Origin of the sequence: Gluconacetobacter tumulicola (assembly GCF_014174215.1) — a bacterium.
Classification (GTDB): Bacteria; Pseudomonadota; Alphaproteobacteria; order Acetobacterales; family Acetobacteraceae; genus Gluconacetobacter; species Gluconacetobacter tumulicola.
On record NZ_JABEQL010000030.1, the window covers coordinates 1 to 52682 of the forward strand.

Genomic DNA, 52682 nt, shown 5'->3' on the forward strand with positions numbered 1-52682 from the left:
AGCGTCCGCTTCCGCCCGATGACGCTGCCGGATCGCTTCATCGACCACAACACCCAGGACGCCCAGTATCGCGAGGCCGGGCTCGACGCCACCGCCATCGCAGCCACCGCCATGCACGCTCTGGGCGTGGCGTCGTCACAGCAGACGGCCTGATCCGGCGATAGCGGTCATGGCCAAGCAGCGCGCGGACCAGATGCTGGTCGACCGGGGCATGGTGGAAAGCCGTGCCCGCGCCCAGGCACTGATCCTGGCCGGGGTGGTCTATTCGGGCGATCGGCGCGTGGCCAAGGCCGGCGACCAATTGCCCGAGGACGCCCCCTTGCTGCTGAAGGGGCAGGATCACCCCTGGGTCTCGCGCGGCGGCGTGAAGTTGGCGCACGCGCTGGAGCATTTTGACCTGGACCCGGCGGGTGCAGTCGCGCTGGATGTCGGGGCCTCGACCGGCGGCTTTACCGACGTGCTGCTGACGCACGGGGCCACGCGGGTCTTCGCCGTCGATGTCGGGCATGGCCAACTGGCGTGGAAGCTGCGCAGCGACCCGCGCGTGGTGGTGCTGGAGAAATGCAACGCCCGCACGCTGGATGCCACGGCCATTCCCGATCTGATCGATGTGCTGGTCTGCGATGCCAGCTTCATCGGCCTGCGCACCGTCCTGCCCGCCGGGTTGGCCTTGTGCCGGCCAGGCGCCTGGGCCGTGGCGCTGATCAAGCCGCAGTTCGAGGCCGGGCGCGAGGCCGTGGGCGCCAAGGGCGTGGTGCGCGACCCGGCGGTGCATGATTCGGTCTGCGCCATGATCCGGGAATGGTGGTCCGCCCTACCCGGCTGGACCGTGCTCGGGGTCGAGCCCAGCCCGATCACCGGGCCCGAGGGCAATCGCGAATTCCTGATCGCCGCGCGGCGGGACGCAGAGTAATTCCCCTTTTTCCGTCTGGATGTGGTAGGCAGCGCGGATTCAGCCCATTCGCGCCGCGATAATACGTGGCGCCTGCCCGATGAGTAGCCGTTCATGACCGCCGTTTCCGCTCACGCGCCCCAGATCCCCGCAGAGACCGGCCTGGCCGCCTCGCTCACCGAGGTCGAGCGCCAGCGCATCCTGGCGAAATCCGCCCTGTTCGCCCCGCCGACCGGCATGCTGCCGGACGGGCGGCGTGACCTGGTCGGCCTGTCGCGCGAGGAACTGACCGAGGCGCTGGTGGAAATCGGCGAGAAGCCGTTCCGTACCAAGCAGCTCTGGCACTGGCTCTATCATCAGGGCGTGACCGATTTCTCGCGCATGAGTTCGATCGCCAAGCCGTTGCAGGCGAAGCTGGCCGAACGCTTCGTCATCGGCCGGCCGGAAGCCACGACGGTCCAGACCTCGACCGACGATACGCGCAAGTTCCTGTTCCGTTTCCGCGACGGGCAGGAGGCCGAGACCGTCTATATCCCCGACCGGCGCGAGGATCGCGGCGCAGTCTGCATCTCGTCGCAGGTCGGCTGCACGCTCTCCTGCACCTTCTGCCATACAGGCACGCAGAAGCTGGTGCGCAACCTGGGCGCGGCCGAGATCGTCGGCCAGTTCATGGCGGCGCGCGACAGCTATGGCGAATGGCCCAGCCCCAGGGGCGAAACCCCGCGTTTGCTGTCGACCATCGTGCTGATGGGCATGGGCGAGCCACTGTATAATTACGAAAATGTCGCCAAGGCGATGAAGATCGTCATGGATGGCGAGGGCATCGGCCTGTCGCGCCGCCGTATCACGCTCTCCACCTCCGGCGTGGTGCCGATGATGGACCAGTGCGGGTCGGAACTGGGGATCAACCTCGCGATCTCGCTGCATGCCGTGCGCAACGACCTGCGCGACGAGATCGTACCGCTGAACCGCAAATACCCGATCGAGGAACTGATCGCCGCCTGCCGCCGCTACCCCGCGGCCAGCAACGCCCGGCGGATCACGTTTGAATACATCATGCTACGCGGCGTGAATGACAGTGAGGCCGATGCCCGCGAACTGGTGCGCCTGATCGCCGGCATTCCGGCCAAGGTCAACCTCATCCCGTTCAACCCCTGGCCCGGCAGCGACTACCGGCCGTCGACGCGCGAGCAACTGGCCAAATTCGCCCAGATCGTGATGGATGCGGGCTTCGCCTCGCCCATCCGCATGCCGCGCGGGCGCGACATCCTGGCCGCATGCGGGCAGTTGCGTACCGAAAGCCAGCGCGAACGGCGCAGCCTGCCGGCCTGATATCCAGCCGGGCGTGCGCCTGCATTTCAGGCGGCCCCCGCTGGCACCATCTTCCATCCGATGCTAGGAGGCGGGGATCAGGCGCCCCGCCGCCGGCACTCTTTCACCCTTTCAGATTCGACGACAGGAGATCCCGTTCCATGGCCGCAAAGGACGTCAAGAAGGTCGTGCTCGCCTATTCCGGCGGTCTCGATACGTCCGTGATTCTGCGCTGGCTGCAGACCACCTATGGCTGCGAGGTCGTGACCTTCACCGCCGACCTGGGCCAGGGCGAAGAGCTGGAGCCGGCGCGCAAGAAGGCCGAGATGTTCGGCGTGAAGGAGATCTTCGTCGAGGATCTGCGCGAGACCTTCGTGAAGGATTTCGTCTTTCCGATGTTCCGCGCCAACACGCTGTACGAGGGCCAGTATCTGCTGGGCACCTCGATCGCCCGCCCGCTGATCGCCCAGCGCCAGATCGAGATCGCCGAGGCGGTCGGCGCCGACGCTGTCGCCCATGGCGCGACCGGCAAGGGCAACGACCAGGTGCGTTTCGAACTGGCCTATTACGCGCTGAAGCCCGACGTGACGGTGATCGCGCCCTGGCGCGAGTGGGACCTGACCTCGCGCACCCGCCTGCTGGCCTTCGCCGAGGAACATCAGATCCCCATCGCCAAGGACAAGCGCGGCGAAGCCCCCTTCTCGGTCGATGCCAACCTCCTGCACTCCTCGTCGGAAGGCAAGCTGCTGGAAGACCCGGCCGAAGCGCCGGACGAGATCGTGTTCCAGCGCACCATCTCGCCTGAGGCCGCCCCGGATGTGGCGACCGAGATTGCGATCGATTTCGTCTCGGGCGATCCGGTGGCGCTGAACGGCGTGACCCTGTCGCCGGCCACCCTGCTGACGCGGCTGAACGAACTGGGCAAGGCGAACGGCATCGGCCGCCTGGACCTGGTGGAGAACCGCTTCGTCGGCATGAAGTCGCGCGGCATCTACGAGACGCCGGGCGGCACCATCCTGCTGGCGGCCCATCGCAGCATGGAGTCCATCACGCTGGACCGTGAGGCCGGGCACCTGAAGGACAGCCTGATGCCGCGCTATGCCGAGATCATCTATAACGGCTTCTGGTTCTCGCCCGAACGCCGGATGCTCCAGGCCCTGATCGACGAGAGCCAGCATTCGGTGACCGGCCGCGTGCGGCTGAAGCTCTACAAGGGCAATGTGATCTGCGTGGGTCGCGAAAGCCCCAACAGCCTGTACGATACCCGCGTCGTCACCTTCGAGGATGACGAGGGCGCTTACAACCAGGCCGACGCCCAGGGCTTCATCAAGCTGAACGCGCTGCGCCTGCGCCTGGGGGCCCAGATCGGACGCCGGGGCGGCGCGCTGTAAGCGCGACGCCTCCTTCCCGCCCTTCCATTTCCGCTAAACCGAGGTGTCATGAAACGTCTGTCCCGCGTCACTTCCCTCCTCCTGGCTTCCGCGACCGCCCTGTCGCTGGCGGCGTGCGGCGCACGCCCCGAGGAATCCAAGCCGGACATGACGCCCGAGCAGTTCATGGCCAAGATCCGGGCCGAGCCCGGCGTGCAGAGCCTGCCCGACGGGCTGGCTTACAAGGTGCTGGAGAGCGGCCCCAAGGACGGGCAGAGCCCGTCGGTCGGCGACGGGATGATGGTGATCTATGAAGGCCGCCTGCCCGAAGGCGGCATATTTGACAGCTCCGATCAGCACGGCAAGGGCTCTTACATGCAGATGCCGCTGGACGGGGTGATCAAGGGCTGGATGGAGGCGCTGCCCCTGATGCATGTCGGCGATACCTGGATGCTGTATGTGCCGCCCGAACTGGGCTACGGCCATCGTTCGATGGGTATCATCCCGGCCGACAGCCCGCTGATCTTCAAGATCCAGCTTCTGGGCGTCTCGAAGCAGTAAGCGCGGGAGCCGCGCCGGTGCGCAAAATCGCATGATGCGGCGCGCGCGGCACCTCGCCCCCTTCGTCGCGGGCCTTCTGGGCCTGCTGGCGATGGGCGGCTGTTCGTCGCACCATAATCTCGGCCAGGCACGCTACCGGGCCAATTGCGGGATCTGCCATCATGGCGGCGAAGGCATGCTGGGGGAAATCCCGCCTCTGACCGGGCGGATCGACCGGATCGCCCGCACCCCGGACGGGCGACATTATCTGGTCGATGTGCTGCTGAACGGCCTGAATGGCCCGCTGGTCGCCAATGGCGACCGGTATAATTTTTCCATGCCGTCGTTTCGCCGCCTTTCGGATACCGAGATCGCGGCAATCCTGACCTATCTGTCCGCCAGCGGCGGCCGGACCGATCCGCCATCCTTCGCCGCCGGCGATGTCGCGGCACAGCGGGCCGCGCCTCTCGGCCCTTCCCGCGTGGCGGACGAACGGCAGGCGCTGGACCGCCTGCATCCCCTGCCCTGAAACCCGGATGTCGTGATCGACGACCGGCTTGACCGGATCGGGTCCGACGCCTGAAAAGAACCCTCATGCAACGCATATTCTCCGGCATTCAGCCGACCGGTATTCCGCAGTTGGGCAATTATCTGGGCGCGATCCGCAACTGGGTCGCGTTGCAGGCCGATCACGAGTGCATTTTCTGCCTCGTGGACCTGCATGCCATCACGGTGTGGCAGGAGCCGGAAGTCCTGCGCCAGCAGACTCTGGCCCAGACCGCCGTCCTGCTGGCTGCCGGCATCGACCCGAAGGCCCATATCCTGTTCAACCAGTCCGCCGTCAGTGCCCATGCGCGGATGGGCTGGATCTTCAACTGCGTGTCCCGCCTGGGCTGGCTGAACCGCATGACGCAGTTCAAGGACAAGGCAGGCAAGGACCGGGAGAACCATTCGGCGGGGCTGTACGTCTATCCCAACCTGATGGCCGCCGACATCCTGACCTACAAGGCAACGCGGGTTCCGGTCGGTGACGACCAGCGCCAGCATCTGGAACTGGCCAACGACATCGCCCAGAAATTCAACCATGATTACGGCGTCGAATTCTTCCCGGCGATCGAGGCGCTGATCCCGCCCGCCGCCGCGCGCATCATGAGCCTGCGCGACGGCACGAAGAAGATGTCCAAATCCGATCCCTCAGCCCAGAGCCGGATCGAGATGACCGACGACGCCGACACGATCGCGCTCAAGATCCGCCGCGCCAAGACCGACCCCGAGCCCCTGCCCACCGAACCGGCCGGCCTGCTGGACCGGCCGGAGGCGCGCAATCTGGTCGATATCTATGCGGCACTGGCCGGCATTACGGCCGGCGAGGTGCTGGCGCGCCATGGCGGCGAAGGGTTCGGCCCGTTCAAGGCGGCGCTGACCGAGGTGCTGGTGCAGACGGTGGTCCCGATCGCCGACGAAACCAGGCGCCTGCTGGAAGCGCCGGACCATTTGCGCGCGGTGCTGCGTGACGGCGCCGGGCGGGCGGCGGAGATCGCCGAGCCGATCGTCAGCGAGGCCGAACGTCTTGTCGGCTTTCTGAAATAGGAAAGGCAGCACCATGCGCCAGGCCCTGCATCGTCTCGACATCCCGACCCGTGGCAAGGGGCTGGTGATGTTTACCGATGCGGTCCGGCAATGGGTCGCGGATACCGGGATCGACACCGGGCTGCTGACGATCTGGTGCCGGCATACCTCGGCATCGCTGACGGTGCAGGAAAACGCCGACCCGACGGTGCGCGAGGATATTAAACGCTTCTTCGAGGCACTGGTCCCCGAGGCGCCGGGCCGTTACATCCATGACGATGAAGGGCCCGACGACATGCCCGCCCATCTGCGGAGCATGCTGACCCAGAGCCAACTTTCGATCCCGGTTGCCGACGGGCAACCGGTTCTGGGAACGTGGCAGGGGCTCTATCTGTTCGAGCACCGCCGCCAGCCCCACCGCCGGCAGCTTATCCTGCACCTGATCGGCGAATAATCCTCACCACGTCGGAACGAGGAAGCGCGCGGGGCAATTATCCTGCGCCTCTGGCGCGCGCATGAAGGCGCTGGCTCGTGGGAAGTCCGCCACCCGCTCGCGCTTCAGGGTGAACCATAGCTGGGTCAGCACGTCGTGGCCCGCATGGTCGTGCTCGCAGCGAAGCTGAAGCGCACGATCCGTTTCGGTATGGAACGCGACGTGGAACGCCTTCATCACCGCGTCTCTGGTGACGACCTGCCCCTGCCATGCCTGTAGGACGGTACCGAAATCGGACTGCGCGACTACGGTGCGCATGTCCAGCGCGGTATGGAAGAACGTCTCGGCCGGGATGCCGAAACATTGGACATGCTTGTGATATTCATGGTCGGGCAGTCTGTGCGTCAGATGCGCCACGCTCTGGTCCAGTGCCAGCTTCGTCTCGCTGCTCACGGCCAGGGGGGCGGCAGGCTCCTGCCCGGGATAGATGTCGCATCCGGCGGCCCACCAGCGCTGCGGAGGCACACCTTCGGCAATGAGCTGCTGGGGCCGTGATGCCCACAGCCCATGCAGGCCGATCAGCGGCGCTTTAGGCTGGTCGGGCTGGCAGCCCGGTCCACTAGCGCAGAAGCCGGGTTGCCAGGTGAGCGCCAGCGTATAATGGCCGAAATCGCCATGCGCGGGCGGGCTGATCACGCTGCCTGCCACCTGCATGGGCGGCGGCGAAACGGTGGTCGGCGCGCAGGCGGCCATTCCGGCCGCCAGCACAAGACCGCCGAGCGCAAGGCGCGCGTGGCTTGCCACACGATAGGCCATCGTCATTCTATTCTTTTGCTTTATCGACACAGGATGGCCGCGTGGTGGATCAGATGATCCTGGATGAAGGACTGGATGAACCAGTAGGAATGATCATAGCCGGGGTGGCGGCGCAGGATCAGCTTCTGGCCAGCCGCCCTGGCGGCCTCTTCCAGATGCCAGGGCTGTAACTGTGCATCGAGGAACTGGTCCGCATCGCCCTGGTCTACGAGGATGGTCGTCGGGTGGGTGTGGCCCGCGCGCAGCAGCAGGGTGGCATCATGGACCGCCCATGTCGCGCGATCCGGCCCCAGATAGCCGGTAAAGGCCTTCTCGCCCCACGGCACCGCCGCCGGATGGACGATCGGCGCGAAGGCCGAGACCGATTTCCAGCGATCGGGTGCGCGCAGTGCATGCACCAGCGCCCCGTGGCCGCCCATCGAGTGCCCCATGATGCCGCGCCGTGCTCCATCCACGGGAAAATGGGCCTCGGTCAGAGCGGGCAGTTCCTCGGCGATATAGGTGCCCATGCGGTAATGGGTGGACCATGGTGCCTGGGTCGCGTCCAGATAGAACCCGGCGCCGCTGCCGAAATCATAGCTGTCATCCTCACCCGCCACTCCCGCCCCCCGGGGTGAGGTGTCCGTCGCGACCAGCGCAATCCGGTATTCCGCCGCAAAGCGCACCGCATTGGCCTTGATCAGGAAGGTTTCCTCGGTGCAGGTCAGGCCGGCCAGCAGGTGGATGACCGGCACCGGCTCGTCGGTCGAGGCGCCATCGGGCATGAAGACCGCGAAGCGCGCTTCCAACCCCAGGCTGTCGGACGGATGGCTGTAGAAACCCAGCGTGCCGCCGCAACAGGCATGGGTAGCGCGGGTGGTGATCGCCACGCTCAGAACTCGACGACGGTGCGGATGCTTTCGCCGCGCGTCATCATGTCGAAGCCCTCGTTGATCTTCTCCAGCGGCAGCGTGTGGGTGATCAGGCTGTCGATGTCGATCTTGCCGTCCATGTACCAGTCGACGATCTTCGGCACGTCGGTCCGCCCGCGCGCGCCGCCGAAGGCCGAGCCGATCCAGCGACGGCCGGTCACGAGCTGGAACGGACGGGTGCTGATCTCCTGCCCCGCGCCGGCTACGCCGATGATGGTGGAAACGCCCCAGCCGCGATGCGAACATTCCAGAGCCTGACGCATCAGCGTCGGGTTGCCCACGCATTCGAAAGAATAATCCGCACCGCCGCCGGTCAGTTCGACCAGGTGCCCCACAACGTCACCGTTGGGCTCCAGATCCTTCGGGTTGACGAAATGGGTCATGCCGAACTTGCGCGCCATCTCCTCGCGCGCCGGGTTGATGTCCACGCCGACGATCATGTCGGCGCCCACCATCCGCGCCCCCTGGATGACGTTCAGCCCGATCCCGCCCAGGCCGAACACCACCACCGTCGATCCGGTCTCGACCTTGGCGGTGAACAGCACCGCGCCGATGCCCGTGGTGACGCCGCAGCCGATATAGCAGACCTTGTCGAACGGGGCGTCGGGGCGGATCTTTGCCAGCGCGATCTCGGGCAGCACCGTGTAGTTCGCGAAGGTGGAGCAGCCCATATAATGATGGATCGGCCGCCCCTTGTAGGAAAAACGGCTGGTGCCGTCCGGCATCAATCCCTTGCCCTGCGTCGCGCGGATGGCGGTGCAGAGGTTGGTCTTGCGCGACAGGCAGGATTTACATTCCCGGCATTCGGGCGTGTAGAGCGGGATCACATGATCGCCGGGCTTCAGGTGCTTCACGTCCGGCCCGACCTCGACGACCACGCCGGCGCCCTCATGCCCCAGGATGGCCGGAAACAGCCCCTCGGGATCGGCGCCGGAGAGCGTGTATTTGTCGGTATGGCACAATCCGGTGGCCTTGATCTCGACCAGCACCTCGCCCGCTTTCGGGCCCTCAAGCTGTACCGTCTCGATCTCGAGTGGCTTGCCAGCCTCGAACGCGACCGCCGCCCTTACGTCCATGATCGTGCCTCTTCAGAATCGTGCTTCGAAATTACCGCATCATAAAGGGTGGCATCTCTAGAAGGGTCAATGCCGCCCGACGGGTTTGCAACAGAGAATGTCGCGACTGTCACAAAATTCGTTTTTCCGTTCAGCCTGTTGTCTTTCCCCGGAGCGTCGTCAGTATGGCCGTCGGCTGGCCGGCGTTGCGGGCCCGCGAACGCATCCAGTCCAGAGGGAGAAAGCATCGATGATCGTCGACCGGCGGATCGGATTATTCATCCTGATGCGCGAAAGCCTGCTGACATTGGCGCTCCTGGGGGCATGGGACGTCTTTGTCGTCGTCATGTTCCAGGTCTTCCATCAGGACTGGATGGAGCAGCCGACCCTGCCGGTGTCCCTGCTGGGCTCGGCCGTCGCGCTGTTCCTGGGCGTGCGCAACAACGTCGCTTACGGACGGTGGTGGGAAGCCCGGACGCTGTGGGGCGCGATCACGAACAATTGCCGTTCGTTCGGCCGACAGGCCGGGTCGCTGCTGGGCGGCCGGCCGGATCTGGCCAGTGCCATGGCGGCCTACCCCTACGCCTTGCGCGCCGCATTGGGGCGGCTGGACGGTTCGGCCGATGTCGCCCGGCTGCTGCCGCCCGAGATGCAGAGCGCAATCACCGGGTGGAACAATCAGCCCAACGCCATCCTGTATCAGATCGGACTGGCGGTGACCGAGGAAGTGGCGCGGCAGCGGATCGACGGGGCCGTCCACGGCCAGATCGACCGCATCCTGTCCGATCTGGCCAATGCCCAGGGCGGGCTGGAGCGCATTCGCAATACGCCGCTGGCCATCCAGTTCTCGCTGATTCCCAGGCTGGTGGCCAATATGTTCTGCGTCGTCCTGCCACTGTCGATGGTCCAGACGCTGGGGTGGATCACCCCACTCGGGTCATCGCTGGTCGGGCTGCTGTTCGTCGCCCTGGACAAGATCGGCAGTGACCTGCAGGACCCGTTCGATAATTCGCCCCACGCCATGCCGATGCTGACCATGGCCCGGACGATCGAGATCGACCTGCTGCAGCCCGTCCGTATCCCGGTCGGCGGCCCGATCGCGGCGGTGCGCGGCGTGCAGTCCTGAGCGTTTCACGGGGCGGACACGATCCGACGATCGAGACAGAATGGGAAAAATGTGATACAACTACACAAATGAGCATGTTCAGAACGACCCCCAAGGGCGGTGTGACCGACGCAATGGCGCGCACTGCCGCTGCCACAACCGCCGCACAGGCCAAGACCAAGGTCAAGGACGAAGACCCCTTCCGCGAGGGCGACGCCATCGTCTACGCCGCCCATGGTGTCGGACGGGTGGATCGCATCGGCATCGATGAGATCGCGGGCACCAAGCTGGAAATGATCCAGATCTCGTTCCCCGGCAACCAGATGACGTTGCGCATCCCGCTGACCAAGGCGCGCAAGGCCGGCCTGCGCAAGATCGTCTCGCGCGAGATCGTGGACAAGGCCATGGCCATCATCAAGGGCAAGCCGCATGTCAGCCGTGGCATGTGGGCCCGCCGTGCCGTCGCCTATCAGGAAAAGATCAATTCCGGCGATCTGGTCCAGATCGCCGAAGTGCTGCGCGACCTGCGCCGCAATGTCGACAGCCTGGACGGCAGCTTCAGCGAGCGCAAGCTGTTCGAAGCCGCGCAGGAACGCTTCGTGGCCGAAGTCGCGGTGCTGGAAGGCAAGGAGCCGGCCGCGGTGCTGGAAGCCCTGACGGCGGCGATGAAAGCCGCCTGATCCTGCCCGGCCCAGCCTCGCAAGCATCCGGGGCCGGAGAGATCATATGTTCATGCTCCGCCTGGCCCCGTGGCCGCTGGCGACCGGGTTTCGGCCCGCCGCCAGCGACGGGTCGCCAGGCGCCATGACAGACGCAGCCCCGCTGCCTGCTGTGCCAGCCATCCGCCGCTGACCAGCGCCGGCTCGGCCTTCGGGTCGCCGGTCTCCACGACATTGTGCGAGAAATTCGCCGTCCCCAGTATCATGTCCCACCAGGGAAAGACCGCGCCGTAATTGCACGAGCGCCGCCCGGCCGCGCGCAGGCCGTGATGCACGCGGTGAAAGTGCGGCGAGACCAGAATACGCTCGCCCAGCCAGCCGAACCCGACCCGCGTATTGGCATGCGACAGGCTTTCGACCAGCCGCAGGAACAGGATCAGCAGCGGGAATTGCAGCGGCGGCACGCCGATCAGCAACCCGACGACGATGGCCCAGACATAGGATGTGACATCGTCCAGCAGGTGGTTGCGATCATCAGACCAGAAGGTCATCTGCGTCTGTGCATGGTGCAGGGCATGCAGCCCATACCACCAGCCGAACAGATGCGACAGGCGATGCCGGACATATTCGGCGAAATCCAGGATCACGGCATACAGGAAGAATGTCGCGACCGGCCAATCCATCAGGGTGGGAAACACGCTCTCCAGCGTCGGCGGAATATAGCCATGGTCGGTCAGTACGCCGTTCAGCCAGGTCTGGATCTCGTAGAAACCGAAGAACGTCACGAGGGGAAACAGGCCGATGCGCGCGATCAGGGTATAGACAATGTCCATACTCACATTATCGCGGTTTTCCCACCGGCGCAGGGGCCAGAACCGCTCCAGCGGCATGCAGATCGCGAGGTTCAATACGACCTGCAACACGCCATAAATCGCAAACATCGCCCACAGGAAGGATGTGTCTTCCCACTCCATCCACCCGAAACGGTAGAGGATCGGGATCAGCCAGTTTTCCTGAATCCACCCGGCAAGCCATGAAAATGGATCGATCATTCCTGCCATCCTGCTGTCATGCGCGCGACGGCGCGCGAAGGCCCGTCACCCCTTTACGGGTTTAAGGGGAGAAACCCGCTTCCATCAAGACATCGCCGATCTTCTAGTAGTTGAACTGGTAGGAGAGGCCGATGCTGCTGCCCGGGTCGTTCTCGGGCGTGGTGAAGCCGGTGACGTTGCCGCCCGTCCCGACGGTGGTGTTCAGTTTCAGGCGGCGCGTCAGGTCGACCTGGACCTGCGCCTGCGTGCCCGACCCGCTGGTGGCCTGCTTTGCGCCGACATACACGCCGCGCATCACGTATTTGCCCGCCTCGACGCTGGTGCCGTTTCCTTTCCCGACCCCCGAGCCGCCTGTCAGTTGCAGCCGGTCCAGCCCCAGCGTGCTGCGCACCTTGCCCAGCGGGTCGAAGGCCGAGCCGCCGGTCAGGGTCGCGACCGCCGCCGCGATTTCGGCCATCTGGGTGGTCGACAGCGATTGCGCGTCGGTGCCGAACAGCAGCATCGCCATGATCTGATCCTGCGACAGCGGCGGCGTGGACGAGAAGGTGATCTTGGGCGCGCTGGCATAACCGCCCACCAGAAGCCGCGCGGTGCCGGCACTGGTCGCGCGCTCGGCCTCGAAATCCAGCGTCGGGTCGATTGCCTGGGTCACGCCCGACCCGTTGAAGGCTACCTGACCCTTCGTGAATTCCAGCGAAATGCCGGCCAGGTTGAAATTGCCCCGCCGCATCGCGAACCCACCGGCGATGGCGGGGGCCTCGGCCGTTCCGCCGACATGCAGGCGGCCGCGCATTTCTGCGTCCAGCCCGTGTCCGCGGACAAACATCTGGCCCGGCGAAGACGCGGTGACATCCAGCCCGACCACGAATTTGCCTGCCCCGTCAGCGTCGGCTGCCGGAGGCTTGTCGCCCGGACGGATCACATCCAGGGTTGCGATCGACGGCGGCAGCGAACTGGGAATATTGATCTCGGCATGCGGAATGACCACCTGCCCCGCCACGTCGATACGCGACGCAAGCGCACCCCGCACGGTCATGTCGGCATTGATCTGCGCCGTCACCAGGTCGCTGGCCAGGGGGCGGGCGTTCCTGGCCGTAATCCGCAGATCGATGGGCAGGCCCGGCTGAAAGGCCCCCAGCATACCGCTGACGGCAATACTGCCCGGCCCGGCCGTGGCCGACAGATTGTCGACCGTCAGCCGGTCATCCTGCGCGATGATCGTGCCCCGCATGTTCGAAAGCTGGATCCCCTGCGCATAATCATGCACCTGCCCTCCGGCCAGGGTCACCGTTCCCGAGGCTTTCGGCGCCGACAATGCGCCACGGAGCGCCAGCGACAGACGGGCCACCCCCTCGACCTGCCGCCCCTGGGCGCCCAGATAGGCATTGGCCGCCGAGAGATCGACATGGCCGTCAGCCTGCAACCCCATGGAGCCGGCTGAACCTGTCGGCACCGTGCCGCGTACCGCGAGGTCAAGCAGCGATCCCGCATGGGCCGTCGCATCGACACGCGCCTGGGTGCCCGACAATTGGGCGGTCGCATCCATATTCAGCGGCGGCAGTGCACCGCTGAAATCGCTGTGATAGGCCAGTCCCCTGGCCGTCACCGTCACCGTGCCCTGGGGATTGGCCGTCGTGCCGCGCAGGCTCGCCCGGGCACTGATCGTCCCGTCGGCCCGCAGCGACGGCATGAAGGGGCGGGCGATGGCGGGCGTCAGGTTGTCAACCGTCGCAGTCAGGCCCAGCGCGGGCTTTACCGTGCCGGCGACGTCGATCCTGGCCGCCGCCACGCCGGGGGGCGCCAGCGTCAGGCGCAGATGATCGACGCCGAGAGTCTTGCCGAAGCCGATCCGGGCCGGCTCCGTCAGGCGGATCGTCTCGCCCCGCACATTGGCCTCCAGAGACCGGATAGCCACCGATTGCGCCGGTGTATCGACGACCAGCGTGGTGGCCAGCGCCGCCGGAGCCCCGGCCAGCGCCTGGAATGTCGCATTGGCGCCAATCGCCATCGCGTCGCGCGGCCCGCGTGCCGTCACGCGGATATCTCCTGCCACGCCGGGCGCCGACACGCCATCCAGCCGCAATGTCATGTCGGTCCGCGTGGTTCCCAGCGGATCAGCGACGGTGCCGGCCAGGGACAGGCTGCGCAGCCGCGCCCGCGCGCTGGCCAGATTACCGTCGACGGCCACCGTCACGATTGGCGGCTGGCCCGCCTGCCCCCCGTTGGCGGCAGGGCCGGATGTGGGGTTCGCGGTGCGGATCGACGCCTTCAGCGAACCGGATATCGGCTGCCCGACAAGGTGCGACAGATCGGCAAGCCGCTCCATCTGCACATCCAGCGTGCCCAGCGGGGTGACCCGATGCGGGTTCAGCACCAGATGCCCGCTACCCGACAGGCTTTTCCAGTCCAGATGCGCCAGATCGATGGTCCGCCGCCCCTGCGGGTCCTGCTCCAGATCGGCGGCGATCGACAGGGGCGCCTCGTCTACCATCCCCCTGGCCATGAGTGTGCCCTGGGGATGGCTGGGCAGGTGATGGAAGACGGCATCCAGCATGACCGGGCCGACCGGCATCTCCTTCGTGCCCAATTGCCCGTCGAGATGCGCGGTGGCGGAGAAATCGGTCAGTGGCCCGTCAACCGCCAGCGTCAGCCCCGCCTGCCCGCGCACGGCCGGCGAGGCCCGCTGCAGGTCGTCGATCGCCAGATGCGCGGTCGCATTCACCGCCGGGCCCGCCTTTCCACCCGTCACGGGATCGGCAGCGGGGGCACTCGTCCGGGTGCCCGATACCGCCAGATGCATGGCCTGCCCGTCCAGCGCCAGCCGGTCGATGCGCAGAAGAGCGGGATGATCGCCCACCGCCTGCTGCATGGAAGCGCGCAGGGACAGCTTGCCGTCCGGACCGATCAGGGACACGGCCTGACGCTGGCCGCCGGTGATCGACAGCGGGCCATCCAGCGCCAGCGTCGTCGCATCATCGGGCCGCGCCGGCATCGCGAAGACCCCGTGCAGGGCCAGCCGGCCCGTCAGGGCGGTCCCGCCCGCCTCTGCCAGCGGCGCGAGCGCCGGCACATCGAGGTCGAATGTTCCATGCGCCGGCGTGGCGGTCATCACCTGCCCTGCGAGGTGCAGAAGCGTATGGTCCAGCCGGACATCCAGGGGCCAGCCCGCATCGTCAGGATGCAGGAACAGATCCAGCGTCAGTGGCGCGGCGGCGAACAGGCCGGGATCGCTGCCGGGGATCGACAGCGCATCGATGGCGGCATGCAGACGGGCGACCGACGGCTGGCCGCCCGTCGCCTCGTGCCCCTCGAAATCGACCGAGATCCGGCTGGCGGCCACGCCCGCCCCCATCGGTCGGTCCAGAGTCAGATGACCCTCTCCGACCGGATGATGCACATCGCCCGACAGATGCGCATCCAGGACGAGATTTTGCCAGCCGATCCCATCACGCACTGTCATATGGGGCGCACGGGCCGTGATGGACAATTGAGATTTTACATTGATAAAATCAATTATTCCATTGATTTTGGAAGATATATCTCCGGAGTTCAATGTGAAGGCCAGATGGTTCGCATCCCGGGGGCCATCCAGATCCAGCGCCAGATGCAACGGGTCCAGCGGTTCAAGCCCAGCTGTGCTGGCAAAGCCGCCCGGCCCTTCGTCGGCCACAAGGTGCAGCCCCAGGCGTCCCGGCACGATCTGCGTCCGCAGGGTCAATGTCCCGACGCGGTCCAGGCGCTTCAGGTTGAGGTCGATTGCCGCCGTGGGCAGCGTCGCCACGCTGAGCCCGTCCAGCATCGGCGCGAGATGGGCGAGCCGCGCGCTGCCGTCGAGCGAGAACGCGGCCTCGGTGCCCGCAATTCCCGCACCGACCTCGATCCGCCCGATATGGACGGCACGAAGGTCGATCCCCAGGTCGAAACTGCCGCCGTTCTTGTTGCTGGTGGAGGGTTTCGCTCCACTTTCCATCTGCAGGCGCGGAATGGCCAGACGCGCGATCGACAGCCGGTCGATGCGCGCCTGGCGGGCCAGCAGATGGGTCGGCCGCCAGTCCAGTTCCAGCCCGTCGATCGACAGCCACATCCCCTGGCGGTCATTGAGGCGAATATGGGCGATGCGCAATGCGTCGGGGAAACGGCCCGAAATCCCGTCCAGTGTGACCGCGCCGCCGGTCAGCTCGGCCGTCTGGCGTGCAATGGAATGGCGGCCCCAGCCCGTATTGGCCACGATCAGGATCGCCACCACGCCCAGCACGACCACCGCCAGCGGGACGCCAGCCAGCAGGCCCACGGTCCAGGCGACAATCCGGGGCCAGCGCCGTGGGCGCCCGGCGGATGGGGGCGGAGTGTCTGGCGCCATCAGAACGTTTCCCCCAGACCGAGATAGAGTCCCCACGTATCGCCGCGTTTCGGCCGGTTGAGCGGCACGGCGATATCCACGCGCACCGGGCCGATCGGCGTATAATAACGCACCCCGGCGCCTGCCCCGACCCGGAGCGTGCCCTGGAACGGCCGGCTGCCGGTGCCCACCTGGCCCGCATCGGCAAACAGCGCCCCGCCGAAGCTGCGGAACAGCCTCTGGCGAAATTCGACCGATCCCGCATCCATCGAGGTGCCGCCAATGGCATATTTGCTGCCGTCGAATTGCGGCCCCACCCCCTGGTAGCGGAAGCCGCGCACGGTCGCGCTGCCGCCGGCATACAGGCGCTGATCGGGCGGGATGTCGAAGGTCGAGGCGCCCTGCACGCTGCCCACGATGCCCCGCACCGCGATGACGCTGCGGCCGGGCCGCGAAATGCCGAGATGCGTCAGGTCAAAATAGGTCGAGGCGTTCGCCTGCATGATGGTGAAGAACGACATGCCGTTGATCAGCGATGCCGATGGCGTCACGCTGGCAGCCACGCGGACGCCATGGGTGGCCGGGTCGATCGGGTTGTCCAGGCCGGTGCTGTCATAGGTCGTCCCCAGGGGCAGCGAGACGATGGTATAATCGTTCGATATCCCCATCTGGTCGATATGTTCCTGTTCGGCCTGCCCTTCGAACGAGACGGTCCAGCGCTGCCCCAGCTTGCGCACCACGCCCGCCCGCACCAGCAGCGCCGTCTGCCGGTAGGAATAGAGAAGCTGGCGGATGCCCTCGACCCGCACACTGAGATTCTGGTCGCGGGACCCGAAATCCGGCTTCATCAGGTCGGCATACACATCATAGCCCAGCCCCTGCTGGGCCGACCCGCCAAGCCCGGTCACCAGGGCCGTCAGACGCAGGCGTTCCGCATTGCCGAAGATGTTGCGGTGGGTCCAACTGACGCCGGCCCGCCCGCCCAGGTCGGTCGAATACCCGCCCTGCACGGCCACCATCCGGACCTTGCCTTCCTTGAATGCCATCGACAGCGGCATCTGCCTGCCCGCCGTAAGGGGCGGCGCATCATTGACCTGCACATCGGAAAACACGCCCAGACCGGCCAGATCCTGCCGGGCGGATTCGATCCGCGACGGCTGATACAAATCGTTGGGGTGGATGGTCATCCGTCGGGCGATATAGGCGGGATGCGTGCGCGTCATGCCGGACAGGCTGATCGCGCCGATGGTCACCACCGGGCCGCTGCGCACCGTATATTCGACGTCGAGCGTATGGGTTACCGGTCGCAGCCAGGCTTTCGGCGTATCGACCTGTGCCAGCGCGTGCCCTTCCTCCTTCAATTGGCTCTGCAGGTTCGCCCCCGCCGTCAGCACGTCGGACGCGACAGCCGGCTGGCCGGCCTTCACCCCCAGGGCCTTGCTCTCGAGCGCATTCAGGACCACCGGCCCGGTTCCGTCACCCGATGCGCGCACCAATGTCACGCGGCCAAGCCGGAAGATCTCGCCCCGGGTCGGCGTGATCGTCACCTGTACCGCCTGCCCCTTGGGAATTGCCAGCAGCCATTCCGGAAGCCGGGGATCGGTCCCGTCCATCGAGGCAGCGGCTACCGCATTCTTCGCGCCCTGTGGCCGCACCGTGATGCGGATCGCCGGGGCGTAATAGCCATAGCTTTCGAGCGCGGTCCGCAGCCGGTCGTAATCGTTGCGAATCCGGCCGGCCAGGGCGAACGGACTGACGGCATGGGTCTTCTGCAGGGACAGCAGGCTGGATGACGCACTGATCGCGGCATCCAGTTCGGCCTGGCCCGTCGGCGTGACGGTGGTGGTGTAAGTCTGGGGATCGGCGCCGAGAACCGTATCGGCCGGCCAGCACAGCGCGACCGCAAGAACGCCGCCGACAACGGCAAGACCGCTCCGGCGCGCGGGGTCTCCATTCCATGCGGCCAAACCAGGATGGTCCGGCCGATCTGCCCTGTCCGCTCTTCGCCCCGAAAACACGCGACGTCGCCGCACCGCTGTCAATGTATCCCTGTCCCGTTCCTGTGCTTCATCCCGCTCACCGGTCCGACCGGTCCATCGTTCACGTGCCCGCTCGCCCGCTCGCCCGCTCGCCCGCACGAGCACATTTAATCCGTTTATAAGGCAATCGTTTGATGAGACGACAAAAAACAATCTCATGACGCGCGGAAGGGTTTTTACCCGGGACTCGGAAACTTGCCTTGACAAAAGGCCCCGTATTTTTACCTGATCAGACAGGTAACGACGCCGCCGCGTCCCGCCCTGTATGAGGGAGGTTTGCCGCACGATGATGCTGTCACGCCCCGAGTGCTTCGACTCGTGCCCTTGACCGGGCGCCCCGCGCATATGATGTGTTCCCGCGACCGCGCGGGATGGTCCGGCGGCGCGCCCAGGAAGTTTCAATCGTGACCCAGCATTCCGTCTGCCCCCCCATGGAGTCCGGCCGGGAGGTAAAGGGCCTCCATGTCATCACATGGGGCTGCCAGATGAATGTCTATGACAGCGCCCGCATGACCGACGTGCTGCGCCCCCTGGGCTACAAATCGGTCGAAACCCCCGACGCGGCCGACATGGTGATCCTGAACACCTGCCATATCCGCGACCGGGCGGCGGAAAAGGTCTTCTCGGAACTCGGCCGCCTGCGTCTGGTGAAGGATGCCCGTGCCGCCGAAGGGCAGCGCACCATCCTGGCCGTCGCCGGATGCGTGGCTCAGGCCGAAGGGGCGGAAATCCTGGCCCGCGCGCCTTACGTGGATATCGTGCTCGGCCCGCAGACCTATCACCGCCTGCCGGAGATGGTCGCGCGGGCGGCACGGGCGGCCGGCGCCGTCATCGACACGGATTTCCCCGCCGAGCAGAAATTCGATTTCCTGCCCGACGCCCAGGCCCCGCAGACGCCTGGCGGGATCACGGCCTTCCTGACCATCCAGGAAGGCTGCGACAAATTCTGCTCGTTCTGCGTGGTGCCCTACACGCGGGGCGCCGAATCCAGCCGCCCGGTCGATTCGGTGCTGCGCGAGGCCCGCCGCCTGGTCGAATCGGGCGCGCGCGAGATCACGCTGCTGGGCCAGAACGTGAACGCCTATCACGGCGAGGGGCCGGACGGCCGCGTCTGGGGGCTGGCACGGCTGGCCGAATCCCTGGCGGCGATCCCGGGGCTGGCACGCATCCGCTATACCACGTCGCATCCCCGCGACATGGAAGACGCGCTGATCGCCGGCCATCGCGACCTGCCGGCGCTGATGCCCTTCCTGCACCTGCCGGTGCAGTCGGGCTCGGACCGGATCCTGGCAGCGATGAACCGGGGGCATACCGCCGCCGAATATCGCGACCTTGTCCTGCGCCTGCGCGACGCGCGGCCGGACATCGCGCTGTCGTCGGATTTCATCGTCGGCCATCCCGGTGAAAGCGATGCGGATTTCGAGGCGACGATGCAGCTGATCCGCGATGTCGGATTAGCGCAGGCGTTCTCGTTCAAATATTCCCCCCGTCCGGGCACCCCGGCCGCCGGCGCGCCGATGCAGGTGCCCGAGGACGTGAAGGACGCACGGCTGCAGGCATTGCAGGCCCTGCTGCGCACGCAGCAGGACGCGTTCAATGCCGGGACGGTGGGGCGCGTGGTTCCCGTGCTGTTTACCGGGCGCGGGCGCAAGCCGGGGCAGTTGTCCGGCCGGTCACCCTATCTGCAACCCGTGCATGTCGATGGGCCCGATACGCTGATCGGGCAGATCGCACAGGTCGAGATCCGGGAGCGTTACACCAACTCACTGAGTGGAACCCTCATACAGGAGAGAGCCTTCGCTTGAGAGAACAGACGGTATCAGCGATCCTGCCCGGCCGGCGCCCTGCCCGGACGCGCGATCATCAAGCCCCGTCCGACATCGCCGCGATGCGGACGGTCACGCTGCAATTCGACGACAATGCCCTGCTGGCACAGCTCGTCGGTGATCACGACCGTCACCTGCTTCATCTCGAACGTGGATTCGGCATCCGCCTGTCCTGCCGCGGCAATCGCGTCGCCCTCAATGGCAACCACGACCGCGTGGAAATCGCCCAGGCGGCGCTGGCCAGCCTCTATCAGCGCCTGCAGGGCGGCGGTGGCGAACTGGACAGCGCCGATATCGATGCGGCGATCCGTATGGCCGCCGCCCACCACACCATGCCCCGCCCGGCATCCGAAGGACGGACCAGGATGACCCACGCCGCAGCGCCCATCTCCGATACCCCGCGCGTGCCACTGGCGGAATTGCCCGCCATCCGCACCAGGCGCGGCGCCATTGCCCCCCGCTCGACCGGTCAGGCGAGCTATATGGAGATGCTGGCGCAGACCGAAATGGTCTTCGGCATCGGGCCGGCCGGCACCGGCAAGACCTATCTGGCGGTCGCCCAGGCCGTGGCGATGCTCCAGGCCGGCCAGGTCGACCGGATCGTGCTGTCGCGCCCCGCCGTCGAGGCAGGCGAGCGGCTGGGCTTCCTGCCCGGCGACCTGAAGGAGAAGATCGACCCGTATCTGCGCCCGCTCTACGACGCGCTGCACGACATGATGCCCGGTGACCAGGTGGTCCGGCGCATGGGCACGGGCGAGATCGAGGTCGCTCCCCTGGCCTTCATGCGTGGCCGCACGCTGGCCCACAGCTTCGTCATCCTCGACGAGGCGCAGAACACCACGGCCGCGCAGATGAAGATGTTCCTGACCCGCATGGGCAGCGGCACCCGCATGGTGGTGACGGGCGACCTGAGCCAGGTCGACCTGCCCAATGGCGTCACGTCCGGCCTGCGCGACGCAGTGGATACGCTGGAAGGATTGCCGGGAATCGGTATCATGCGCTTCGAATCCCACGACGTGGTGCGACACCCGCTGGTCGCGCGCATCGTGGACGCCTATGATCAGCGAGCGGCGGCCGAACGGGACATGTCCCGCAGCAGGGCGCGCCGGGAGAACAATGGAACCGCGAAGTAGCAAACGCCCCGCCGAAACGGACGGGGACGTTATAAGACCGCCGGCGGCCGGAATGGCCGCCGGCCCTCACTCCACCATGACGCAGGACGACCCGGAGTGCGACGTGATCGTCGCCGACGCGCGCTGGCACAGCGCCGTTCCGGGCCTCGCGGCCCTGGTGCGCCGCACCGCGCGCGCCGCCTGGGCCGGCGAGGAGCCCGCGCCGGTCACGATCGCGCTGGACAATGACCGCACGATCCGCCGACTGAATGCGCGCCACCGCGACCGCAACAAACCCACGAATGTCCTGACCTTCGATTATCCCGACGGCATGCCGGGCGGCGATATCATGATCGCGCTGGAAACCGTCCGGCGCGAGGCCCAGGCGGCAGGGCGGCCGATCCGGCATCACCTGATGCACCTGATCGTCCATGGCATCCTGCATCTGCGCGGCCATGACCATCACCAGGCCGGCGAGGCGCGGCGGATGGAAATGGAGGAAGCCCGCATCCTGGGGCGCCTGTCCGTTCCCAATCCATGGAAGTTCCGCCCCGGCTCGCCGTCGGGACGTATGGAGGACGCGCAGTGAACCGCCCCCTGCCCGATTCCGCGCCGCCCGAGAGCGCGCCGGGACGGGTTGACGACGCCCATGCGCCGCGCCCGCGCGGCCGGGGCCTGCTCTCCCTGTTCGGCCGCCGGCGCGGCGAACAGGGATTGCGCCATTCCATCGCCGCCCTGGTGCAGGAAGCCAACGAGGCAGAAGGCGACGGCACGGACGCCAATTCGGAACTGGACCGGCAGGAACGCGCGCTGATCGCGAACGTCCTGCGGCTGCGCGGCATCACCGCCGACGACGTGATGATCCCGCGCGCCGATATCGTCGCCATGTCCGTGTCGCTGAGCCAGGAGGATGCCCTGGCCCTGATGCGGCGCGAAAACCATTCGCGCATGCCGGTCTATCGCGAGCAGCTGGACGATATCGTGGGCATGATCCACGTGAAGGACCTGATCGCCTATGCCGGCACCAGCGAGGCCTTCAACGTCGAATCGCTGCTGCGCCAGCCCCTGATGGTGGCGCCGCAGATGCCGGTGCTGGACCTGCTGCTGCAGATGCGCCAGCGCCACCTGCATCTGGCGCTGGTCATCGACGAATATGGCGGCGTCGACGGGCTGGTGACGATCGAGGATCTGGTGGAAACCATCGTCGGCGACATTTCCGACGAGCATGACGAACCGACGGCGGTCCTGATCCAGGAACGGCCGGACGGCACGTTCGATGTCGATGCCCGCCTGCCGGTCGAGGAATTCGAAGCCCGGCTGGGTCCGTTGCTGACCGAGGCCGAGCGCGAGGCCGAGATCGAGACCGTGGGCGGCCTGGTCTTCCGCCTGGCGGGCCATGTGCCCGCGCGCGGTGAGGTCCTGACCCATGAAAGCGGTCTGGTCTTCCGCGTGCTGGACGCCGATGCCCTGCATATCCGCAAGGTGCGCGTCAGGCCGCCCCCGCCGGCCCCCTCGCCCACCGCCTGACTGTCTTGTCCGTCCTGACCCGCCTCTTCCCGCTGTGGGCCATCCTGGTCTCGGCCGCCGCCATCGGCCGGCCGGGAGCCTTCATGGTCCTGACGCCGGCCATCACGCCGCTGCTGGCGCTGGTGATGTTCACGATGGGCGTGACGCTGACGGTGGGAGATTTCCGCCGCGTCGCCCGCCGGCCGGCCCCGGTCGTGGCGGGCATCGTGCTGCATTACGCGATCATGCCGCTGGCGGCCTGGCTGATCGGGCGGCTGCTGGGCATGCCGCCGGCCCTGCGGGTGGGCATGATCCTGGTCGGCAGCGTGTCCAGCGGCACGGCGTCGAACGTCATGATCTATCTGGCGCGGGGCGACGTGGCATTGTCGGTCAGCATCAGCACGCTCTCTACCCTGGTCGGTATCGTCGCTACGCCGCTGCTGACGCGGCTGTACGTGGCGGCGGACGTGCAGGTCGACGTGCTGGCCCTGCTGCGCAGCATCGTGATGCTGGTCGCCCTGCCGGTGGCCGCGGGACTGGCGGTCAACATGCTGGCGCCGCGCCTGGTGCGCCGGGTGGAACCGGTCCTGCCGCTGGTGGCCATGATCGCCATCATGACGATCATTGGGGCCATCGTCGCCTCGGTCCGGCCATCGCTGGGGGCGGCGGGCCCGCTGGTCCTGCTGGGCGTGGTCTTGCATAACGGGATCGGCCTGCTGGGGGGCTATTGGGGCGGCAGGCTGCTGGGGCTGGAAGAAAGCGCCTGCCGGACGCTGGCGATCGAGGTCGGGATGCAGAATTCCGGGCTCGCCGCCACGCTGGGGCGGCTCTATTTCGGCCCGCTGGCAGCCCTGCCGGGGGCATTGTTCTCGATCTGGCACAATATCTCGGGCTCGGCCCTGTCGGCTTGGTGGTCGACCCGGCCGGTACCCGCGCCTTCAATCGCCCCGTCGCGGACATCTTGACGCCTGCCCGCTTTGCGGGCTCTGTCCCCGCTTTACCATTCGCCCGTTTCAGCCTGTCGGAGACCGTTCAGTCATGCCCGTTACCCGCCGCGCCCTGATCGCGACCGCGACCCCCGCCCTCCTGTTCGGACAGGCCCTGTCCGTCCGCGCCGCGCGGGCCGCCGCCGACCCGCGCATGGCCCCGCGCGCGGCCGGCAATCCGGCGGCCAAGGTCCATGTCGAGGAATGGTTCTCGCTGACCTGCACCCATTGCGCGCGATTCGCGGCCGAGGTCTTCCCCGAGATCCGCAGCAAGCTGATCGACACCGGCAAGGTCTATTACATCTTCCGCGATTTTCCGCTGGACCAGATCGCGCTGGCGGCGGCGATGATCGCCCGTACCCTGCCGCCGGAGCGCTACGAGCCCTTCGTGCTGTCGCTGCTGGCCAGCCAGGATCGCTGGGCCTTCAACCGCGAGGTCAACCCGCAGGACGAATTGCAGAAGATGGCGGCACTGGCCGGCATGCCCGCCGACCTGTTCCAGCGCACGCTGGCAGACGACACGCTGCGCCAGGCCATCATGGACGAGGAAAACCGCGCCCAGGCCCAGTACAAGATCGAAGGCACGCCGACTTTCCGCTTCAACGACAAGGAGCAGGTGGGTCAGGAGATGAATTACGAGGATTTCGCCAAAAAAGTGGCCTCGCTGAGCTGATTCGGTCCCTGCTCCTATGGCTGCCCGTTTTGTCCGTCTGCGTATCGGCGGTTTCAAGAGCTTCGCCGACCCGGTTTCGGTCGATATCCTGCCCGGCCTGACCGGGATCGTCGGGCCGAATGGCTGCGGCAAGTCCAATGTGGTCGAGGCCCTGCGCTGGGCGATGGGTGAAAGCTCCGCCCGCTCCCTGCGCGGCGGCGAGATGGACGATCTGATCTTCGCGGGGACCACCGCCCGCCCGGCGCGCAACCTGGCCGAGGTGACGCTGACACTGGAAGGCACGGAAGGGATCGCCGCCCCCCCGCTGCACGATCAGGACGAATTGCAGATCACAAGGCGCGCCGAGCGCGGCGCGGGCAGCGATTACCGCGTCAACGGCAAGCAGATCCGCGCCCGCGATGTGCAGACCCTGTTCGCCGACCTCGCCTCGGGCGCACGCTCGTCGGCCATGGTCAGCCAGGGGCGCGTCTCGGCGCTGGTGAATGCCCGCCCCGAGGAACGGCGCAGCATCCTGGAGGAAGCCGCCGGCATCACCGGCCTGCATGCCAGGCGGCATGAGGCCGAATTGAAGCTGCGCGCCACCGAGGCCAATCTGGCGCGCGCCGACGATCTGCGCATCCAGTTGGAAGGCCATCTGGGCAATCTGCGCGACCAGTCGCAGCAGGCCAGGCGCTATCGCGAGATTTCCACGGCCCTGCGCGAGTCCGAGACCACGCTCCTGGCCCTGCTGCACGCAAGGGCACGGCTGGCGGTGGAGCGGGCCGGCCAGACAGCCCGCCAGACCCGGCAGGCCCTGACCCAGGCCGAAGAGGCGGCCGAGACCAGCGTGATCGCGGAATTCGAGGCCAATCGCGACCTGCCCGCGCTGCGCGCGCGCACCGACGAAAGCCGCACGCTGCTGGAACGCCAGAAGATCCTGGCCGAAGGCATGGCGCGCGAGGAACAGCGCGCGACCGAGGCCGCGCAGGCCGCGACCGAACGGCTGCGCCAGGCCGAAAGCGACCATCAGGCAGCCCTGGCCCGCGAGACCGACGCAGGCGAGAACGTCGCCCGCCTGCAAGCTGAGCAGGCCGGCCTGTCCGCGCGCCTGTCCGCGCTGCCGGACGACATGGCCCGGGCCGCCCAGGCCCAGACCGATGCCGCCGGAATGGTGCAGATCCGTGAGCAGGCGCTGGAACAGGCCAGCACCGAGGCCACGGCCGCGCAGGCCCGCGCCACCCAGGTCGCGGCCGCCCTGACGGATGCCCAGGCCCGGCACGCGCGCCTCGAAGCCCAGCATGCTGCTCTGGCCGCCCAACTGGAAGGCCTGCGGGCCACCCTGCCCGCCTCTTCGGCACTGGAGGCCCAGGCCGCCGAACTGGCGGCCGCGATCACGCGCCTTGCGGAGTCCCGTGCCGCGCTGGAACGGGCGGCGCAGGAACAGTCCGACGCCACGCTGGCGGCCAGCCTGGCGCGCGGCCAGGCCGACGAGGCAAGGCGGCGCCATGACGAGGCGCGCCGGGCCCTGGCGCAGGCCACCGAGCGTGCCGCCGGGTTGCGCGCCGAACAGCAGGGCTTGCAGCGCCGGCATGACGAGGCGCACGCGCAACTGGTCGCCGCCGAACGCCGCGACGCGCTGCGTGCCGGCCTGGCCGATGCACAATCCACCCTCGATACCGCCCGCGCCGCGCTGGAACGGGCGGAACTGGACCGTCAGGCCGCTTCCGCCGCACGAATCGACGCTTATGCGCGCCTGCAGGAAGGCACGAATCGGCGCACCACGACCAATGCCGCCCTGCAATCGGCGGACACGGCCCACCAGCGCGCCGTCGCACGACTGCGTACCCTGGCCGAGGATCTGGCCCGCGCCCAGGCCACTGCCATCGCCCCGGAACGGTTGGCCGCCGCCCGCACGGCCCGCGAGGACGCCGAACGCCAGTTGGCCGAGGCCGGTAATGCATTGGAAGGCGCGGAGGCTGCGCTGGCCACCGCCGCCACCGACCGCGACGCCGCGACGCAGCGGCTGAGCGACCTCAAGGCCGATCTCTCCCGCCTGGCCGCGCAGGCGGAGGGCCTGACCCAGGCGCTGAAGACCGGACAGGAGGAGACGGATTTCCGCCCGGTCGTCGACGACATCACGGTGCCCGACGGGCTGGAGGCCGCCCTGGCCGCCGCCCTGACCGACGGTCTGGATGCGTCCGTCACGCAGGACGCACCGCGCCTGTGGCACGCCCTGCCATCCCTCGACGCGGCCCCGCTGCCTGGCACGGGTACCGTCGCCCTGGCCACGCTGGTCAGCGCCCCGGCCGCCCTGGCCCGTGCCCTGGCGGCGATCGGCCTGCTGGATGACGGTGCCGACGGCGCGGCCTTGCAGGCGGCACTTCTACCTGGCCAGAGCCTGGTGGGGCGAGACGGCGCCCTGTGGCGCTGGGATGGATATCGCGTGGCGGCCGGCCAGCCCAGCCGGGCGGCACTGCTGCTACAGCAGCGCAACCACCTGCGCGAGACCGAGGCCGCACGCCAGGCCCGTCTGGCCGACCTGCCGATCGCCGAAGCCGCTCTGGCGGCCGCCGAGCAGGCACGGGCCATGGCGGCTGAATCCGTCGGAACCGCCCGCGCCGCCCGCGCGGCGATCGAGGCCACGCTGCGTCAGGCCCGCACCGACGAAGCCGAGATCAGCCGGCTGGACGCCACTGCCCGCGCCCGGCTGGAGACTGTCCAGCCCCAGCATGATCAGGCGACGCAGACGCTGGCGGAAGCCGAAGCCGCGCTGAGCGCAGCCCGGCAGGCGGCAGCGGACCTGCCGGACGCCACTCAGCTGGCCCAGCGCCACGAGGCCGCCCGTCAGCAGGAACAGGCGGCGCAGACGGCCGAAACCACCGCCCGGGAGGCCCGCAAGCGCGCCGAAACCGCGCTGGAAGCCGCAAGGCGTGAGGATGAGGCCACCACCGCCCGCCATGGCGAGGCCGAATCCCGCCTGGCGACGATCATCCCGGAGTTGCAGCGCATCGCCCGCGAGGCCGAACAGGCCGAAACCGGCCGGCAGGAAGCCGAGGCGACCCTCGCCGCCCTGCCCCCGGGCGCCGACACCGATTCCGCCCTGGCGACCGCCGAAGCCCGCGCCCGCGATGCTGCGACGGCCCAGGAGACGGCGCGGCAGGCCCAGCAGGACGCGGAACGGGCGCTGGAGCAGGCCCAGGCCGCCCATGCAGCCCAGCAGGCCACGCTGATCGAGACCCGCAGCGTGCTGGACGCCCAGGCGCCGCGCCTGGAGGCCCTGCATCAGGAGCGGGACGACGCGGCAGACCTGCTGGCCCGCGTGAAGGCGGAGCATCAGGCGCTGCCGGACCAGGAGGCGATCGCGACCCTGGTCCACGAGGCACGCGAGGCTCTGGCCCTCGCCCGCCAGGCTGAGGACGAAGCCCGCCAGCGCCGCGCGACCCTGGCCGGCGAGGAGCAGACCATCCAGGCCCGCCTGACCGGCGTCGTTGCCGCCCTGGCCGACTGGACCGGTCGCCAGGCCGCCGCCACCACCGAATTGCAGGGTGCTGCGGCGCGCCTGGACGCCACAAAGTCGGAGCATGCCCGGCTGGCGTCGATGCCCGACGAGGTGATTCGCAGCCGCGAGACCGCCCGCGAGGCGATGGACAAGGCCGAAACCAGCCATGCCGAGGCGGCCCGCAAGCTGGCCGAAGCCGAAGACGCGCTGGTGCGCGCCCAGACAGCCCGGCGCGATGCCGAGGCCGCCCTGGCGGCAGGGCGCGAAGCCGTCCTGCGCGCCGAGGGCCGGCACGAACAGGCCGAAGCCATCCTGGCCCAATTGCTGGCCGAAACACCGGAACCGCCGGGCATCGTCCCGCCCGACCTGACCGAAGCGGCGGAGACCAGCCTGCGCCGCAAGATCGCGCGCCTGATTCGCGAACGCGAGGAGATGGGGCCGGTCAATCTGCGGGCCGAACTGGAAGCCGACGAGGCCGAGACGCGGATCACGACCATCCAGCGGGAAAAGGAAGAGCTGGATTCGGCCATCGCGCGGCTGCGCGGCTCGATCGGCGCGCTGAACCGCGAGGGGCGCGAGCGCCTGCTGGCGGTGTTCACCGAGGTCGACAGGCATTTCCAGTCTCTGTTCGCCCGTATGTTCAATGGCGGCCGGGCGCATCTGGGCATGGTGGGCAATGACGACCCGTTGCAGGCGGGGCTGGAGATCTATGCCCAGCCGCCGGGCAAGAAACTGGCCACCCTGTCGCTGCTCTCGGGCGGCGAACAGGCCCTGACCGCCCTGTCGCTGATCTTCGCGGTCTTCCGCTGCAATCCAGCGCCGATCTGCGTACTGGACGAAGTGGACGCGCCGCTGGACGACGCCAATGTCGGGCGCTTCTGCGCCCTGCTGGCCGACATGGTGGCGGAAGCCGGTACGCGTTTCCTGGTCGTGACCCACCACCAGCTGACCATGGCGCACATGGACCGGCTCTATGGCGTGACGATGCAGGAACGCGGCGTCAGCCGGGTGCTGTCGGTCGATCTCGACCATGCGGCGAGCATGGTTGGGCAGCCACGGGCCGAAGCGGCCCATTGAAACAGACGCGCGAAGTTTTTTAAAAACAGAGGAATAGCATGCGACGTGATGAAGAAGGTTCATCACGCCGCATTCTTAAGTAGCCCTCAGCGCCCTGCGTCACGCGCCGTAATTCCACGACGGGACAATTCGATGACGGAGCGTCACTCGAATAGACAATATTTTTTATAAACAAACATCTATCGAACGATCAGCGTTCCGTGTCTCAGGCGGCAACAGGCTGCCTGCAAACGCTGCGTCTCCGGGATAACCCGGGGACGCAGCCTGACGGCATGTCAGCCCGGCAGCATCGTGCCGGTGTCGATGAAGCGCTGGTGCCAGGACAGCGATTCCTTGAGCAGATGCGGGGATTGCTGGCCGAACGAGCCTTCGCGCGCGCGCTTGTAGTAATCCTGCAGCAGCGGGCGATAGTCCGGATGCGCGCAGTTGCGGATGATGGTCTCGGCCCGCTGCTTGGGCGACAGGCCGCGCAGGTCGGCCAGGCCCTGTTCGGTCACCAGCACCTGCGAGTCCTGGGTGATGTGATCGACATGCGACGCCATCGGCACGATGGCCGAAATCTTGCCGCCCTTGGCGGTCGACGGCGTCATGAAGACCGAGATGTAGGCGTTGCGTGCGAAATCGCCCGAACCGCCGATGCCGTTCTGGACGCGCGACCCCATGACCTGGGTGGAATTGACGTTGCCGTAGATGTCGGATTCGATCAGCCCGTTCATCGCGATACAGCCCAGGCGGCGGATCAGCTCGGGATGGTTGCTGATATCCTGCGGGCGCAGGATGATCTTGGACCGGAACTCGGCCATGCGGGCATTCAGCGATTCCGCGGCCTCTGGGCTCAGCGAGAAGGCGGTGGCCGAGGCGACGCGCATCTTGCCGGATTCCAGCATGCCCAGCATGCCGTCCTGAATCACTTCGGTGAAGGCGGTCAGGTCCTCGAACGGCCCTTCTTCCAGCCCGCTCATCACCGCGTTGGCGACGTTGCCGACGCCAGACTGCAGCGGCAGCAGCGACTGCGGCAGGCGGCCCTTCGACACCTCATGACGGAAGAACTCCATCAGATGGCCGGCGATGGCCTTGGCCGACGCATCGGGCGGCGAGAAGGGCGCGTTGCGGTCCGGCGCATGGGTTTCGACCACCGCGACGACCTTCGAGGGGTCGATCTTCAGCGTGGCCTGGCCGATCCGGTCGTCGGGGCGCAGCAGGGGAATGGCGACACGCTCCGGCGGCAGGGCGGCGCCGTACCAGATGTCATGCATGCCCTCCAGGGCCGAGTGCTGCCAGCTATTGACCTCGATGATCACCTGGCGCGCGGACTCGACCCAGGTCTTGTTGTTGCCCACCGACGAGGACGGGACGATGGTGCCGTCCTCGCGGATCGCAACGGCTTCGATGACGGCCGTATCCATCTCGCCGAAGAAGCCCTGCCAGGTCATCGGGGCCACGTGGCTCAGATGCATGTCGAGATATTCGGTCTCGCCGCTGTTGATGCGGCCGCGCAGGATCGGGTCCGAATTGTAAGGCATGCGGAACGAGATGCCGTTCACCTTGGCCAGCGCACCGTCCAGTTCCGGCCCGGTGGACGCGCCGGTGAACAGACGGATGCGGAAATCGTTCCCCTTCCCCGTCTCCGCCTCGATGATGTTGGCCAGCGCCTGCGGAACGGCTTTCGGATAACCCGACCCGGTAAAGCCGCTCATGCCGACCATGCTGCCCGGACGGATATGCTTGGCTGCCTCCTCGGCGGTGGTCACTTTTGCCCGGAAGGCGGCGTTCCGGATTCGGCTATGATCGATCATGGAACCTTTCCTCGTGTCTTTTCGTTATCTTGGTCTTGTGCTGCGCGGGCCAGGGCCGCCCTGATCCTGCCACAGGGACGGAACAGCGTATCGGAGCCAGGCCAGCCCGACACGCCATCTGTTCTCTTTCCTGGCAGACCCGTCACAACAAAAGAGTGTTATCCCCGACCATGTGTATCGTGAGCGACCCGAAAGATGAACATGAGCGGCTGGTGAAACTGGTGCTGACGCGCATGCCGGGGCGCCTGCGCAGGGCGATCGACTGGCTGCGCGTTCCATCCCGCCGCCCGGCGCGAATACTGGCGAGTTTCCTGCTGATCGTTGGGGGATTGCTGTCCTTTCTGCCGATCCTGGGGGTGTGGATGCTGCCGCTCGGGCTGATCCTGCTGGCCGAAGACGTGGCGCTGCTCCGTCGCGGCGTGGACCGGCTCATCATCAGGATCGCCGACCGCTACCCCGGCTGGCTGGCACCGTCCGAATAAAATCGACTGGCAGCCATGCGCTGTTCATGCGCCGGCCATATGCTCTGGGGCCTCGACGGCGGACAGATGGCAAAACCGGTACCGTCACCCCATATCCAACGAAAGGCCTATCGTCCCCTTCACCCAGACCGAAGCCCCATACCACTGACATGCCACTGAATCGCAATCCGTCCACCGACGACACCGTCTGGAAACTGCCCCACCTCCCTGCGTCGGCCTCCCTGCCGGTGGGGGGGACCGAGATGTGGCGCGACCTGCGGGCGCTGGAAGCGCTGATCGCCGGGCGCCCGATTCGGGTGGTCGGCGACGTGCATGGCGATCTGCGGGCCTTCGAACACGCGGTGGCGACCGAACGATTCATCATCCAGCTCGGCGATCTGGTGGACCATGGCCCGAACAGCGTCGGTACCTTCCGGCTGATGCAGCGCCTGCTCGACGATGGACGCGGCCTGTTCATCCTGGGAAACCACGACCGCAAGCTGGCGCGCGCACTGGCCGGCCACAAGCTGCGGTTCGACGCCGCGCTGAACGAGACCGTCCGTCAGTTTCAGGCGCCCGAAAACGACGATGTCTGTCACCGGGCGGTGCAGGACATCGCGCACGCGCCCCCGTGGATCGTGCTGGGACGGCGGATCTTCGTGCATGGCGGCTTCCATTCGCGGATGCTCGACGAACCTCCACCGCCGGGCCTGGGGGAGGTCACGCCCCTGCTGTCGCGCGCGCTGTTCGGCGAAACCACGGGCCGCACGCGCAAGGACGGCTATCCGGAACGCAGGCTGAACTGGGTCGATCATATTCCGCCCGGCTATACCGTCTATTGCGGGCACGATCGCCGCTCGACCGACGGCCGACCCTGGGTGCGGGCCGGCCGCGCGGGGGGGCGATCGGTCTTTACCGACACCGGAGCCGGAAAAGGCGGCCATCTGGCATGGATCGATCTGCCCGCCGAGGACTGAAACACGGTATAACGTCACGATCGACAGAGAGGAGCATGTTGACGTGAACGATACCGTGGCCATCGACCAGACGATCAAGGCGCCAGGCGCCCAGGAGATGCTGCTGGGGCTTCGCCAGAGCATCGACAATATCGATGCCGCGCTGATCTACATGCTGGCCGAACGTTTCCGCCACACCCAGGCCGTGGGCGAACTGAAGGCGCGCCACAACATGCCCCCCGCCGACCCGACCCGCGAGGCCCAGCAGGTCGCGCGGCTGCGCGAACTGGCCGAAGCGGCGCGGCTGGACCCGGACTTCGCCGAGAAGTTCCTGGCCTTCATCATCAAGGAGGTCATCCGCCACCACGAAGCCATCGCGCGCAAATCCGCCGCGCCCGGCGCCGTCTGATGGCTGCGGCGTCAGATCCCGCGGCCCCGGCCGCCCCCACGCGGACGCTGGTGCTGATGCGCCACGCGGAAGCCTTTCCCGGACCGTATGGCGACCCCAGCCCGTCCAGCGACCTCGGGCGCCCCCTGACCCCCGCCGGACGCCGCCAGGCGCACGAACGCGGAACACAACTGCGCGAGATCGGGTTCATCCCGGAGCTGGTCCTGATCAGCCCGGCGATGCGTTCGGGCGAAACCTATGCCGCATTCGGGCCGTTTTCCACCACCGCCGTGCCGCAGGTGCGCCAGGACGGAAGGCTGTATGAATGCGGCAGCGAGAGCATTCTGGAAGTCCTTCAGGAGACGCCAGAAAACTTTAACAATATCATTGTGATAGGTCACAATCCGGATCTGTACCAACTGGTGATGGATCTGGCAGGGCATGCCATCGACGACCCGGACAAGAGCATCCTGATCCGGGGCTTTCCTGTCGCCTCCCTGGCCTGTTTCACGGTGCATGGCCCCTGGCATGCCCTGGCACGCAAACAGGCCGTTCTGAGCCGTGCGCTATGCAATTGAGGGGGTAAGCGCCCCCTCGCACGCAGAGTTGCCACGCTAGCCGTTTCGTCCTTATCTCGGCGCATGCCTGCATCGGGACATGGCGCCGGACCAATACGTCGCAAACTGTCACGCAGAGGACAGGTGTCCGCAGGTTGGGGATGAGAATGGCCGCTCGCACGGCGGCGAACGACCAAGAGGAGAGTTTGATGACCGAGTCAGGAAAAGTGGCCACCGTCTCGCTAGAAGGCAAAACAGCCAGTCTGCCGGTCCATTCCGGAACGCTGGGCCCCGACGTGCTGGACATTCGCAAGATCACCGCCGATCTGGGCGTTTTTACGTTCGATCCCGGCTATGGCGAGACGGCGTCCTGCACCAGCAAGATCACCTTCATCGACGGCGACAAGGGTGTCCTGCTGCACCGTGGCTATCCGATCGCGCAACTGGCCGAGCAGGCCACGTTCACCGAGGTCGCCTACCTGCTGCTGAACGGCGAACTGCCGACCAGCACGGAGCATGACAGTTTCGTCGAGACCCTGAAGTCGCACACGCTGCTGCACGAACAGATCCGCAATTTCTTCAACGGGTTCCGTCGTGATGCGCATCCGATGGCGATCCTGTGTGGCACGGTCGGCGCGCTGTCGGCCTTCTACAGCGACGCCAACGATATCTCGAACGCGGCCAGCCGCAACCTTTCGGCGGTGCGCCTGATCGCCAAGCTGCCGACGATCGCGGCCTGGGCGTATAAATACACGCAGGGCGAGGCCTTCATTTATCCGCGCAACGACCTGACCTACGCGGAAAACTTCCTGTCGATGATGTTCGCGCATCCGTCGGAGCCGTACAAGGTCAATCCGATCCTGGCGCGGGCGATGGATCGCATCCTGATCCTGCATGCGGACCACGAGCAGAACGCATCGACCTCGACGGTGCGCATGGCCGGCTCGACGGGCGCCAATCCGTTCGCCTGCGTCGCCGCGGGCATCGCCGCCCTGTGGGGACCCGCCCATGGTGGTGCGAACGAAGCCGTGCTGAAGATGCTGGCCAAGATCGGCAGCAAGGAAAACATCCCCGAGTTCATCGCCCAGGTGAAGGACAAGAACAGCGGCGTGCGGCTGATGGGCTTCGGCCATCGCGTCTACAAGAACTTCGACCCGCGGGCGAAGATCATGCAGGCGACCTGCCACGAAGTCCTGGGCGAACTGGGGATCAAGGACGATCCGCTGCTGGACCTGGCGGTGGATCTGGAGAAGATCGCGATCCACGACGAATATTTCGTCAAGCGCAGCCTGTATCCGAACGTCGATTTCTATTCGGGCATCATCCTGAAGGCGATGGGCATCCCGACCAGCATGTTCACCGTGCTGTTCGCCCTCGCCCGCACCACAGGCTGGATCAGCCAGTGGAAGGAAATGATCGAAGAGCCCGGCCAGCGCATCAGCCGCCCGCGCCAGCTCTACACCGGCTCGCCGGAGCGCGACTTCGTGCCGCTCGCCAAGCGCGGCTGAGGCTTGAAGCCGATCTGTCCAGGATTGCACCCGGACAGATCGGAAGACTCGCGCAAGCTTGTCAGGATCGGGAAGAGACGTCCGTCCGTTTCATAAAAAAGCCCGTCGGCCAATGGGCCGCCGGGCTTTTTTATTGCCCATTCTCAGCGTGGGAGCCAATCAGGGACAGTCGCACCCTGCCGTCGGCCCCTTGTCCGCGCGCACCACATGATGGTCGATCCATTCGGAAACCAGGCGCCGGGCTTCGTTCAGCGACGCTTCGGGATGATGGATGCGATACAGGGTGGTGCAGGCATGGAACGCCGAAACATCGCCCGTCCCGACTTCCCGCAATTCCCGGTACGCGGTAACCACCGCCCGTTCGCAGTTTCGTGTGATCCGGCCGTTTTCTGGCGCCACGGTTTTAAATCCTTATTGCGAACGATTTGCAATTACAGTTATATTAGCGAGTATATCCGCCTCCGGCAAGAGAAACCGCCCTTCGGCCACACGCGATCCAACCCCTCGCCTGGCGCGTTACAGATGGGATTCGGATGGCATGATGTCTACCGCGCGATAGATTTTCCCGATCGATCCCGCTAAGGCTCTTCCACCTCGTTTTCCTACGATATCGGACCGGAAAGACACACCAGATGAACGATTCGACAGGGTACGGCACGGGCGTCTCGTCAGGCTCATCCGCCTGGGACCGCGACGCCGCGCTGACCACCGCCAAGCTGCTGCTGGAAATCAAGGCGGTCAATTTCCGTCCCGAAGACCCCTACACGCTGACATCGGGCTGGAAATCGCCTGTCTATATCGACTGCCGGCGCATCATTTTCTTCCCTCGTGCCCGGGCCAAGATCGTCGAGCTGGGCGTGGAGAAGATCGGCCGGCATATCGGCTATGAAAGCATCGACGCCGTCGTGGGCGGCGAGACCGCGGGCATCCCCTTCGCCGCCTGGATCGCCGACCGGATGATGGCCCCCATGGCCTATGTCCGCAAGAAGCCCAAGGGTTTCGGCCGCAACGCCCAGATCGAGGGCGACGTGCCCGAGGGCATGCGGACGCTGCTGGTCGAGGACCTGACGACCGACGGCTCGTCCAAGATCCGATTCGCGCGTGCCCTGCGCGATGCGGGGGCGATTGTCGACCATACGTTCGTCGTCTTCTTCTATGGCGTCTTCCCCGGATCGCTGCGGACGCTGGCGGACATGAACATCTCGCTGCACGCGCTGTGCACCTGGTGGGATGTGCTGGAAGCCTGCGCCGGGCAGCCCTATTTCTCGGAGAAGGACGCGTCCGAGGTCCGGCGCTTCCTTGAGGACCCGTGCGGCTGGTCCGGCCGGCATGGCGGCGTCTCCAGCCTGGAAGAGACCCTGGCCTTCAAGAGCGCACAGGGCCAGGGCTGATCCCATTGCCATGACGCAGCGGATTCTCGCGTTCGATTCGGGGATCGGCGGCTTCGGGATCGTTCGGGCGCTTCGCGCCCGACTCCCCGGCATACCGGTCGATTACCTGGCCGACACGGCGATCTATCCGTACGGCGAGCAGGACGATGCCGCGCTGATCGATCGCATGGTCACCCTGATGGGAGAGGCCATTGCCCGCCTCGCGCCCGATCTGATCGTCATCGCCTGCAATACCGCCAGCACGCTGGCGCTGGGCGCGCTGCGGGAACGCTATGACATTCCCTTTGTCGGCTGCGTTCCCCCCATCAAATGGGCAGCCGCGTTAAGCCAGAGCCGCACAATCGGGCTGTTGGCCACACGGGCGACCGTCAGGCGGCCCTATCTGCGCGACCTGCAACAGCGCTACGCCCCCGATTGCACCCTGCTGGCATATGGTGCCCGGGGACTCGCCGATCTGGCGGAACGCGCCTTTCGCGGCCATCCGATCCCGGCCGATATCGTCCAGCAGGAACTGGCTGCCCTGTTCGGGCAGCCCGGCGGCGACCGGATCGACGTGGTCGGCATCGGCTGCACCCATTACACGTTCCTGATGGACGCCTTCCGCGCGAGCTCGCCCCCGGGGATGATCTGGCTGGACCCGGCGGATGCGGTGGCGCGCCGGACCGCAACGGTGCTGGGGGCGCTCCCGCCTCGGCCCGAGGGCACTTCTCGCCCCGACCTGGCCTTCTTCACCGCCATGCCGGCGGAACCCGCGCGCATGACGACCGCCATGGCCGCGCTGGGCTATGGGTCGCCAGCCCTGTTCGCCCAGGAACAGGCCGCGATCTGACCGATCGCGCCTGCCTGGACGCCATTATCGCGTGCAATCCGATGAGACGAAATAGCTGAGCAGCCCGCCCTCTATGACCGTGCCCCTGAGCCCGGGAAACGCGCGCCGGACCACCACCGCAGCGCGCCGTTCCACTCAGGCCCTAGCGGGCGCGGCTGACGGTGTAGGATGCCGTATCCTGCAGCAGGCGCCGCAGACGGGTATCGGGGAAGATATCCAGCGCCTCACGCGCCGCACGGGCATAGGCGGCAGCACGATCCAGTGTGACGCCGATGGCGTCGGTCTGGGCGATCAGGGCCAGGGCATGATCGAGATCCTCGGGCGCCTGTTCGCTCTCCTCGATGACCCGCCGCCAGAACTGGCGATCTTCCTCGCTGCCGGCGGCATAGGCTGCCAGCACCGGGAGCGTGATCTTGCCCTCGCGGAAATCGTCGCCCACGGTCTTGCCCAGCACGGCCTGGTCCGCCGCGTAATCCAGCGCGTCATCGACCAGCTGGAACGCCATGCCCAGATTGGTGCCGAAGGCTTCCAGCGCCAGTTCCTCGGCATCCGGCCGTTTGGCCACCACCGCACCCACGCGACAGGCGGCGGCGAACAGGGCGGCCGTCTTGCCGTGAATGACCGTCAGATACTGGTCGACCGAGGTGGACAGGTCGTTCTGCGTCGACATCTGCAGAACCTCGCCCTCGGCGATCGTAGCCGAAGCCGAAGACAGGATGGCCATCACCTTCAGCGAGCCATCATCCGTCATCAACTGGAACGACCGGGCGAACAGGAAATCGCCGACCAGCACCGACGCCTTGTTGCCGAACACGGCATTGGCGCTGGCCAGCCCGCGCCGGAGCTGACTTTCATCCACCACGTCGTCATGCAGCAGCGTCGCAGTGTGGATGAACTCCACGCACGCGGCCAGCGCAACATGGCGCTGATGGTCCGGGCCGGCCGGATAGTCGCACAGACGCGCCGATGCCAGCGTCAGCAACGGGCGCAACCGCTTGCCGCCGGCCGCCACCAGATGGGCCGCCAGCTGGGGAATCAGGGCAACGGGGCTGTCCATCCGCTCGATGATCGCGCGATTGCACGCGGCCATGTCTTCGGCCAGATAGCTCGACAACGCGCTCAGGGCAGCTTCCGCCCCCTCCTGCGCCGAGGCGCCGGGGCCGGAATGCTTCGCGGTTGCCGTTTTCTCGGATTCCGGCAGGGTGACTGTAACGCCCAAAAGGTTAAACTCCCCGGCTCCGTTGGATTGGTCTGTAGAACATATGAGCGGCGTGAGAATGACGGTCAAGCCGAAGGACATCATACATGAGCCGACGCCGGATCTGGCATGTCCTGCGGACGACGCATCCATCGAAGCCCTGAGCCACGGAACGCTGCTGGATGGCCGGCTCCGCTACCGGCAGTTTCGCCATGGCTACCGAACCGGACTGGAGCCCGTCCTGATGGCGGCCTCCATCCCTGCCCGCCCCGGCCAGCGCATCCTGGAAGGCGGATGCGGGGCGGGTGCCGGGCTGATGTGCCTGGCCTGGCGCGTGGCCGGCACGACCGGCGTGGGCGTGGAGCGCGATGCCCGCACCGCCATGCTGGCCCAGGCCAATTTCAACGAGAACGGTTTCGATCGGTTGCGCGCGCTCTGCGCGACATTGCCCGACCTGCCCCCCCTGCCCGAATGCCCCGCGCAGGGTGGCGGGTTCGACCACGCCTTCGCCAACCCGCCCTGGCATCGCGCTGACGCCAGCGCGTCACCCGATCCGCGCCGCGACATCGCGCGGCGTGTCGGGACGAGCGACATGCTGAATGTCTGGGTCCGCAGCCTGGGGCGACAGGTGCGCCATCACGGCACGTTGACCCTCGCTTTGCCCGCCGCCTCGCTCGACACGGCAATCGCGGCCATGCGTGCGCATGGTATCGGGTCGATCCGGCTGATCCCCTTCTGGCCCAAGGCCGGGCGCCCGGCCCGAATCGTGCTGGTCCAGGGACGGGTCGGCGGCCGGGGCGACGCCGCCCTCCTGCCCGGCATGACACTGCATCGGGCAGACGGCCATTTCACGCCGGAAGCCGAGGCCATCCTGCGCGACGGGGCGCCGCTGGATGGCATCTCGTCGTGACTGGCGTCTTCTTTTTCTGAAGAAAAAGAAGCAAAAAGACCTTTATCCGTTCAGGGATATTGTAATGTCCCAGTACAAGGCTCCCGGTAGCCCGCCTCACCCCTATGCAGGTCACCATGCTCGATCATGTTTCGATCACAGTGTCGAACCTGGCCATGGCCGAACCGTTCTATGACGCTGTTTTCGCGGCGCTGGGCGTGCCGAAGGTCGGGTACGATCATGCGAATGGCTGGATCGGCTATGGGGAGCGGTGCGATTCAGGACATCCCGACAGGATTTATCTCTCGATCCGCCTCGGGCCGCCCCTGGGTGACGCACCGCGCCGGCACTGGTGCTTCAAGGCCCCCACCCGCGTCGCGGTCGACGCGTTCTGGAAGGAGGGGCTTCTCCACGGTGGATCAGACAATGGACCACCAGGACTAAGGGGGGATTACCATCCCTCTTACTACGCGGCCTTCCTGATCGATCCGGCCGGGAACCACATCGAAGCCGTCTGCCACCGCGCAGAACAGGACTGACATTCGGACGCGAGGAGGCCTCTCCCCGCGTCCGGCCTTGCTAGCCGTCGGACTGGAAGATGCTCTCCTCGAACGCCTCTTCCCAGGTGCCGGAGGTCGAGGCCCGGCTGTATTCCGTCGCGCGATTTTCGAAGAAATTCGTATGCTCGACGGCGTTCAGCATGTCATCCAGCCACGGCAGCGGATTGGCGGGAATATTGTACATCCCATCCAGTCCCAGCAGGCTCAGGCGGCGATCGGCAACGAAGCGGATATAGGTCTTGACCAGATCGGCATCCAGGCCCTCGACCGGGCCCATCTCGAAGCACAGATCGATGAACGCATCCTCATGGTCGACAATGTCGCGGCAGACCTGACGAATGTCCTCGCGCAGCTTCTCGGTCCAGATTTCCGGATTTTCATGGATGAAGGTGCGAAACAGCCGGGCCATGGACAGGCAGTGCAGGGTCTCGTCACGCACCGACCACGAGACGATCTGCCCCATTCCCTTCAGCTTGTTGAAGCGCGGGAAATTCAGCAGGATAGCGAACGACGCGAAGAGCTGAAGCCCCTCGGTAAAGGCGCCGAACGCCGCGAGCGTCCGGGCGATCTCATATTTGCTGTCGACCGAGAAGCCCTGCATGTAGTCATATTTATCCTTCATTTCCTTATATTTAAGGAAAGCGGAATACTCGGATTCGGGCATACCGATCGTATCGAGCAGATGACTATAGGCGGCGATATGAATCGTCTCGATATTCGAGAAGGCGGACAGCATCATCAGCACTTCAGTCGGTTTGAACACCCGGCTGTAATGCTTCATGTAGCAATTGTTCACCTCCACGTCCGACTGCGTGAAGAAGCGGAAGATCTGGGTGACCAGATGCCGCTCACTCTCCGTCAGGGTGCGGTGCCAGTCCTTCACATCGTCGGCCAGCGGCACTTCTTCCGGCAGCCAGTGCACGCGCTGCTGCGTCAGCCACGCGTCATACGCCCACGGATAGCGAAATGGCTTGTAGACCGGATTGGCCGTCAGCAGGTCGAAATGGGTTTCGCCCTCGGGCTGGGGCGCGTTGAGGCGTTCGGTCATGTCGTCTTCTCCGCGACAGCAATGCGGCAACCGGTCGTAGGCGATAGGCGGCTCGCGCCGCCTTATCGGGTTACTGGCAGGCCAGGCACTCGTCGTAATTGGTGGATGACGTCGGCGTGGCCGACGCGGCCGGTGCCGGCTCGGGCACCAGGACGTCGCTCTTGTCCAGGACGTTGCTGACGGTGTCCGCCCGCTGGATCGACAGCGAACGGCAATAGTACAGCGACTTCACGCCCCGCTTCCACGCCAGATAATGGATCTGGTGCAGGTCGCGCTTATGCACGTTCGCCGGCAGGAACAGGTTGATGGACTGCGCCTGGCAGATAAAGCCGGCGCGGTCGGCCGCATGCTCCACCACCCAGCGCTGATCCAGTTCGAAGGCGGTCTTGAAGACGTCCTTCTCCTGCTGGGTCAGGAAATCCAGATGCTGGACGCTACCCTGGCTCAGGGTGATCGACGACCAGACCTCGTCCGTGTTCTGCCCCTTGTCGATCAGCAACTTGGTCAGGTGCCGGTTGCGCACGGTGAACGAGCCGGACAGCGTCTTCTGCAGGAAGACGTTCGCGGCGATCGGCTCGATCCCGGGGCTGGAATTGCCCGCGATGATGGAAATCGACGCCGTCGGCGCGATCGCCAGCTTGTTCGAAAAACGCTCCATCACGCCATATTCCGCCGCGTCCGGGCACGCCCCGCGCAGTTCCGCCAGCTTGCGCGACGCCGCGTCGGCCTTCTCGCGAATATGCTTGAAAACCCGCTTGTTCCAGACCTTCGCGATCACGCTTTCGAACGGCACGTTGTTGGCCTGCAGGAAGGAATGGAAGCCCATCACCCCCAGTCCGACCGACCGCTCGCGCGAGGCCGCGTATTTCGCGCGCGCCATGTCGTCGGGCGCCCGGTCGATGAAATCCTGCAACACATTGTCGAGGAACAGCATCACGTCCTCGATGAATTGCGGGTCGTCCTTCCACTCTTCCCAGGTTTCCAGGTTCAGCGAGGACAGGCAGCAGACGGCCGTCCGTTCCTGGCCGTGATGGTCGATGCCGGTCGGCAGCGTGATCTCGGCGCACAGGTTCGAGGTCTTGACCTCCAGCCCTGCCAGCTTGTGGTGCTCGGGCCGCGCGTTGTTCACATGGTCGGAATAGATGATGTAGGGCTCGCCCTGCTCCATCCGCGCCGTCAGGATGCGAATCCACAGCGACCGTGCGGACACGTGGCGAATATGCGCGCCATCCTTGGGCGACAGCAGCGCCCATTCCGCGTCCTCGGCCACGGCGCGCATGAAAGCGTCCGAGACCAGCACCCCGTGATGCAGGTTCAGCGCCTTGCGATTCGGGTCACCACCGGTCGGGCGGCGGATTTCAATGAATTCCTCGATCTCGGGATGCCAGACCGGCAGGTAGACGGCGGCGGAACCCCGGCGGAGCGACCCCTGGCTGATCGCCAGCGTCAGACTGTCCATCACGCGAATGAAGGGGATCACGCCCGAGGTCTTGCCGTTGCGGCCGACATTCTCGCCGATCGAGCGCAGATTGCCCCAGTAGGAGCCGATGCCGCCGCCCTTGCTGGCCAGCCAGACATTCTCGTTCCACAGATCGACGATGCCGCGCAGGCTGTCATTCGCTTCGTTCAGGAAGCAGGAGATCGGCAGGCCGCGCGTCGTCCCGCCATTGGACAGCACGGGGGTGGCCGGCATGAACCAATGGCGCGAGATATAGTCGTACAGCCGCTGCGCATGCCCCGGATCGGCGCCGTAATAGGATGCCACCCGCCCGAACAGGTCCTGGTAGCTCTCGCCGTCCAGCAGGTAGCGATTATCCAGTGTCGCCTTGCCGAATGGCGTCAGCAGCGCATCGCGCGACCGGTTGACCCGCACCGGATGATGACCGGGCAGTTGGACGACATCATCGAACATGTCGGGCGTCTGGCCGGATTCGTGGTCCTGAAACAGGCCACGCTCCTCGGCCGGACGATCAGACACAGTTCCGGATACGTCATCCAGGCTCATCCATCATCTCCGTGAAAATCGCCGGGACACGGCGTCTATGCCTAGTGTCCAGGGCAGCATTATGACGCTACATATCGCGTCAGGGCAACCAAGAATGCACTAGATATATGAAGATGAAGGGACGGCAAGGGCCCGTTTCGGGTCGAGGTGAGGACTTTCCGCGTCAAGCAAAAAGTTTTTTTTCTTCGCCTTCCGGCATCGGCGCCACACGGTAACTGGCGGTCGAAACCGTCACGCTTCCGCCGGCCCGCCTGCGTCCCACCGGGCGGCGGCGGCCTCGTCGCTTTCCCGCGCCGCGACCCATTTCGCCTCCCCGCTCGGATATTCCTCGCGTTTCCAGAAGGGAGCCTGCGTCTTCAGCCAGTCGATCACGAATCCCGTCGCGTCCAGCGCGGCCCCGCGATGCGCCGCCGCGCACAATACCAGCACGATCGGCGCCCCGACGGGCAGCCGCCCGACGCGATGGATCACGGTGCAGGCCAGCAGATCGAATCGGGTGCCGGCCTGCGCCACGATTCGCCCGATCATCGATTCGGTCATGCCCGGATAATGTTCCAGAGCCAGTGCCGCCAGCCCCGCATCGCCCCGCACCAACCCCATGAAGAGGCCGATTCCGCCGACATCAAGTCCCGCTCCGGCCAGCCGCGCGATCTCGGCATCCACCGAGAACGTCTCTTCCTGGATCCGGATATCGACCTGCATCGGCTATCCCCCCGTCACGGGCGGGAAGAAGGCCAGTTCATCCCCGGCGCGCACCGGCGAATCGAGGGCCGCGAATTCCTGATTGACGGCGCAGCGGATCGGCCCGGCCCCTTCACCGAATATCTCTTCATAGGCCGCGCCGCGCCGACGCAACCCATCCATGATGTCACGGACCGAAGGCGCCTCGTCCCCGGACAATAGAAGCGTCTCCCCCGACCGGCCCAGCCGATCCCGAAGCCAGGCGAAATACAGGATTTCCACCATACGCGCTGCCTCTCCTGTCATCGCCACACCGCCTTGCGGCCCATTCGCCCGCCTGTCCTATCGGGAAACGCCCGGCGTGTCCCGCACCGTCTTCACGGTCCCGTCCGGGGTGATGACGGTACTGGTGCCGTCGCCGTTGGGAATGACGATGGTCGAGGCCGTCTGGCCAGGCCGGGCCGGCGCGGCATCCTCATGCCCAGTCGAAGGGCTTGCCCCTCGCCCCGAGAAATCCTGCACACCACCATGGATCTCGGCCTGCTCGCCCGCGCTCAGCGTGCCGCCTTCAGGAAGGACCGGGCCGGTCGCCGCATCGGCGGGCAGCCCGTCATCCGCTCCATGATGTTCGCGCGTCGCATCGCCCAGGGTCGGCAACGGCGCGGGCGGGCCGGGCCACATATTGCCGCCCTGGGGCAGGATCGGCCGTTCAGCCACTTCTTCCCCCCGGGCGCGGCGCAGATTCTCCGCATCCCCCGCCGGCAGGTTCGGGTTGGCCCCTGGAAACGTTGCATCATCGGCCATCAGCTTGCCGAAACCGGCACAGCCCGTCTGCAATACCAGCAGTGAAAGCACCGCCGCCCTGCGCATCATCATTCCCCTCCGCCGCGCCCTGTTCCGCCAGCGACTGGAAGTCTGCCCATTCGTCTCCACAACCACAAGTGGCATGAAATATGATGATACAATCAGGACGCGATTTTCGACGCACCATCATGCCGGCTGATATGCCGCATGGCGGTCACCAGATATCCCCACCCGGTCACGACCGTCAGCACCGCCGCGATCCACAGCAGGATCGACCCGATCAGGCCGACCGGCAGCCATGGCATATGCAGCAGCCGTCCCGTCCCGTCCCCCGCCAGCAGGAAGCCGATCGCCGTCATCTGGATGCCGGTTTTCCACTTCGCCAGCCGCGTCACCGGCAGGCTGACTCGTGTCGAGGCCAGGAATTCGCGCATCCCGCTGATCAGGATTTCCCGCGCCAGGATGATGATGGCGGGATACAGTCCGCCGAACGGCAGATGGCCGGTGCCGGCCAGCATCATCAGCGACGCACCGACCAGCAGCTTGTCGGCGATCGGGTCGAGCATCCGCCCGAGCTCCGAATATTGCTGGCGCGCGCGCGCCAGCCGCCCGTCCAGATAGTCGGTGATCGCGGCCGCGATAAACAGCAGGCACGCCGCGAAATCGGTCATCGCGCTGCCCATCGCCACAAGGGCGACCAGGACGGGAATCGCCCCAATCCGCGACAGGGTCAGGATATTGGGCAGGTCGGTCAACATCGGGAGGCACCGTACAGCAAGACACGGCGAACAGGAACGGTACTTCACGCCGGTCTGATGAAGAAATCGCTCAGAGCCTGACCGAAAATGTGGGCTGGCGAGCGAGAGCGGCCCGCAGGGCCGCGCCCGGCGTGTGTTGCCGAGCATCGGAGCGGAGTGGCCTTGATGGCCATGAGCACCGAAGCGCAAGAAACGCGCGCTGGATCGCCGCCAGCGCGCATTTTCGGTCAGGCTCTCACATCTCGCCGCCCATCGCGCCGGGCTACGCGCCGCTCCAGCCCGGATGGAAATGCCCGTAGACGACGCGCGCGGTCTCGCGGTTGATCCCCGGCGTCGCCTCCAGATCGGCCAGCCCCGCCTGCCGCACGCCCCGCGCCGAGCCGAACTGGTTGAGCAGCGCACGCTTGCGCGCCGCGCCGACGCCGGGGATTTCGTCCAGTTCCGACTTCACCAGCGCCTTCGATCGCCCTGCGCGATGGGTGGAAATGGCGAAACGGTGCGATTCGTCGCGCAGCCGCTGCAGATAGTACAGCACCGGGTCGCGCGGCGGCAGTTGGAAGGCCGGGCGATCGGCGACATGAAACCATTCGCGCCCCGCATCCCGGTCGGGCCCCTTGGCGATCGCTACCAGCGTCACGTCCGACACGCCAAGTTCGTCCAGGATCGCCCGCACCGCCGAATACTGGCCCGCACCGCCATCGATCAGGACGATATCCGGCCAGTCGGCCGTGCCGCCCTCCGCCTCGCGCTCCCGCAGGGCGCGGCTGAAGCGCCGTTCCAGCACCTCGCGCATCATCGCAAAATCGTCCCCCGGCGTGATCGGCCCGCGAATCGCGAATTTGCGATAGCTCCGCCGGTCGAACCCTTCCGGCCCCGCCACCACCATCACGCCATAGGCGTTGGCACCCATGATATGGCTGTTATCGTAGATCTCGATCCGTCGTGGCGCGGCATCCAGCCCGAAGAGTTCGGCCACCCCGTCCAGCAGCTTCGCCTGGGCCGTGCTTTCGGCCATCTTGCGTTCCATCGCCTCGCGGGCGTTCGTTTCGGCGTGTTCCACGACCGCACGCTTCTCGCCCCGCTGCGGCACCAGGATCTCCACCTTACGGCCGCGCTTGATGCCCAGCGCGTCGGCCATCAGGGCATGCTCCGCGATCTCGCAATTCAGCAGGATCTGCGCCGGCGGCGGCTTGTCGTCATAGAATTGCGACAGGAACGCGCCCAGCACCTCACCCGGCGCCTCGTCGCGCGCATGAAGGGGAAAGAAGGCGCGATTGCCGTTGTTGCGGCCGCCACGGATGAAGAAGACCTGGATGCAGGACTGACCCGCCACCTGGGCGATGGCCACGATGTCCGCATCCTCCAGCGAAGCAGGGTTGATGACCGACGAATCCTGCATCGCCGCAAAGCCCCGGATACGGTCGCGGATGGTCGCCGCCCGCTCGAACGCCAGGCCGGCCGCCGCCTCCTCCATCTCGCGCACCAGTTCATCGCGCAGGCCGTTGCGCTGGCCGGACAGGAAGGCCCGCGCCTGCTCCACCAGATGGGCATAATCCGCCTGGTCGATGCGTCCGACGCACGGCGCCGAACAGCGCTTGATCTGAAAGAGCAGGCATGGCCGGGTCCGCGCGTTGAACACCGCATCCGAGCACGACCGCAACAGGAACACCCGCTGGAGCAGGTTGAGCGTCTGGTTGACCGCCCAGGCCGAGGCGAACGGCCCCCAGTAGGACGCCCCCTTGACCAGCTTGCCACGATGCTTCGCGATCTGCGGAAACGCGTCTCCGTCGCTCATCATGATCCACGGATAGCTCTTGTCGTCGCGCAGCAGGATATTGAAGCGCGGCTTCATGCGCTTGATATAGTTGGCTTCCAGCAGCAGTGCCTCGGCCTCGGTATGCGTGGTGACGATTTCCATCGTCACCGTTTCGGACACCATGCGCCGCAGCCGCTCGGGCAATTTGCCCAGTTGGGTGTAGGACGTCACCCGCCGCTTCAGAATCCGCGCTTTGCCGACGTACAGCACCTCCCCCTTCTCGCCGATCATGCGATAGACACCGGACGAGAGCGGCATGGTCTGAAGGGCATGCTGAATCGCCTCCACGCCCCGGAGGCGCGGGGTGGCGGTCGCGTCGCCGTCCATCAGGCCGCCCCCTCATTCATCCACCGATCATGTGGATAAGTCTGTGGAGCAGGCACGGGCAGAATCGTGGGGCGGGCAGTTTTCCTGACCCCGGCTTGGATTGCATAAAAAAGCAGCACAGAAAAATAACCCACTGATAATGATAAAAATTATTCCAACACGACCTTGATGTTCGATGAACTCCAGGCAATCCGCTGAAAAAACCGAGGATCGCTTCCGCCCACCACAAACTGCCTGCAATGTCTACCCGATCACCCGCGATTCGATCCCGTTTTGTTCGTGATGGCGGGAATCGCTCTTGCCAGCCGGCACACGATGGGCGATGCCACTGATATGCGCATCGTGACGTGGAATATCAATTCGCTCCGCCTTCGGCTGCCCCTGCTCGCCCGATTGGGAGAGGATCTTCGACCGGACATCATCTGCCTGCAGGAAACCAAGGTCCCGGACGACCTGTTCCCTGCCGATGCGATCCGCGAGTTGGGGTACACCCACACGCTCTATCGCGGCATGAAAGCCTATAACGGCGTCGCGATCCTGTCGCGCGTGGCGCTGACCTCGCTTGACGACACGCCGGACTGGTGCGGGCGCGGCGACTGCCGCCACATCGCGGCGTCGTTCTCACTCGGCGGCGAAGCAGTCGAGCTGCATAATTTCTACATCCCAGCCGGCGGCGACATTCCCGACCCCGAGGCCAATCCCAAATTCGCGCACAAGCTGGCATTCGTGGACGAAGCCACAGCCTGGTTCGCCAGCCGCTCCAACCGCCGCACCGTCCTGGTCGGCGACCTGAACATCGCGCCGCTGGAGCAGGATGTCTGGAGCCACAAGCAACTGCTGACCGTCGTCAGCCACACACCGCCCGAGACCACGCGGCTGCTGGCCTGGCAGGAAAATGGCTTTGTCGACGCAATGCGGCATTTCGTGCCGGCCGACGAAAAGCTGTACACATGGTGGTCCTACCGCAACCGCGACTGGAAGGCATCCGATCGTGGGCGCCGCCTGGACCATGTCTGGATTACGCCCGATCTAACGGAGCGTCTGGTCGACATGACGGTGCTGCGAGATGTACGCGACTGGCCTACGACATCGGATCACGTTCCGGTCGCAGTCGATTTCCGAGATTGAAGTGTACGGGATCGAGAGAGATGGAAATCTCGCTGCTGGCCCAACTTCGACCGGCCATCAGCGGCAGCCGATGTGCGCCGACCCGCTTTCTTGTCAATTTGTCCAACCTTTGACATAGAGCTTTGGCAGTTTGACCAGAGACGAATTTTTCTTGGTGGTATGTCGCGTGGTTCATATGATTCCTCAACACTCTCGCTTGCGCTCTGGCGTCGCCACATACCGTATTGCAGCACAGGTATCCGGCGTCTTGGCGAGCGGCCTGCTCTTCCTGTCAGGCTGCAGTTCCCTGCCAAGCAGCGGCCCCACGGAATCACAGTTCCTAAGCGCACAAAAAGACCCGAAGAAAAACAAGCTGGGGTTCGGCCTTGTACAGATCAGTTCCGACCTCCTGACGATTCTTGCCAATGATTCTCCAGTGCTGCTTTCGTCCCTGGACAAGGTGACCGACCGGCCTACGAGCAATGACATGATCGGCCCAGGTGATACGATCCAGGTTTCGATCTATGAGATCGGCAATGGCCTGTTCGGCGGCGGTGGCGGCAATGCCAGCGGCACGTCGATGGCCGCCGCCATGGCGGGCGGCTCTACAACCACCCAGAATACCGGCAGCATCCTGTCGTCCGGCGGCACCGCGCAGGACCCTCAGGGCGCCAAGGCCATGCTCAGCAATCTGCCGCCACTGAAGGTCAGTGCAGAAGGAACCGTCACCGTCCCCTATGCAGGCACGCTGCATGTGGCAGGACAGACGGTGGATCAGGCGGCGGCGACGGTACGCCAGGCCCTGGCGCGAAAATCGCAGGCGCCTCAGGTCGTCGTCCATGTCGTCGAGAGCGTGACCAACTCCGCCATCGTCTATGGAAACGTCACCCGCCCTGGACGCGTATTCCTCACCCCCACGCGCGAGCGTCTCATGGATGTCATCGCCCTCGCGCAGGGCAGCCCCCATCCGCCGGAGGATTCCATCATCCAGTTGACGCGGGGCGACCACGTGGCGCGCGTGGCGATGAGCGTTCCGGAAAACGACCCGTCGCAGAACATTGCCATTCATCCCGGCGACCGGATCGAGGTTATCTACAAGCCCAGAACCTTTACCGTCTTCGGCGCCACCGGCAAGGTGTCGGAGGTCCCGTTTGCGGTACCTGAACTCTCCTTGTCCGAAGCCCTTGCCAGGACGGGAGGTCCCCTGGACCAACAGTCCGATCCCAACGGTATTTTCCTTCTGCGCTATGAAGACAACGACGTCGTCCGGCGGCTGGGTCTTCCTGTGGCCGAGGGCAAGCCGGTCACGCCGATCGTGTACCAAATCGACATGATGAATCCTGGCAATTATTTCCTGGGGCAGCATTTCGCCATGAGAGACAAGGACATGCTGTATTACTCCAACGCGAAGGCGAATAATTTCTACAAGCTGTTCACCCTTATCAGCACAATCGTCCAACCGGGCATTACGGCGGGCTACATGGTGGCGCGCTAGCGCGTAAGCCAGGATGCCCGCAACGAAACAGGATATGTGCAGTTTTTCGATCGAGGTTGGAGCAGGAAAGTCTTTCGATGTCAGATGAGTTTCAAGAACACCCTTCATTAGCCCTAGCGCCCGCATCCCAGCCGGCCCATGCGGCAGCGCCGCTTGCGGCCGGCGTGGCTTTTGTAAGAAACAAGATCAGGTCGGGACTTTTTTTCACCGTTATCGTGCCCAATATTTTTCTCTTTCTCTATCTGACCCTTATCGCCAGCCCGCAATATATTTCCGAAGCCCATTTCATGGTGCGCGGCGAGCACAGCATGGGGAGTGCGCCGCTTTCCATGATGATGCAAACCGGCATGAATGAGTCCGTCACCAGCGATGATACGTTCGCCGTGCAGGACTATCTCATGTCGCGCGACGCCATGGCACTCCTGCTCCACAAAGACGGACTGGCCCAGGTCTTCTCGCACCCGGGCGCAGATTTCATGTCCCGCTTCCCCAACTGGTATTCACGGCGCGATCTGGAAAGCTTCTACAAATACTACAAGAAACACGTTAAGGCGCAGATCGATGCCGAGACCTCACTGTCTGTCCTGACCGTCCGCACCTTCAGCGCGGAGGATTCACAGCGCATTGCCAAGGCGCTCATCGCGGCCGCAGAAGATCTGGTGAACGAGATCAACCGCCGGCAGCGCGCGAATCTGGTGGATGCCGCACAGCGAGAGGTCGACACAACGCTCGACCAGATCCGCGACCTGCAAATCCGCCTTGCAGCCTTCCGCAATACCAGCGCGATGATCGACCCGGAGAAGCAGAGCGAGCCCCTCGTTTCCACGCAATACGCGCTGCAATCGCTGCTCACCGCCACGCAGATGCGCCTGGACCAGACCCGCCAGACGTCGCCCGACAGTCCGTCCATCGCCGTCTACGAGCAGCAGATCAATATCCTGCGCAAGCAACTGAATACCGCATCCGCCCGGTTGACGGGTGATACCCATTCCCTGGTGCCGACACTGACCGAGTTTGACAACCTGACCATCCAGCGGCAGATCCTGCAGCAGGTGTTGGCGTCAGAGGTGACATCCCTGCAAAGCGCCAAGGCCCGAGCAGACCATCAGATGGTCTTCCTGGAAGAAGTGTCCCGCCCCGATAAGCCTGATTATCCCGCATATCCGTCGACGCTCGAAGTGATGGCAATTTCTCTCGTCTCTTTCTACAGCGCTTACATCATGGGGCGGCTTCTCATTGCAGGCGCGAGGGAGCACAAGATCTCATGACGCCACAACCTCAGCGACGCGATACGCTGCTCTCCTGCTTCATTATTCAATACAAGGTCATTCATGCGCTCATCCTTCGGGAACTGCACACCCGCTACGGGCGCGAAAATTTGGGTTTTCTCTGGGTGATCGGAGAACCAATTCTTTTTTGTGCCGGCGTCGCAATCGTATGGACGGCTATCCGGCCGGCGCGCGAGCATGGTCTGGCCATGACAGCTATGGTGGTCACGGGCTATATTCCCCTGACGATGTGGCGGCATTGCATGGGGCGTGCCGTCAAGGCGTATGAGTCCAATGGCAGCCTCTTTTTCCATCGACAGGTAACGCCTTTCGACGTCATCACGGCACGCTCGTTTCTGGAAATTATCGGAACAATCATGGCCGGCGGCATTGTAATGATGGGTGCCATCGGCTTGGGCTACATGAACCCGCCAAAAGATTACGGCCTTCTCTTACTAGGCATCTCCTATCAATGCGTTTTTTCTTTCGCGACCGCCCTACTGGCCGCGTCGTTAAGCGAGATGTCCGATCTTGTCGAAAAAACCGTGACCATCTTCGGTTATCTATCGCTCCCGATGAGCGGAGCGTTCGTTATGGTTGCCTGGCTTCCGCTCCGTTACCAATGGATCTTGATGCTTTCTCCTATGGCCAACAACGTGGAGATGATCCGGGGCGGCGAGTTCGGGATAGAAGCCAGCGTTAAGTACGATCTTTTCTACGACACCTGGAGCACTGCCCTGATGGTGCTTATCGGCATATTCCTGACCGCAGGCGTCAGAAAGCATCTGGAAATCACGGGATAGAGTCACCAGGCCATGATAAGATGCGTCGACATTGTCAAGGAATTCCACACATCGTCTGGCATGAAGCGCGTGCTGAACGGCGTGAATTTTACCATTCAGCGCGGTGAAAAATGGGGCATTCTCGGGCATAATGGCGCTGGCAAATCGACCTTGCTGCGGATTATCGGCGGCGTCGACGTGCCGACATCGGGACGGGTCGAAATGGACATGTCCGTCTCCTGGCCACTGGCATTTTCGGGCGCGTTCCAGGGCAGCTTGAGCGGACTGGATAACCTGCGGTTCATCGCACGCATCTATAATCGCGATTACGACGAGATGCGTCGTTTTGTGGATGATTTCGCGGAACTGGGTCAACATCTTCGCGAGCCGGTGAAAAACTACTCATCAGGCATGAAAGCCCGACTTGCCTTCGCATTATCCATTGCGATCGAATTTGACAGTTATCTGATTGACGAGGTCGCCATGGTCGGCGATGCGCGTTTTGCAGAACGCTGCCGCCGAGAACTTTTTGAAAAACGCAAGGATCGAGCGCTCGTAATCGTCTCACACAGTATGGAATATATAAGAGACGCTTGTGATCATAGTATGGTTCTGCAAGATGGCAAAATGACCATCTGCAATAGTGTCCAGGAAGGAATAGATATTTACAATAGATTACTTACCGGAAAAACATTAACAGAACGCACACCAGAGACTGATACACACTATATCGATTCAATTAGAGATGAAAATGGAGAACCGATCGTGAGCACGGACCCTTCAAGCATCCAAAATAAAATAGTTACAGAAGAAGAAATTGAACTTCTATTTCAATCTATTTTAAATAGAAGCGTCAATAATGACGCCTATAAAATTCAATGCGTTCGTGACAAAAGAACAGTTCTGGATATGATCAATCAACTAGTGCGCTCTGAAGAGTTTTACTTGATAAAAAAGGGATATGGGTAGCCGATCCGATTCTCGGATCGGTTCTTATCCGGATATTTTTGGAGGAAACTGCAGAAATCCGACGGTTCTTCGTTTAACTCGCCTCGATATCAAATGTGTCCCGATTGTCGGCATGGTCGAGACGCAAAAAGATGTCACACTCAACGAGATGGTGGCGTGCCTGAGAGCCTGAATCAGAAAGCGGTTTGACTGATTTTCCGCAGAATTCTGCGGATATGGGCGATCATCAGTAACCGGCCGCTCAAGGCCGCATAATCACGCAGCCTGTTTGTGAGTTGTCGGCATGGGCCGCCAATTCCATGGCAGCAGTTCGTGGAGGCGGTTGATCTTATGATCGTTG

General features: G+C 65.2%; 46 protein-coding genes. 30 read left to right on the forward strand and 16 right to left on the reverse strand.

The window, feature by feature from the left end:
* The first annotated feature begins 169 nt into the window (after nt 1-169).
* From HLH29_RS16320 to HLH29_RS16350, 7 genes are all read left to right on the forward strand, one after another.
* Complete coding sequence (locus HLH29_RS16320) at nt 170-913, forward strand: TlyA family RNA methyltransferase (RefSeq protein ID WP_182968446.1); 744 nt, start codon at nt 170-172, stop codon at nt 911-913.
* 93 nt (nt 914-1006) lie between these two features.
* Complete coding sequence (gene rlmN, locus HLH29_RS16325) at nt 1007-2224, forward strand: 23S rRNA (adenine(2503)-C(2))-methyltransferase RlmN (RefSeq protein WP_182968447.1); 1218 nt, start codon at nt 1007-1009, stop codon at nt 2222-2224.
* 140 nt (nt 2225-2364) lie between these two features.
* Nucleotides 2365-3594 carry an argininosuccinate synthase gene (locus HLH29_RS16330; protein ID WP_182968448.1) on the forward strand — a complete coding sequence of 410 codons (1230 nt, stop codon included), beginning with the start codon at nt 2365-2367 and terminating at the stop codon, nt 3592-3594.
* Between the two features lie 48 nt (nt 3595-3642).
* A complete protein-coding gene (locus HLH29_RS16335; protein ID WP_182968449.1) occupies nt 3643-4134 on the forward strand; it encodes an FKBP-type peptidyl-prolyl cis-trans isomerase in 492 nt (163 codons plus the stop codon).
* Nucleotides 4135-4165: 31 nt separating this feature from the next.
* A complete protein-coding gene (locus HLH29_RS16340; RefSeq protein ID WP_246374337.1) occupies nt 4166-4642 on the forward strand; it encodes a c-type cytochrome in 477 nt (158 codons plus the stop codon).
* A 65-nt stretch (nt 4643-4707) separates the two neighbouring features.
* The gene (gene trpS / locus HLH29_RS16345) at nt 4708-5703 is read left to right on the forward strand and encodes a tryptophan--tRNA ligase (RefSeq protein WP_182968450.1); all 996 of its coding nucleotides are present in this window, start codon (nt 4708-4710) and stop codon (nt 5701-5703) included.
* 13 nt (nt 5704-5716) lie between these two features.
* Nucleotides 5717-6136, forward strand: a complete 420-nt coding sequence (locus HLH29_RS16350; RefSeq protein WP_182968451.1) for a secondary thiamine-phosphate synthase enzyme YjbQ — start codon at nt 5717-5719, stop codon at nt 6134-6136.
* A gap of 3 nt (nt 6137-6139) precedes the next feature.
* Here HLH29_RS16350 and HLH29_RS16355 read toward each other — a convergent pair whose 3' ends face one another.
* From HLH29_RS16355 to HLH29_RS16365, 3 genes are read right to left on the reverse strand one after another with little or no spacing between them, the layout of a single operon-like run.
* Nucleotides 6140-6931: a ribonuclease T2 family protein gene (locus HLH29_RS16355; RefSeq protein ID WP_182968452.1), complete on the reverse strand. Its 792-nt coding sequence runs from the start codon at nt 6929-6931 to the stop codon at nt 6140-6142.
* A 20-nt stretch (nt 6932-6951) separates the two neighbouring features.
* Complete coding sequence (gene fghA / locus HLH29_RS16360; RefSeq protein ID WP_182968453.1) at nt 6952-7800, reverse strand: S-formylglutathione hydrolase; 849 nt, start codon at nt 7798-7800, stop codon at nt 6952-6954.
* 2 nt (nt 7801-7802) lie between these two features.
* Nucleotides 7803-8918, reverse strand: coding sequence for an S-(hydroxymethyl)glutathione dehydrogenase/class III alcohol dehydrogenase (locus HLH29_RS16365; protein ID WP_182968454.1), 1116 nt, complete (start codon nt 8916-8918; stop codon nt 7803-7805).
* Between the two features lie 229 nt (nt 8919-9147).
* On the opposite strand from HLH29_RS16365, the gene HLH29_RS16370 reads away from it, so the two are divergent.
* Both HLH29_RS16370 and HLH29_RS16375 read left to right on the forward strand, forming a co-directional pair.
* Nucleotides 9148-10023 carry a bestrophin family protein gene (locus HLH29_RS16370; RefSeq protein ID WP_182968455.1) on the forward strand — a complete coding sequence of 292 codons (876 nt, stop codon included), beginning with the start codon at nt 9148-9150 and terminating at the stop codon, nt 10021-10023.
* Between the two features lie 68 nt (nt 10024-10091).
* Nucleotides 10092-10682, forward strand: coding sequence for a CarD family transcriptional regulator (locus HLH29_RS16375; RefSeq protein ID WP_182968456.1), 591 nt, complete (start codon nt 10092-10094; stop codon nt 10680-10682).
* Between the two features lie 50 nt (nt 10683-10732).
* On the opposite strand, the gene HLH29_RS16380 is transcribed toward HLH29_RS16375, so the two are convergent.
* The 3 genes from HLH29_RS16380 to HLH29_RS16390 form a co-directional block, all read right to left on the reverse strand.
* A complete protein-coding gene (locus tag HLH29_RS16380; protein WP_182968457.1) occupies nt 10733-11713 on the reverse strand; it encodes a sterol desaturase family protein in 981 nt (326 codons plus the stop codon).
* 103 nt (nt 11714-11816) lie between these two features.
* The gene (locus tag HLH29_RS16385; protein ID WP_182968458.1) at nt 11817-16073 is read right to left on the reverse strand and encodes a translocation/assembly module TamB domain-containing protein; all 4257 of its coding nucleotides are present in this window, start codon (nt 16071-16073) and stop codon (nt 11817-11819) included.
* Entirely contained in the window at nt 16073-18019 is a 1947-nt protein-coding gene (locus HLH29_RS16390) for an autotransporter assembly complex protein TamA (RefSeq protein ID WP_182968459.1), read from the reverse strand. The genes HLH29_RS16385 and HLH29_RS16390 overlap by 1 nt, the downstream gene beginning before the upstream one ends.
* A 503-nt stretch (nt 18020-18522) precedes the next feature.
* On the opposite strand from HLH29_RS16390, the gene miaB reads away from it, so the two are divergent.
* The 7 genes from miaB (at nt 18523) to HLH29_RS16425 (ending at nt 28749) form a co-directional block, all read left to right on the forward strand.
* Nucleotides 18523-19896, forward strand: coding sequence for a tRNA (N6-isopentenyl adenosine(37)-C2)-methylthiotransferase MiaB (miaB, locus tag HLH29_RS16395; protein ID WP_182968484.1), 1374 nt, complete (start codon nt 18523-18525; stop codon nt 19894-19896).
* Nucleotides 19897-19979: 83 nt separating this feature from the next.
* The gene (locus HLH29_RS16400; protein ID WP_182968485.1) at nt 19980-21050 is read left to right on the forward strand and encodes a PhoH family protein; all 1071 of its coding nucleotides are present in this window, start codon (nt 19980-19982) and stop codon (nt 21048-21050) included.
* 52 nt (nt 21051-21102) lie between these two features.
* Nucleotides 21103-21618: an rRNA maturation RNase YbeY gene (gene ybeY / locus HLH29_RS16405; RefSeq protein WP_246374338.1), complete on the forward strand. Its 516-nt coding sequence runs from the start codon at nt 21103-21105 to the stop codon at nt 21616-21618.
* Complete coding sequence (locus tag HLH29_RS16410) at nt 21615-22556, forward strand: hemolysin family protein (RefSeq protein WP_338030271.1); 942 nt, start codon at nt 21615-21617, stop codon at nt 22554-22556. Before ybeY ends, HLH29_RS16410 begins: the two co-directional genes overlap by 4 nt.
* A gap of 5 nt (nt 22557-22561) precedes the next feature.
* Nucleotides 22562-23500 (forward strand): ketopantoate/pantoate/pantothenate transporter PanS, encoded by a 939-nt coding sequence (panS, locus tag HLH29_RS16415; protein WP_182968462.1) that lies wholly within the window; start codon nt 22562-22564, stop codon nt 23498-23500.
* Between the two features lie 73 nt (nt 23501-23573).
* Nucleotides 23574-24194, forward strand: a complete 621-nt coding sequence (locus tag HLH29_RS16420) for a thioredoxin domain-containing protein (protein WP_182968463.1) — start codon at nt 23574-23576, stop codon at nt 24192-24194.
* A 16-nt stretch (nt 24195-24210) separates the two neighbouring features.
* Complete coding sequence (locus HLH29_RS16425) at nt 24211-28749, forward strand: AAA family ATPase (protein WP_182968464.1); 4539 nt, start codon at nt 24211-24213, stop codon at nt 28747-28749.
* A 275-nt stretch (nt 28750-29024) separates the two neighbouring features.
* Here HLH29_RS16425 and HLH29_RS16430 read toward each other — a convergent pair whose 3' ends face one another.
* Nucleotides 29025-30545 (reverse strand): acetyl-CoA hydrolase/transferase family protein, encoded by a 1521-nt coding sequence (locus tag HLH29_RS16430; RefSeq protein ID WP_182968465.1) that lies wholly within the window; start codon nt 30543-30545, stop codon nt 29025-29027.
* A gap of 170 nt (nt 30546-30715) precedes the next feature.
* Between HLH29_RS16430 and HLH29_RS16435 the strand changes: the two genes are divergently transcribed.
* From HLH29_RS16435 to gltA, 5 genes are all read left to right on the forward strand, one after another.
* Nucleotides 30716-31027 (forward strand): hypothetical protein, encoded by a 312-nt coding sequence (locus tag HLH29_RS16435; protein WP_182968466.1) that lies wholly within the window; start codon nt 30716-30718, stop codon nt 31025-31027.
* A 242-nt stretch (nt 31028-31269) separates the two neighbouring features.
* Nucleotides 31270-31983: a metallophosphoesterase gene (locus HLH29_RS16440; RefSeq protein ID WP_182968486.1), complete on the forward strand. Its 714-nt coding sequence runs from the start codon at nt 31270-31272 to the stop codon at nt 31981-31983.
* 97 nt (nt 31984-32080) lie between these two features.
* The gene (locus HLH29_RS16445; RefSeq protein ID WP_182968487.1) at nt 32081-32371 is read left to right on the forward strand and encodes a chorismate mutase; all 291 of its coding nucleotides are present in this window, start codon (nt 32081-32083) and stop codon (nt 32369-32371) included.
* The gene (locus HLH29_RS16450; RefSeq protein WP_182968467.1) at nt 32371-32928 is read left to right on the forward strand and encodes a SixA phosphatase family protein; all 558 of its coding nucleotides are present in this window, start codon (nt 32371-32373) and stop codon (nt 32926-32928) included. Before HLH29_RS16445 ends, HLH29_RS16450 begins: the two co-directional genes overlap by 1 nt.
* 188 nt (nt 32929-33116) lie before the next feature.
* Complete coding sequence (gltA, locus tag HLH29_RS16455; RefSeq protein ID WP_182968468.1) at nt 33117-34415, forward strand: citrate synthase; 1299 nt, start codon at nt 33117-33119, stop codon at nt 34413-34415.
* 159 nt (nt 34416-34574) lie between these two features.
* Here gltA and HLH29_RS16460 read toward each other — a convergent pair whose 3' ends face one another.
* Nucleotides 34575-34814 (reverse strand): hypothetical protein, encoded by a 240-nt coding sequence (locus HLH29_RS16460; RefSeq protein WP_182968469.1) that lies wholly within the window; start codon nt 34812-34814, stop codon nt 34575-34577.
* Nucleotides 34815-35047: 233 nt separating this feature from the next.
* Here HLH29_RS16460 and HLH29_RS16465 point away from each other — a divergent pair, with 233 nt between their 5' ends.
* Nucleotides 35048-35806: an orotate phosphoribosyltransferase gene (locus tag HLH29_RS16465; RefSeq protein WP_182968470.1), complete on the forward strand. Its 759-nt coding sequence runs from the start codon at nt 35048-35050 to the stop codon at nt 35804-35806.
* 10 nt (nt 35807-35816) lie between these two features.
* Nucleotides 35817-36635, forward strand: a complete 819-nt coding sequence (locus HLH29_RS16470; protein WP_182968471.1) for a glutamate racemase — start codon at nt 35817-35819, stop codon at nt 36633-36635.
* Nucleotides 36636-36777: 142 nt separating this feature from the next.
* Here the strand turns inward: HLH29_RS16470 and HLH29_RS16475 are convergent, their stop codons facing one another.
* Nucleotides 36778-37854: a polyprenyl synthetase family protein gene (locus HLH29_RS16475; protein ID WP_246374339.1), complete on the reverse strand. Its 1077-nt coding sequence runs from the start codon at nt 37852-37854 to the stop codon at nt 36778-36780.
* Nucleotides 37855-37912: 58 nt separating this feature from the next.
* On the opposite strand from HLH29_RS16475, the gene HLH29_RS16480 reads away from it, so the two are divergent.
* A complete protein-coding gene (locus tag HLH29_RS16480) occupies nt 37913-38743 on the forward strand; it encodes a tRNA1(Val) (adenine(37)-N6)-methyltransferase (RefSeq protein WP_246374340.1) in 831 nt (276 codons plus the stop codon).
* 116 nt (nt 38744-38859) lie between these two features.
* Nucleotides 38860-39261 carry a VOC family protein gene (locus HLH29_RS16485; protein ID WP_182968472.1) on the forward strand — a complete coding sequence of 134 codons (402 nt, stop codon included), beginning with the start codon at nt 38860-38862 and terminating at the stop codon, nt 39259-39261.
* Nucleotides 39262-39301: 40 nt separating this feature from the next.
* On the opposite strand, the gene HLH29_RS16490 is transcribed toward HLH29_RS16485, so the two are convergent.
* From HLH29_RS16490 to uvrC, 7 genes are all read right to left on the reverse strand, one after another.
* Nucleotides 39302-40330, reverse strand: a complete 1029-nt coding sequence (locus tag HLH29_RS16490) for a ribonucleotide-diphosphate reductase subunit beta (protein ID WP_182968473.1) — start codon at nt 40328-40330, stop codon at nt 39302-39304.
* A gap of 70 nt (nt 40331-40400) precedes the next feature.
* The gene (locus tag HLH29_RS16495) at nt 40401-42335 is read right to left on the reverse strand and encodes a ribonucleoside-diphosphate reductase subunit alpha (RefSeq protein ID WP_182968474.1); all 1935 of its coding nucleotides are present in this window, start codon (nt 42333-42335) and stop codon (nt 40401-40403) included.
* Between the two features lie 231 nt (nt 42336-42566).
* Nucleotides 42567-43037 carry a molybdenum cofactor biosynthesis protein MoaE gene (locus tag HLH29_RS16500; RefSeq protein ID WP_182968475.1) on the reverse strand — a complete coding sequence of 157 codons (471 nt, stop codon included), beginning with the start codon at nt 43035-43037 and terminating at the stop codon, nt 42567-42569.
* A 3-nt stretch (nt 43038-43040) separates the two neighbouring features.
* On the reverse strand, nt 43041-43301 hold the full coding sequence (locus tag HLH29_RS16505; protein ID WP_182968490.1) for a MoaD/ThiS family protein: 261 nt from the start codon (nt 43299-43301) through the stop codon (nt 43041-43043).
* Between the two features lie 57 nt (nt 43302-43358).
* Nucleotides 43359-43892: a hypothetical protein gene (locus HLH29_RS16510; protein WP_246374341.1), complete on the reverse strand. Its 534-nt coding sequence runs from the start codon at nt 43890-43892 to the stop codon at nt 43359-43361.
* 89 nt (nt 43893-43981) lie between these two features.
* A complete protein-coding gene (gene pgsA, locus HLH29_RS16515; protein ID WP_182968477.1) occupies nt 43982-44578 on the reverse strand; it encodes a CDP-diacylglycerol--glycerol-3-phosphate 3-phosphatidyltransferase in 597 nt (198 codons plus the stop codon).
* A gap of 262 nt (nt 44579-44840) precedes the next feature.
* Nucleotides 44841-46721 (reverse strand): excinuclease ABC subunit UvrC, encoded by a 1881-nt coding sequence (uvrC, locus tag HLH29_RS16520; protein WP_182968478.1) that lies wholly within the window; start codon nt 46719-46721, stop codon nt 44841-44843.
* A gap of 333 nt (nt 46722-47054) precedes the next feature.
* On the opposite strand from uvrC, the gene HLH29_RS16525 reads away from it, so the two are divergent.
* From HLH29_RS16525 to HLH29_RS19745, 5 genes are all read left to right on the forward strand, one after another.
* Nucleotides 47055-47849, forward strand: coding sequence for an exodeoxyribonuclease III (locus tag HLH29_RS16525; protein WP_182968491.1), 795 nt, complete (start codon nt 47055-47057; stop codon nt 47847-47849).
* Between the two features lie 247 nt (nt 47850-48096).
* Entirely contained in the window at nt 48097-49323 is a 1227-nt protein-coding gene (locus HLH29_RS16530; protein WP_246374343.1) for a polysaccharide biosynthesis/export family protein, read from the forward strand.
* A 77-nt stretch (nt 49324-49400) separates the two neighbouring features.
* Nucleotides 49401-50591: a capsule biosynthesis protein gene (locus tag HLH29_RS16535; protein WP_182968480.1), complete on the forward strand. Its 1191-nt coding sequence runs from the start codon at nt 49401-49403 to the stop codon at nt 50589-50591.
* The gene (locus tag HLH29_RS16540) at nt 50588-51394 is read left to right on the forward strand and encodes an ABC transporter permease (RefSeq protein ID WP_182968481.1); all 807 of its coding nucleotides are present in this window, start codon (nt 50588-50590) and stop codon (nt 51392-51394) included. The genes HLH29_RS16535 and HLH29_RS16540 overlap by 4 nt, the downstream gene beginning before the upstream one ends.
* 60 nt (nt 51395-51454) lie before the next feature.
* Entirely contained in the window at nt 51455-52342 is an 888-nt protein-coding gene (locus HLH29_RS19745; protein ID WP_338030272.1) for an ABC transporter ATP-binding protein, read from the forward strand.
* Nucleotides 52343-52682 lie beyond the last annotated feature (340 nt).

What these genes read in the sequence shown, in the direction of transcription:
- HLH29_RS16320 (WP_182968446.1), top strand. Translation starts at nt 170, where the DNA reads ATGGCCAAGCAGCGCGCGGACCAGATGCTGGTCGACCGGGGCATGGTG.
- rlmN (WP_182968447.1), top strand. Translation starts at nt 1,007, where the DNA reads ATGACCGCCGTTTCCGCTCACGCGCCCCAGATCCCCGCAGAGACCGGC.
- HLH29_RS16330 (WP_182968448.1), top strand. Translation starts at nt 2,365, where the DNA reads ATGGCCGCAAAGGACGTCAAGAAGGTCGTGCTCGCCTATTCCGGCGGT.
- HLH29_RS16335 (WP_182968449.1), top strand. Translation starts at nt 3,643, where the DNA reads ATGAAACGTCTGTCCCGCGTCACTTCCCTCCTCCTGGCTTCCGCGACC.
- HLH29_RS16340 (WP_246374337.1), top strand. Translation starts at nt 4,166, where the DNA reads ATGATGCGGCGCGCGCGGCACCTCGCCCCCTTCGTCGCGGGCCTTCTG.
- trpS (WP_182968450.1), top strand. Translation starts at nt 4,708, where the DNA reads ATGCAACGCATATTCTCCGGCATTCAGCCGACCGGTATTCCGCAGTTG.
- HLH29_RS16350 (WP_182968451.1), top strand. Translation starts at nt 5,717, where the DNA reads ATGCGCCAGGCCCTGCATCGTCTCGACATCCCGACCCGTGGCAAGGGG.
- HLH29_RS16355 (WP_182968452.1), bottom strand. Translation starts at nt 6,931, where the DNA reads ATGGCCTATCGTGTGGCAAGCCACGCGCGCCTTGCGCTCGGCGGTCTT.
- HLH29_RS16365 (WP_182968454.1), bottom strand. Translation starts at nt 8,918, where the DNA reads ATGGACGTAAGGGCGGCGGTCGCGTTCGAGGCTGGCAAGCCACTCGAG.
- HLH29_RS16370 (WP_182968455.1), top strand. Translation starts at nt 9,148, where the DNA reads ATGATCGTCGACCGGCGGATCGGATTATTCATCCTGATGCGCGAAAGC.
- HLH29_RS16375 (WP_182968456.1), top strand. Translation starts at nt 10,092, where the DNA reads ATGAGCATGTTCAGAACGACCCCCAAGGGCGGTGTGACCGACGCAATG.
- HLH29_RS16380 (WP_182968457.1), bottom strand. Translation starts at nt 11,713, where the DNA reads ATGATCGATCCATTTTCATGGCTTGCCGGGTGGATTCAGGAAAACTGG.
- HLH29_RS16385 (WP_182968458.1), bottom strand. Translation starts at nt 16,073, where the DNA reads ATGGCGCCAGACACTCCGCCCCCATCCGCCGGGCGCCCACGGCGCTGG.
- miaB (WP_182968484.1), top strand. Translation starts at nt 18,523, where the DNA reads ATGGAGTCCGGCCGGGAGGTAAAGGGCCTCCATGTCATCACATGGGGC.
- HLH29_RS16400 (WP_182968485.1), top strand. Translation starts at nt 19,980, where the DNA reads ATGCGGACGGTCACGCTGCAATTCGACGACAATGCCCTGCTGGCACAG.
- ybeY (WP_246374338.1), top strand. Translation starts at nt 21,103, where the DNA reads ATGGCCGCCGGCCCTCACTCCACCATGACGCAGGACGACCCGGAGTGC.
- HLH29_RS16420 (WP_182968463.1), top strand. Translation starts at nt 23,574, where the DNA reads ATGCCCGTTACCCGCCGCGCCCTGATCGCGACCGCGACCCCCGCCCTC.
- HLH29_RS16425 (WP_182968464.1), top strand. Translation starts at nt 24,211, where the DNA reads ATGGCTGCCCGTTTTGTCCGTCTGCGTATCGGCGGTTTCAAGAGCTTC.
- HLH29_RS16430 (WP_182968465.1), bottom strand. Translation starts at nt 30,545, where the DNA reads ATGATCGATCATAGCCGAATCCGGAACGCCGCCTTCCGGGCAAAAGTG.
- HLH29_RS16435 (WP_182968466.1), top strand. Translation starts at nt 30,716, where the DNA reads ATGTGTATCGTGAGCGACCCGAAAGATGAACATGAGCGGCTGGTGAAA.
- HLH29_RS16440 (WP_182968486.1), top strand. Translation starts at nt 31,270, where the DNA reads ATGTGGCGCGACCTGCGGGCGCTGGAAGCGCTGATCGCCGGGCGCCCG.
- HLH29_RS16445 (WP_182968487.1), top strand. Translation starts at nt 32,081, where the DNA reads ATGCTGCTGGGGCTTCGCCAGAGCATCGACAATATCGATGCCGCGCTG.
- HLH29_RS16450 (WP_182968467.1), top strand. Translation starts at nt 32,371, where the DNA reads ATGGCTGCGGCGTCAGATCCCGCGGCCCCGGCCGCCCCCACGCGGACG.
- gltA (WP_182968468.1), top strand. Translation starts at nt 33,117, where the DNA reads ATGACCGAGTCAGGAAAAGTGGCCACCGTCTCGCTAGAAGGCAAAACA.
- HLH29_RS16465 (WP_182968470.1), top strand. Translation starts at nt 35,048, where the DNA reads ATGAACGATTCGACAGGGTACGGCACGGGCGTCTCGTCAGGCTCATCC.
- HLH29_RS16470 (WP_182968471.1), top strand. Translation starts at nt 35,817, where the DNA reads ATGACGCAGCGGATTCTCGCGTTCGATTCGGGGATCGGCGGCTTCGGG.
- HLH29_RS16480 (WP_246374340.1), top strand. Translation starts at nt 37,913, where the DNA reads ATGACGGTCAAGCCGAAGGACATCATACATGAGCCGACGCCGGATCTG.
- HLH29_RS16485 (WP_182968472.1), top strand. Translation starts at nt 38,860, where the DNA reads ATGCTCGATCATGTTTCGATCACAGTGTCGAACCTGGCCATGGCCGAA.
- HLH29_RS16490 (WP_182968473.1), bottom strand. Translation starts at nt 40,330, where the DNA reads ATGACCGAACGCCTCAACGCGCCCCAGCCCGAGGGCGAAACCCATTTC.
- HLH29_RS16495 (WP_182968474.1), bottom strand. Translation starts at nt 42,335, where the DNA reads ATGAGCCTGGATGACGTATCCGGAACTGTGTCTGATCGTCCGGCCGAG.
- HLH29_RS16500 (WP_182968475.1), bottom strand. Translation starts at nt 43,037, where the DNA reads ATGCAGGTCGATATCCGGATCCAGGAAGAGACGTTCTCGGTGGATGCC.
- HLH29_RS16505 (WP_182968490.1), bottom strand. Translation starts at nt 43,301, where the DNA reads ATGGTGGAAATCCTGTATTTCGCCTGGCTTCGGGATCGGCTGGGCCGG.
- HLH29_RS16510 (WP_246374341.1), bottom strand. Translation starts at nt 43,892, where the DNA reads ATGATGATGCGCAGGGCGGCGGTGCTTTCACTGCTGGTATTGCAGACG.
- pgsA (WP_182968477.1), bottom strand. Translation starts at nt 44,578, where the DNA reads ATGTTGACCGACCTGCCCAATATCCTGACCCTGTCGCGGATTGGGGCG.
- uvrC (WP_182968478.1), bottom strand. Translation starts at nt 46,721, where the DNA reads ATGGACGGCGACGCGACCGCCACCCCGCGCCTCCGGGGCGTGGAGGCG.
- HLH29_RS16525 (WP_182968491.1), top strand. Translation starts at nt 47,055, where the DNA reads ATGCGCATCGTGACGTGGAATATCAATTCGCTCCGCCTTCGGCTGCCC.
- HLH29_RS16535 (WP_182968480.1), top strand. Translation starts at nt 49,401, where the DNA reads ATGTCAGATGAGTTTCAAGAACACCCTTCATTAGCCCTAGCGCCCGCA.
- HLH29_RS16540 (WP_182968481.1), top strand. Translation starts at nt 50,588, where the DNA reads ATGACGCCACAACCTCAGCGACGCGATACGCTGCTCTCCTGCTTCATT.
- HLH29_RS19745 (WP_338030272.1), top strand. Translation starts at nt 51,455, where the DNA reads ATGAAGCGCGTGCTGAACGGCGTGAATTTTACCATTCAGCGCGGTGAA.